Here is a 57,517-nt window from a genome sequence, read left to right on the forward strand (position 1 = left end):
ACTACGTCCGCCTGGACGCGTTCCAGGAACCCGTGCACCTGCTCGTCGTGGAAGGACTGCACCGATGACGAACGACCCGACCGCAACCCAGCCGACCCCGCCGTCGCGCCAGGGCCCCGCCGTGCCGCCGGTCCCGCCCCCGCCGCCGCCCGTGCCCGCGCGGACGCCGTCCGACGCGAAGCCGGAGCCGCGCTACGAGCCGCGGGTCTCCGCCCCCGACGAGGACCTTCCCGGCGCTCCCGCTGCACCGCGCGAGGCGCCCGACCGCGGGGTCGCCGAGTCCGCCACGCTGGCGGGGCACCCCGCCGACGCGACGCACCCGCGGGTACCGTCCGTCGACGCCGTCGCGTCCTCGGGCGCTCCGACCGGAGGCCCGTCCACCGTTGCGCCGTCGACCGCCCTCCCGACGCCGCCGGCTCCCGAGCCCGCCACCGCCGACAGCACGGGCCCGCGCCCGGCTCCGGTCGAACAGTGGCTGCGCCAACAGGTCGCCGAGGGCCGCTGGTCCCAGCCCCACGACGTCCTCGGCCCGCACGCCGTCGACGGTGGCACGAGCGTGCGCGTGGTGCGCCACCTGGCGCAGGCGGTCCGGCTCGTCCGGCTCGACGGCGACGACGTCGAGCTGACCCACGAGGGCGACGGTCTCTGGGCCGGTGCCACCGCCGAGGAGCTCGGGCGCTACCGGGTCGAGGCCGACTACGACTTCGACGAGTCCTCGGAAGAGGACGACGCCACCTGGACGACCGACGACGCGTACCGGTTCGCCCCGACGCTCGGCGAGCTCGACCTGCACCTGTTCGGTGAGGGCCGCGACGAGCAGCTCTGGCACCACCTCGGTGCGCACGTCCGCACGATCGACGGCGTCGACGGCGTCGCGTTCTCCGTGTGGGCGCCCCGAGCCACCGCCGTCCGCGTGATCGGCGACTTCGAGGGTTGGGAAGGCCGCACCACCGCGATGCGCCGCCTGAGCGACCTCGGCGTCTGGGAGCTGTTCTGGCCCGGAGCCGTCGCGGGGCAGCGGTACAAGTTCCAGATCCTCACCGACTCCGGCTGGGTCGAGCGCGCGGACCCGTTCGCCCGCGAGGCCGAGATCGCCCCGGCCACCGCCTCGGTCATCACCGAGTCGAGCTACACGTGGTCCGAGGGCGACCGCGCCTGGATGGAACGCCGCGCGGAGACGACCACGCACGATGCGCCGATGAGCGTCTACGAGGTCCACCTCGGCTCGTGGCGCCCCGGGCTGTCCTACCGCGAGGTCGCCGACCAGCTCATCGGGCACGTGCAGTACACGGGCTTCACGCACGTGGAGTTCCTGCCGCTCGCCGAGCACCCGTTCGGCGGCTCGTGGGGCTACCAGGTCACCGGGTACTACGCGCCGACCGCGCGGTACGGCTCCCCCGACGACCTGCGGTACCTGATCGACCGGCTGCACTCGGCCGGCATCGGCGTGATCATGGACTGGGTGCCCGGACACTTCCCGAAGGACGAGTGGGCACTCGGACGCTTCGACGGCCACGCGCTGTTCGAGCACCCGGACCCCCGCCGCGGCGAGCAGCTCGACTGGGGCACCTACGTGTTCGACTTCGGGCAGCCGCAGGTCCGGAACTTCCTGGTCGCCAACGCCCTGTACTGGCTCGAGGAGTTCCATATCGACGGCCTGCGCGTCGACGCCGTCGCCTCGATCCTGTACCTCGACTACTCCCGGACCGACTGGCTGCCGAACATCCACGGCGGCCGCGAGAACCTGGACGCCGTCGCGTTCCTGCAGGAGACGAACGCCACCGCGTACAAGCGCTACCCGGGCATCGTGATGATCGCCGAGGAGAGCACCTCGTGGCCCGGCGTGACCCAGCCGACGAGCGCCGGTGGGCTCGGGTTCGGCCAGAAGTGGAACATGGGCTGGATGCACGACTCGCTCGAGTACGTGCAGCGCGACCCCGCGTACCGCAGCTACCACCACGACGAGATCACGTTCTCGCTCGTGTACGCGTTCAGTGAGCAGTTCACCCTGCCGATCAGCCACGACGAGGTCGTGCACGGCAAGGGGTCCCTCTACGGCAAGATGCCCGGCGACGAGTGGCAGAAGCTCGCGAACGTCCGGGCCTACCTGGCGTTCATGTGGGCGCACCCCGGCAAGCAGCTGCTCTTCATGGGGCAGGAGTTCGCCCAGCCCGCAGAGTGGTCCGAGGCGAAGGGGCTCGACTGGTGGCTCCTCGACCAGCCCGGGCACCGCGGCGTGCAGGACCTCGTCGCCGCCCTGAACCGGGTGTACAAGGACACGCCCGCGCTCTGGATGCACGACAGCACGGCCGACGGCTTCGAGTGGATCGAGGGCGGCGACGCACCCCACTCGACGCTCGGGTTCCTGCGCAAGGACGGCGACGACCGGCTGGCGGTGTTCGTGAACTTCTCGGGCGTGCCCGTCGAACGCCGGTTCGGCCTGCCGAGCGCCGGCGAGTGGCACGAGGTGCTCAACACCGACGCCGCGGAGTACGGCGGCTCCGGTGTCGGCAACCTCGGAGTCGTCACCGCCGAGGACACCCCGTGGGCCGGCCGCCCCGCCTCGGCGCACCTCGTGGTACCGCCGCTCGGCGCAGTCTGGCTCAAGCTCGAGCGCTAGCTGTGGCCCGCGTCCTGGACGCGGCCGCAGACGGACGGGAGGCCCGTGGCGGATCCGCCACGGGCCTCCCGTCCGTTCGTTGCGTGCGTCTTAGTACAGCGCGCTCGCCAGGCGACGGCGGGCCGCGACCACGCGCGGGTCGTCGGTCCCGATGAGCTCGAAGTACTCGACCAGGCGGACGCGCAGAGCCTCACGGTCCTCGCCGAACACCGTCGGCACCAGGTCGAGCAGGCGCCCGAAGGCGTCCTCGACGTGGCCACCGGAGATGTCGAGGTCGGCGACCGCGAGCTGCGCCTGGACGTCCTTCGGACCCGCACCGGCAGCGGCACGGATGTCGTCCGCGGTGTGGCCGTTCAACCGGTCCAGGAGCGACACCTGCGCGAGCCCCGCGACGGCCATCTGGTCGTGCGGGTCCTGCAGGATCGCGGTCTTGTACTCGGTGATCGCCGTGGCGTAGTCGCCCTGCTCGATCGCGTCGTACGCAGCCTGGTGGTGCGGCGGCAGTGCTTCCGGCTCCGGCTCACCCTGCTCGGCGGTGTCCTCGGGCGGAGCGGCACCGTCCACGGTGACGCGACCGGAGACGCCGTTCTGCTCGGCTGCCTGGAGGACCTGCTCGTAGACGTCGCGGACCTGCGCCTCGGGCAGCGCGCCGACGAAGAGCCCGAGCGGGCGTCCGCCGATCAGCGCGGCCACGGTCGGGATCGACTGCGCCTGGAACGCCTGCACGAGCTGGGGGTTCGTGTCGGCGTCCACCTTGGCGAGCAGCACGCGCCCGCCGTACTCGGCGGTCAGCTGCTCGAGGATCGGCGAGAGCTGCTTGCACGGCCCGCACCACTCGGCCCAGATGTCGACGATGACCGGCACCACGGACGACAGCTCCAGGACGTCCTGGAACGTGTCGTCGGTGACGTCGAGCACGAGCGACGGGACGGTCAGGTCGCCGCCGGTCTCGGTGCCCGGCGCTGCTGCACCGGTCGGGCTTCCCGCCTGCGCCGGAGCACCGGCGGGCGGCTGGGGCGGCCGCTGTGCGCGGTCGACGAGGGACGACAGGTCCACGGCTCCGCGGAGCCCGGACGGGGTCGGGGGGATGTTGCTCATTGCACCTCACTCGCTGCGGTCAGGCCCTGCGTGAACCCGAGCAGGACCACTTTGTCATCCGAGGCGACCGGCGGCACGTAGAAGAGCAGCTGGACGCCGTACGTGGCGCTGATGCCCTTCTTGCTCGTGTCGACCCCGGACAGTGCCTTGACGGCACCCTCGGTGTTGACCTCGGCGCCGGAGGCGGTCGGGGTCACCTTCTCGATCTCGTTGAGGTCGGCGGAGACGAGCGCGCCGGCGTCGTCGGTCGCGATCGCGACGGCGGAGTCCTCCGGGGCCTCGGACGAGTACTCGATCTTCGCCGTGTCCGGCAGGGACTTCGCCTTCTTGTCCTTGTACGCCTTGCCGATGGTGGTGCGGAGGCCGTCACCCTCGGTGGCGAACAGGTCGGCGTACTCGCTCTTCGAGTCCTTGGACAGGATGTCGCCGTAGGCGGTCGCGACCTGGTCCGGGGCGATCGCGAGGAGCTTCGACTGCGGGGCCAGGAGCGCCGCACCGATCGACGTCGGGGCGAGGCTCGGGATCTTGGCGTCGGCCTCGAGCGAGACGTCGTAGGCGACCTTGTACGGGTCGCGCGCGGTGTCCTGCACGAGCGTCAGGGCCTGCGGTGCCGACTTGGCGTCGCAGTCCTCGGCGACGATCACGAACACCGTGCGCGGCCACGTGTCGGTCTGCTGGGGCAACGCGACGCACACCTGACCGGCCGAGATCGCCGGCGGTGCCTTGGCGTCGGAGTCCTTGCCGCGGATGGAGTAGTTCGCCAGGCGCAGGTCGAGCGCGGCACCGGTGAAGCGGGTCTTCGCCAGGTCACGGTCACGGGCGCCGTCGGACTGCTTCGCCACCGTGGCGATCCGCTCGACGACCCGGGTGATCTGCTGCTTGGTCGCCGCCGTGGGCTCGGTGGTCTCCGCCGCGCCGGTCGCGCTGGCCGTGGGGGTCGGGGTCGCGAGCGAGGGATCCCCGCCCTGCGGCCAGTAGTCGGAGGAGCAGCCGGCCAGTGCGAGCGTGCCGACGAGCACCACGGGGACCGCGATGAACGCGCGCGATCCACGGCGGCCCCGCGTCGGGACCTGTGCACCGGCCGCGGCGGCACGGCGCGAGGCCCGCACGCGCGGCGGTCGGGTGCCACCGCTGCGACGACGCGGCCCACGACCGCGGCGCTGGTGCAGGAACGCCAGGACCAGCAGCACGATGCCGCCGAGTGCGAAGACGCCACCGGCGACCAGCAGGGGGCCGACGGACGGCGTCGCGGTGTCCTTCGGCCAGGTGACCGAGACGTCGCTCGGGGCGGCGGCGGTGCCGTCGCTGACGATGAGGACCGAGACGTCCTGCGGCAGACGGACCGTGAACTGCCCGGAGCCGTCGTACTCCTGATACCAGAGGTCACTGCCCTTCGGCGACGGGACGGACGCCTCGGAGCCGGTGGTCTTGCCCACCAGCTTCGCGCTCTCGGCGTCGAACCGGAGCGTGGTGTGCTCGGCGTCACCGACCCACGCGTCGACGTCGGCCGTCTTGCCGTACGCCGCGAAGACCTTGCCGGAGCCGGACACGTTGATGCGCTGGTAGCCGGGGTTCGCGTTGAGCGTCGACCCGGGGATCACGGTGACCGGAGCAGAGCTGGTGGTCGAGCTGTCCGCGACGAGCGAGGACGGCGGAGCGAACACGGTCCGCTGTCCGACCGCCAACGCGACGAGCAGCAGGCCGATGACGAAACTGACGATCGCCAGGACGAATCGCACGAACACTCTCCCTACCGCGCCGGGGTGGGGATGTCGGCGCGCGAATCAGCGACTCAGGATAGCGAGCATGGCTGAGCAGCGCATCCATCCGGGCTGTCGTCGGACTCAGACGACCCCGTCGGGCCACCACTACACTCGACCGCGGGCCGGATCGGGCCCTCCGCCGAGCACCCAGGAGCGACACGTGGCGAACGACGAGGCAGAGTTCGGGACCGAGCTGCGCGGGTACCGCCGCGACGACGTCGACCGCTCACTGAACGACCTGCGCCGTGAGCTCATCAAGTCGAACACCGACCGTGCCGACGCCGCGAAGGAGATCCGTCTCCTGCAGTCCCGCGTCTCCGAGCTCCAGGGCGAACTCGACGAGGCCGGCACCCCCACCTACAGCGGCCTGGGCACGCGACTCGAGTCGACCCTGCGCGTGGCGGAGGAGCAGTCCACCCGTCTCATCAGCCAGGCGGACATCGACGCACAGCGCCTGCGGGCGTCGAGCCGGGCCGAGGCCGACCGCACCGTGCGCGAGGCACAGGAAGAAGCCCGCGACACCCTCGAGGACGCGCGCACCCGCTCCACCAACGAACTCACCCGTGCTCGTGCCGAGGCCGCCGACACCGTCGAGCGTGCCCGTGCCGAAGCCGGCCTGCTGACCCAGGACGCCCGCAACGAGGCCGCGGCCATCCGGGGTGCCGCGGTGACCGAGGCCGCAGAGGTCCGCTCCGTCGCCATCCGTGAGACGAACGCCCTGCGCGCCCAGGTCGAGCACGAGGTCGCCGAGCTGCGCGAGATCGCCCTGCGCGAGTCGGCCGACTCCCGCACCGCCGCGGCCGACCTCGACCGCGAGACCGAGCACCGCCGCTCGGTGTTCGAGGCCGACCACGCCCGCCGGGTCGAGGACCTCGACCACGAGGAGTCCACCCGCCGTCAGGCGCTCGAGCGCGAGGTCGCCGAGGGGCGTGCTGCGTGGCACCGGGAGCGCGACGAGCAGCAGCAGGCGCACGCCCTGGCGATCGAGACCGGCCGCGCCGAGCTGCAGGCCGAGGTCGACCGACGTCGCGCCGAGATCGACGGCGAGTTCGCCGACCGCCGCCGGGTCGTGGACGAGGAACTCGCTGCAGCCCGTGCCGAGTGGGACCGGGAGCTCGCCTCGGCGCGCACCGCCCTGGCACAGGAGGCCGAGGCGTCGCGTGCGCAGCTGCGCGTCGACGAGGAACAGACGCGCGTCGAGAACGAGCGGCTCGTGCAGGAGACCGCCGACCGCATCGCACGCGAGCTCGAGGAGCACGACACCCGCATCGAGCGGGAGCGCGCCGAGGCCGACGCCGCCGCCGAACGCGCGGACCGCGAGCACGAGAACGCGCTCGCCGCCCGCCGCGAGCGCGAGCACGCCGAGGTCGACACCGAGATCGCCGACCGTCGCTCCGCCGAACTCGACACCCTCGAGTCCGAGCGCACCGCCCTCCGTCAGGAGATCGACACCGCCCGCGCGGACCTGGCGAAGGAACGTGACGAGGCCCGTGCCGAGGTCGCCCGCGAGCGTGACGAGGCCCGCACGACGCTCGAGTCCGAGCTCGCCTCACGCCGGGACGACGCCGAGCAGGACTACCTGCAGAAGCACCACGAGACCGTCACCGAGACGCAGAAGTACCTCGACGAGGCGAACCTGCAGCTCGCCGAGGCCACGCGCCGTGCCACCGAGGCCCGCGAGCGAGCCGAGCGGCTCCAGCAGGAAGCCGACGACCTCGAGCGCACCAGCACCGCCGACGCGCAGGAGCACGCCCGCACCATCGTCGCCGATGCCCAGGACCGCGTGCACCGCATGGTCTCCGATGCCGAGGAGCGGACGGCTGCCATCACCGCCGAGGCCGAGGACCGACTGTCGGCGATCCGCACCGAGCGCGAGGCCGTGGCGGGCTACCTGGAGAACCTGCGCGGCGTGCTCACGCACGCGACCGGCCTGCTGGGGACCGCACCCGGTACCGCGCCCGGAGCGGCCGACGACGCAGTGGACGCGACCGAACGCTGACGCGAGCCGACCAGGAGGCGCGGGTCGCGCCTCCCGGTCGGCCCACCGCACCGAGGTGGGCACGCACCGTGCGTCAGACCGGCGAGTGCCGTCAGACCGGCCAGTGCGTCGGCAGCGGCGCGCTGCCCGGCACGACGAGGTCGGCGACGGCGTCGAGGACGATCCGGACGTAGCGCTCCCCCACCCACAGGTGCTTCGCGCCCTCGATCGGGACGACCCGGACGTTCGGGGCGACGGCGAACCGGGCGATCGCTTCGTCGGGCTGCAGGAAGTCGTCGTGCTCGGGCACGAGGGCCACCACCGGGACGTCCACGGCTGCCCAGCGCACGAGCTCGTCCTCCGTGGTGCGGTGCAGCGGCGGCGAGAGCAGGACCACGCCCGCCACTGTGCCGGCCTCGACGTGTTCCAGTGCGTGCTTGAGGATCACCTCGGTACCGAAGGACCATCCGACCAACCACGGCGTCGGCAGACCACGGTCGACCACCTCGGCGACGGCGGCTCGCAGGTCGAAGCCCTCGGAGACACCCTCGCCGAACACGCCCTCGGACGTGCCGCGTGGTGACGTCACCGACCGGAAGTTGAAGCGCAGGACCGCGATGTCCGCCAGGGCCGGCAGACGTGCGGCGGCCTTCTTGAGCACGTGCGAGTCCATGAAGCCGTGCGCGGTCGGCAGCGGGTGCAGCGTCACGACGGTGCCCCGTGCCGGGCACGACTCCGGTTCGGCGAGCTCCCCGACCAGGGTGAGGTGGTCGTCGGTGACGAGCTCGACGTCGGTGCGGCGAGCGGGCAGCTGCGTGGCGGAGCGGATCTCGCCGTCGGGCTCGGTGTGCTCGCTCATGCAATGCTCCAGCAGTGGTTGTGCCAGTGTCGGCGTGATGCCAGGTCGGCAGCGTCGCCGAGGACCCCGTCGGAACGCCAGACCACCACGTGTGCGGTGCCGGGCAGGACCGTACCGCCGCACCCGGGGCAGACGTACTCCTTTTGTGCCGAGGCCGCGGAGACGGGCTGGACGAGGTACTCCCGCCCGCGACGCACCTCGGTGCGCTTCCACGAGCTCATCAGCCGATCGAGGCCGGTGTCCTCGTCAGGCTCGACGTCGCGACCACGGGGACGCCGCGGCCGGTTGCTGCGCGGCACCCCAACTGCCGATCAGTACCAGTTGTTCGCCTGGCTGTGGCCCCAGGCGCCGCAGGGAGTGCCGTAGACACCGGCGATGTAGTTGAGACCCCACGTGATCTGCGTCGCGGGGTTCGTCTGCCAGTCGGCACCGGCGGTCGCCATCTTGCTGCCCGGGAGCGCCTGCGGGATGCCGTACGCACCGCTGGGGTTGTAGGCGTTCACCCGCCAGCCGGACTCCTTGTTCCACAGCGAGACGAGGCAGTTGTACTGGTCGGTTCCCCAGCCCCGGGCCGTGACGAGCTGCAGGGCGATGGCCTGTGCGCTGCCCGCGTCGGGCGTCGCGGCCACGGCGGCCAGCGTGTTCGCGGCGGAGACGCTCTCGGTCTCGGTCTCGGCAGCGTCGGTCGTCTCGTCGGTCGTGGCGTCGTCGGCTTCTTCCTCGACGACGGGCTTGACGACCTTGGGCGCCGGCACGGTCACGCCGTAGCCGTCACGGTCGGCAGCGGCGTCGCCGTAGGTGCCGTGCGCGGTGTACTGCTGTGGGGCCTGCGGCGTCTTCACGAGCACCGGGGTGTCGACCGCGGCCTGCGCGACGTCGGCCTGGAGCGGGTTGAAGAGCGACGCCCCGACGAAGAGGAAGACCCCGACGAACGAGAACGCCGGAACCGAGGAACGCTTCCGTGCGAAGGCGTTGACCGCGGCGGCTGCGCCACGGCTCGGCTGCTGCGCCGTCGCGGTGCGTTGCTTCGCGGCACGCGGGTCCACCCGGGCCGCGGGGGCCTCGTGCGCGAACGCGGCGATGCGTTCGTCGGACACGCGGTTCGCTGCGACGGACTTCGGCGTCGCGACGGGACCGGTCTCCGGCAGGACCTGCGGGTTCGCCTGGAGCACCGAGGTGTCCGCCGTACGGGTTCGGTTCAGTGCCGCGCGGCGCTCACCCGAAGCCTGGAGGCTGAGGTGCTCGCGGGGATCGCGGTCGGAGCTGTGGTCTGCCGTGTGCCTGCCCATGAGTAGGACCAGGGTAACGGAACGATCACGGAAAGCGAAGCACCTGGGTGCAGCGCGTCGTCAGCGGACGGCGAGCATGACCTCGACGACGGCGTCGAGCAGCGCGTCCACCTGGCCCTCGCGGTAGCCGCCGTGCTTCGGGCGGAACACGATCGACCGCACCTCGGTGAGGCTCAGCGGCTTGCCCTCGCGGAAGTAGCCACCGAGGCGGGCCGCGAACGCGTCGACGTCCTTCGGGTGGTAGCCGGTGCCGAGCACGCTCACCCGGTTGAACCGCTGTCCGTCCGGGCGCTCGAGGCGGGCCACGACGTCGGAGGCCTTCGTGCGGGCTTCGGCGTACCAGGCCTTCTGCCCGGCATCGCCGATCTCCCGCTCGCGCTCCCGGGCCGCGAAGGCGTCCTCGAGGCGCTCCAGCGCTGCGTCGACGTGCGAGGTGGAGTAGCCGCCCTTGCGCATCGAGAACGCGGTGGCGCGGATCTTCGCAGCCTCGATGCCGGGGGCGCTGTCGTCGGCGGAGTACGCACGACGGGCGTCCTCGAGGAAACGCTCGACTTCGTCGACGTCGTATCCGAGGGCGGAGCGGGCTGCGGTCGGGAAGGTGGTGGCCACGGCGTCATTCTGCCAGTCCCGACCCGTGGCACAACCTGGACGCGCTGAGGGCAGCGCTCAGGGTGGGCCGACGAGGTCGATCGAGGTCGGTCAGTGGTTGACGATCAGGTACAGCACGTAGGCGACGGCGGCCGACGGCAGGATGCTGTCGATGCGGTCGAGCAGTCCGCCGTGCCCGGGCAGGAAGGACGAGATGTCCTTGATGCCGAGGTCGCGCTTGATCATCGACTCGGTGAGGTCGCCCAGGGTCGCGGACCCGGAGATCAGCACGCCGAGCACGACGCCGGTCCACCACGGCAGGCCGAGCATGAGCCAGGCGACCAGGATGCCGACGATGATGCTCGCGGCGACCGATCCGGCGAAGCCCTCCCACGTCTTCTTCGGGCTGATCCGCGGCGCCATCGGGTGCTTGCCGAGGTTCAACCCGGTGGCGTAGGCACCGGTGTCGACAGCGACGACGACCAGGATGAAGCCGATCACCCACAGGTTGCCCTCTGACTGCGCGGAGAGCAGGACGACACAGGCGCCGAGCAGCGAGATGTACGCCTGCACGAACAGGCCGTTCGTGACGTCGCGGAACACGTCGCCGGCCGACGGCTTCTGCCGCGAGAGCGCGACCTCGATCAGACGCCAGAGGCTGATCAGGACGATGCCACCGAGCAGTGTGAAGAGTGCCGCGACCTGCCCGAGCAGGAACGCCGCCGGCACGATCGCGATCGCGACGGCGACGCTCGGGATCCGCGGGACGTCCCGGCCCGCGAAGCGCATGGCGCTCGTGAGCTCGTAGACGCCCACGCCGAGCAGGAACGCCGCCACGACCATGAACGACGGTGGCCAGATGAGGAGCGTGCCGAGCATGACGACGGCGAACGCGAGCGCGATGCCGATCGCCGCCGGCAGGTTGCGCCCGGTGCGCGCCGTCAGGGCCTCGTTGCGCGCACCGAAGTCGGCCTTGCGCTGCCGGAGCTGCGCCTCGAAGTCGGTGCGGGCCGCTCGGGCACGCGCATCGAAGTCCTGGCGGAGCCCCTTCTTCACGGGCCCGGTGTGGTCGGGTCCGTGCTCTGCTGTGGGGCGTTCACCGCCCTGGTCCGGGCGGCGCATCAGACCTCGAGGAGTTCGGCTTCCTTCTTCTTCAGCGACTCGTCGATCTGGTCGACGTGCTTCTTCGTCAGGGCCTCGAGGTCCTTGTCGCCGCGCGAGATCTCGTCGTCCGAGATCTCACCCTTGAGCGCGTCGAGGTCGTCCTTGGCCTTGCGGCGGATGTTCCGGATGACGACCTTGTGGTCCTCGCCCTTCGTCCGCACGAGCTTGACGAACTCCTTGCGGCGGTCCTTGGTGAGCTCCGGGATCGTCACGCGGACGATGTCGCCGTCGTTCGTCGGGCTGGCGCCGAGGTTCGGGAACGTCGCGATGGCGCGCTCGATCTCCTTGAGCGCCGTCTTGTCGTACGGCGTCACGATGAGCGTGCGGGCCTCGGGCGTCTGCAGCGACGCGAGCTGCGCGAGCGGCGTCGGCGTGCCGTAGTACTCGACCGGGATCTTCTGGAAGAGCGCCGCGTTGATGCGGCCGGTGCGGACGGTCGAGAAGTCGTCCTTGGCGACCTCGACAGCCTTCGCCATCTTCTCGGTGGCTTCGGTCAGGACATCACTGATCACGGTGTTACTCCTTCGGTACTGGCGTCGAGTCTAGTCAGCGGTGCGGGTCAGTTGCTGACCACGGTGCCGATGCGCTCGCCACGGATGGCGGCCTGGACGTTGCCGTCGCCCTCCATGCCGAAGACGTGCATCGGCATGCCGTTGTCCATGCAGAGCGAGAACGCGGTGGCGTCGACGACCTTCAGACCCTTCAGGAGCGCGTCCTGGTAGGTCACGTGGTGCAGCTTCTCGGCCGTGGCGTCCTTCTTCGGGTCCGCCGTGTACACGCCGTCGACACCGTTCTTCGCGACGAGGACCTCGTCGGCCTTGATCTCGAGTGCTCGCTGCGCGGCCACCGTGTCGGTTGAGAAGTACGGCAGACCGGCGCCGGCGCCGAAGATGACGACGCGGCCCTTCTCGAGGTGCCGCTCGGCGCGCCGCGGGATGTACGGCTCGGCGACCTGGGTCATCGCGATGGCCGACTGCACGCGCGTGGCGGCCCCGGCCTGCTCGAGGAAGTCCTGCAGCGCCAGCGCGTTCATCACGGTGCCGAGCATGCCCATGTAGTCGGCACGGCCGCGGTCCATCCCGCGCTGCGAGAGCTCGGCGCCGCGGAAGAAGTTGCCCCCGCCGACGACGATCGCGATCTCGACCTCGCGCGCGGCGACGGCGATCTCCTTGGCGATGGCCCCGATCACGTCGGGGTTCACGCCGAGCGATCCGGCCCCGAAGGCCTCTCCCGACAGCTTCAGCAGTACGCGGCGTCGTCCGGTCTTCTCGTCGGTCATCTGATCGCACCCTTCGTCGTGGTCTCGTGGAAATGTACTCGCGGATGTGTCGCGTGTGTGTCGCGCCCGGAGGCGCGAAAAACGGGGCCAGGAACCTGGTTGGTTCCTGACCCCGTCACGGGTTCGTTACGCGCCGACCTTGACGCGGGCGAAGCCCTGGATCGTGATGCCGGCGTTCTCGGCGGCCTTCGCGACGGAGATCTTGTTGTCCTTCGCGTAGTCCTGGTCGAGGAGCGACACCTGCTTGATGTAGGCGTTCACCCGACCCTCGACGATCTTCGGGAGCGCAGCCTCGGGCTTGCCCTCCTCGCGCGTGATCGCCTCGACGGTCGCACGCTCCTTGGCGATCTCGTCGGCCGGGACCTCGTCGCGGGTCAGGTACGTCGGGTTCGCGAACGCGACGTGCTGGGCGATCGAGCGGGCCTCGGCAGCGTTGTCACCCTCGTACGCGATGACGACGGCGATCTGCGGCGGCAGGTCCTGGCTGGTCTTGTGCAGGTAGATCTCGAAGGCCGAGCCCTCGACACGGCGGACCGTGCGGACCTCGAGCTTCTCGCCCAGTGCGGCGGCCGACTCGTTGACGACCTCGAGGACGGTCTTGCCGTCGACGGGGGCGGCGTTCGCGGCGGCGACGTCAGCTGCACCGGCGGCCGCGACGGCCCCGAGCACCTTGTCGGCCAGCGTCGTGAACTTCTCGTTCTTCGCGACGAAGTCGGTCTCGCTCGCGAGCTCGACGACCGTGGCGGCGCCGTTCTCGGAGCTCGCGACGACGACGCCCTCGGAGGTGGCACGGTCGTCGCGCTTGGCGACGGCCTTCGCACCCTTGATGCGGAGCAGCTCGACGGCCTTGTCGTAGTCGCCGTCGGCCTCGACGAGCGCGTTCTTCGCGTCCATCATGCCGGCGCCGAGGTCCTCGCGGAGCTTCTTCACGTCAGCAGCGGTGAAGTTTGCCATTGACTGTCCTTTCTGGACGGTACGTGTGTGGAGAGTGGTGACGCAGGCGCCGGACCCGATCGGGTCCGGCGCCTGCGACAGGTCACTCGGCGGGGGTGGTCTCCGCGGCTGCCTCGGCCTCGGCCGTCGGCTCCGCGTTCTTCGCGTCGTCGGCGATCGGCTCGCCGATCTCCTTCGCGGCGACCTGCGCGTCAGCGTTGTTCTCCTCGACGGTCGCACCCTCAGGAGCGGCGTCGGCGGACGGCGTCGCGGCGTCGCCACCGAGGAGCTCCTGCTCCCACTCGGCGAGGGGCTCTGCGGCCTCTTCGTCGTCGCCACCGTTGTGGCGGGTCTTCAGGCCCTCGGCCGCGGCGTCGGCGACGATGCGGGTGAGGAGACCGACGGAGCGGATCGCGTCGTCGTTGCCCGGGATCGGGTACGTGATCTCGTCGGGGTCGCAGTTGGTGTCGAGGATGCCGATGATCGGGATACCGAGCTTCTGCGCCTCGTCGACGGCGAGGTGCTCCTTCTTGGTGTCGACGATCCAGAGCGCGCTCGGGGTCCGCGTGAGGTTGCGGATACCACCGAGGGTCTTGTGGAGCTTGTCCAGCTCGCGCTTCTTGATGAGGAGCTCCTTCTTGGTGAAGCCCTTCGTCGTGTCGTCGAAGTCGATCTCCTCGAGCTCCTTCATGCGCGCGAGGCGCTTGGAGACCGTCTGGAAGTTCGTGAGCAGACCGCCGAGCCAACGCTGGTTGACGTACGGCTGGCCGACGCGGGTCGCCTGCTCGGCGATGGAGCCCTGCGCCTGCTTCTTGGTGCCCACGAAGAGGATCGTGCCACCGTGCGCGACCGTCTCCTTGACGAAGTCGTACGCGCGGTCGATGAAGGCCAGCGACTGCTGCAGGTCGATGATGTGGATGCCCGAGCGCTCGGCGAGGATGAAGCGCTTCACCTTCGGGTTCCACCGACGGGTCTGGTGTCCGAAGTGGACGCCGCTGTCGAGCAGCTGGCGGATGGTGACGACGGCCATGTGCCGTCCTCCTTCTGTGTTCTCGGAGCGCAGCTGTGCTGTGCCCCTGTTGCGGTTGTGTCGAGCACGACCGGAGGTCGTGATCCCTGGTGTCCTGGCACGCGACCGCCCGCTCGTGAGAGCGGGACCGGTGGTCGGGTGCCGGGTCGGAGACGGCGAACCGTTGACGACCCTGTGGACACGCGAAGTCAGCGCGCATCAGCGCACTGCTGGAGAAATGCTAGCAGACAGGAGGCCCGGATCACGCGCGCCGACCGGCTGACGTGATCCGGGCCTCCTGTCCGGTGTTCTGGGTGTCTCAGACGCGACTGATCACGCCTTCGCGTTCACCGTGTCGCCCTCGGCGGAGATGCCCATCTCCTCGAGCGAGCGACCCTTGGTCTCCGGGATCTTCGCGATGACGAAGAAGAACGAGATCAGCGCGAACAGCGCGTAGATGCCGTACGTGACCGTCAGGTTGAAGCCGGACAGCACCGGGAAGGTGATCGTGACGATGAAGTTCGCGACCCAGTTGGCGGCCGAGCCGATGCCGAGCGCCGTGGCGCGGATGCGGTTCGGGAACATCTCGCCGAGCAGCACCCACATGAGCGGACCCCACGTCGCACCGAACGACACGACGAACAGGTTCGCGAAGATGAGGGCGATGACACCCCACGAGCCGGGCAGGCTCGGGTTGCCGTCCACGATCGTCGACTGCGAGAACGCGATCGCGACCATCGCCAGCGACACGAACATGCCGGCGGAACCGGTGACGAGCAGCGGCTTCCGACCGACCTTGTCGACCAGGAAGATCGCGATGAACGTGACCGCGACGTTGACCACCGACGTGATTGTCGAGATGAGGAACGAGTCGCTCTCCTTGAACCCGACCGCCTGCCAGAGCGTCGTCGAGTAGTAGAAGATCACGTTGATGCCGACGAACTGCTGCAGCACGGCCAGGATGATGCCGACCCAGACGATGGGCTGCAGGCCGAAGCGGTTGCCCCGGATGGAGCCCTTCTTCTCGTTGGCTTCCTTCTTGATGCCGTCCTGGATCTCCTCCAGGCTCGTGTTCACCGTGTCGCGCGGGACGATCTTCGTCATGACCGCACGGGCGTCCTCCGTCCGCCCCTTGGCGAGCAGGTACCGCGGCGACTCCGGCAGCGTGATCGCCAGGATGCCGTAGACCACCGACGGGATCACGCCGACCAGGAACATCCAGCGCCAGGCCGGCAGGCCGAAGACCTCGGCGGACGCGCTGCCTGCCGTGACGGCGAAGAACTGGTCGGAGAGCAGCGCGGCGAAGATACCGAGCGTGATCGCGAGCTGCTGGAACGAGGCCAGGCGCCCGCGGATCGCCTTCGGCGACACCTCGGAGATGTACGCCGGCGCGATCACCGATGCCGTACCGATGCCGAGGCCGCCGACGAGACGCCACAGGACGAAGTCCCACGTGGCGAACGCGAAGCCGGAGCCGATCGAGCTCACCAGGAACAGCACCGCGGCCCAGAACATCACCCGGGTGCGACCCCAGCGGTCAGCGAGTCGACCAGCGAAGTAGGCGCCGAATGCACAGCCGATGAGCGCGGACGCGACGGCGAAGCCGCTCGCCGCCTCGGACAGGCCGAACTCGCCCTTGATGGCCTCGACGGCGCCGTTGATGACCGACGAGTCGAAGCCGAAGAGGAAACCGCCCACCGCTGCTGCGATGGCGAACGCGGTGACCTTCCCCTTGAACGCACGGTCCTCGCCGTGCCCGGTGGCTGTGTTGGACACGATGCTCCTGGGTTCTGCCGGCCGTGCTGCTGTGGGCACGGTGCCCCGGCGGTCGGCTCGTTCGCCGTCCGTGCGGCGTTGCGTGGTCCGGAGCGGCCCCGACTGTACTCCTCGTGGTGGATGTGGTCATAACCGGGTGCGGGTGTCGGCGCGGGGCGGGGCGGTCGGGGCGTGGGCGGGTCGGGAGTCGCCTCGACTCGGAACGACACCGTCGATGTCGTGCGACATCGAGGACGTCGTTCGTTGCGGTCGCGTCGTCCCTCCACAGGCCGGGAGGCCCGCCCCACCCTCCACGGACCGCCTCACCTCGGTCGTGTGGCGGGTCCGGGCCGGACAGAGTGGCGGCATGTTCCTGTTCCCGGGCTCCGGCACTCGGCTCCCCCCGGTCGTCGCGATGGTGGTGGTGATCGGGATGCTCGGGGCGGCCACCGCGTCGTTGCCCGCACCTGGGCCCGCGCCGGAGGACGTGCGCGACCACCGGGATCGCACGGCGGCGACTCGTGCTGCCGAACCGTGGATCTGGCCGACCGGAACGCGGGTGGTCGAGCGCGGGTGGGAGCCACCGTCCGACGACTACGCCGCCGGTCACCGCGGGATCGACGTGCCGGCGCCGCTCGGCACGAGTGCGGCGGCGGTCGACGACGGCACGGTGGCGTTCGCCGGACCCGTTGGCGGCAGGAGCGTCGTGACGGTCGACCACGGCGGCGGGCTCGTCAGCACCCTCGACTCGGTGCAGCCGCTCGTCGCCACTGGGGACGACGTCCGACAGGGTGATCAGGTCGGCTTGGTGTCCGTGGGGCACTGCCCGGCCTCGGCCCCGTGTCTGCACCTCGGCGCGCGGATCGACGGCCGCTACGTGGACCCGACGCCGTACCTTCCCGTGGCCGAGTGGCCCGTGCTGTTGCCGGAGTCCGCCTGGCCGGGGTGAGCGTCGGCGACGAGCGGTGGGCGACGTGCAACTTCGACGTGCGACGTAACGGTCGCGCCGTTCCAACGTTCCGACGCCGCGCAACCGCACGAGTGCGCGGCGCCGGTCCGGCGGTCGCTCGGCGCCGGTCCGACGGTCGCTCGGCGCCGGTCCGACGGTCGCTCGCGGGGCACGGCGCCGGTCCGGCGGTCGCGCCGTCAGGCGCGCGGGTGGGCCGTCCGGTAGACCTCGCGCAGCCGTGCTGAGGACACGTGCGTGTAGATCTGCGTCGTCCCGAGGCTCGCGTGCCCGAGCAGTTCTTGGACCGCCCGCAGGTCCGCTCCCCCGTCGAGCAGGTGCGTCGCCGCGGTGTGCCGGAAGGTGTGCGGTCCGCTCGGCCCTTCGCCGGGAAGGTCCCCGAGCAGCCGAGCCACCACGCGGTACGCACTCCGCACCCCGAGCCGGCCACCCTGGTCGCCGAGGAACAGTGCCGTGCTCGGTACGTCGGCCCGCGCCGCGAGGGTCGGACGCCCCCGCGACGTCCACGCCTCGAGTGCGTCACGGGCCGGGACACCGAACGGCACGACCCGCTCCTTCCCGCCCTTCCCGAGCACGCGGACCGTAAGCCGCCCGCGATCGACGTCGGCGACGTCGATGCCGACGAGCTCGCTCACCCGGATCGCCGCGGCGTACAGGAGCTCCACGAGCGCCAGGTCCCGCAGCGCACCGGGATCGTCGGTCGCTGCACGGGCCGCGAGGCCGTCGAGCAACCCACGGACCTGGTCGGCCGACACCACCCGCGGCAGGTGCGAGCCGCCCTTCGGTGCACGGAGCCGCACGCCGGCGTCCGTCGCGGTCACCCCGGTCTCGCTCGCCCACCGGGTGAACGCCCGCACCGACGACGACCGGCGGGCGATCGTGGACCGTGCGAGCCCCCGCTGGTCGGCTTCCCACAACCAGTCACGGAGGAGTTCGAGGTCGACCCCGTCGATGCCGACGACGTCGCGTCGCGCGGCGAACTCGACGAACTGCTCGAGGTCGTTCGCGTACGCGCGGAGCGTCTGCTCGCTGAGCCCCCTGGCGTGTCGAGCGTGCCCGAGGAACGAGTCGACCGCTGCCACGAGTCGCTCTTCCTTCTGCTCTGCTCGGTCCGCCACGTCGTCAGCGTACTGCTGGCCGACGTCATGCGCGGCCCCACCCGCCGCTGCTGTGCGCCACGAGCCCCTGCAACTGCGCGAGCGCGAGGGCGTCCGCCACCGCAGCTCCGGACAGCCCGGACCGTCGAGCGATCTCGGCCTCTGGCAGGGCACGACGGCCGAGCGCGTCGAGGACCCGGACGACCTCGGGATCGCGCTGGACCGACACGAGGGGTTCGTCCGCCGCCGCGGTCGCAGCGGATGGGGGCACGGGACGCATCGCGGCGACCGGGTTCCCCGGGTGCACGACGAGCTGCGCCCGGCCCTGCGCCACGAGCCGGTGGCACCCGACCGACGCCGAGGACGCGAACGCTCCCGGGACGGCGAACACCGGGCGACCGAGCTGCCCGGCGTGGTGCGCGGTGTTGAGCGCACCGGACCGCGCACCGGCCTCCACGACGACCGCAGCATCGGCGAGGGCGGCGATCAACCGGTTCCGGGCCAGGAAGCGCCACCGGGTCGGGCGGGTCCCCGGCGCCGACTCCGCCACCAGGGCGCCCTGCCGAGCGACGTTGTGGAGCAGCTGGACGTTGCCGGCGGGGTAGAGCTGATCGATCCCCCCGGCCAGGACCGCGATCGTCGGGACCCCTGCGGCGATCGCCACCCGGTGTGCGACCGCGTCGATCCCGTAGGCGCCGCCGCTGACGATCGTGCAGCCGGCGTCCGCGGCGGACGAGGTGATCTCGGCGGCTGCTTCGGCCCCGGCGATGGTGTTCGCCCGCGACCCGACCACGGCCAGGGCGGGTGCCCCGTCGCCGACACCCGCCGTGGCGCTGCGAGTCCAGAGCACGAGTGGTGCGTGGGGGCCGAGGTCGTCGATCGCCGTCGGCCACCCAGCGGACCCGGGCACGAGCAGTCGTGCCCCGACGGCTTCGGCCGAGGCGACGACGTCGGCCACGTCGGACCGGACCAAGCGCGGTCGCCACCGGTCGATGGCCGTGTGCAGGACACCGGCGAACGCATCGGGATCCTCCGCACCGGGTACGCCGGCCTCCACACACCCGTCGAGCAGATCCTCGAACGCACCGTCGGCTGCCAGCAGGACCGAGCCGAGGGCGCGCTCCGACCCGAGGGCCGCCATGAGCTCACCGGCGACGGAGTCCCCGGGCTCCACGATCACGGACCACGCGACCCGAGCGGCGGTCTGGACCGGGTCCGACGCACCGTCAGTCCCGAGGACCCGCCGGATCGCGGCGAGCAGTTCGCTGCCGTGGCCGGGCCCCACGCCGCTCACAGCGCGCTCCGCAGGGCAAGAGCACCCCGGACGTGTGCTCTGCTCGGACGGTCGACCGCTTCGAGGTCGGCGAGGGTCCACGCGAGCCGCATCACCCGGTCCCACCCCCGCATGGTCAAGGTGCCGAGGTCGAGCGCCCGGTCGAGCTCGGTGGTCGAACCGGGTTCGATCCGACCGTCCGCCCGCAGCCAGGCTCCGGTGACCTCGGCGTTCTTCGTCCACCCGGTGTCCCGGAGGCGTTCGGCCATCCGAGCGCGGGCCGCGGCGACGCCGGCGCGGGCCTCGGCCGTCGTCGGCGTGCTCCCGTCGGCACCGCGCATCTTCCCGGTCGTCACCCGGGGCACGAGCACCCGGATGTCCATCCGGTCGAGCAGCGGTCCGGACATCCGCCCGAGGTAGCGCCGGACCGCACTCGGCGGACACTCACACGGTTGGCCGTGCGCTCCGCCGGCGTTGCCGCACGGGCAGGGATTGGCAGCGAGCACGACCTGGCACCGCGCCGGGAACTCGGCGGCGCCCGCAGCCCGGTGGATGGTGATCCGACCGGACTCGAGCGGCTGGCGGAGCGCGTCGAGCACCGCACGGGGGAACTCCGGTGCTTCGTCGAGGAACAGGATGCCGCCGGTCGCCCGCGACACTGCTCCGGGTCGCAGCACACCGGAGCCGCCGCCGATCAGGGAGATCGCCGACGCGGAGTGGTGCGGGGCCTCCCACGGGGGCTTCGTGCTCCACGACGCCGGTCCGAGTCCGGCGACGGACCGGACGGCGGCGACCTCGAGCGCGGTCGCGTCGTCGAGGTCGGGCAGGAGTCCGGGCAGGCGCTCCGCGAGCATCGTCTTGCCGGCACCGGGTGGACCGAGCAGGAGCGCGTGGTGCCCTCCGGCCGCCGCGGCGACGACGGCGCGCACCCCGATCGGGTTCCCGACGACGTCCGACAGTTCGGCCGCCGGGCGTTGGACCGAGGGCACCGGCACCGGCAGCACCGCGTCGACCTCGACCGGCGGCAGCAGCGCGCCGGCGTCGATCGCAGCCGCACGGAGTGAGTCGACCCCGGTGGTGCGCACGCCGTCGACCACACGGGCCTCGGGCAGGTTGCCGATCGGCAGCACGACTCGGTCGGCCCCGGCGTCGCGGGCGGCGAGCAGCATCGGGATGACGCCGGCGACCGGTCGGACCCGACCGTCCAGACCGAGCTCCCCGATGTAGACGATCCGCTCACTGACGGCGGGTGCGAGTCCGGCGCCGGCGAGCACGGCCATCGCGATCGCCAGGTCGAACCCGGAACCCCGTTTCGGGATCGCCGCGGGCGTGAGGTTCACCGTGATCCGGCGAGCCGGCAACGGACACCCGGCGTTCGCAGCGGCGGCACGGACTCGCTCGCGCGCCTCGCCGAGCGAGGTGTCCGGCAGTCCGATGATGCTGAAGGCGGGCAGCTGGCTGGTCAGGTGGGCCTCGACCTCGATCCGGCGCCCGGTCACGCCGAGCAGCGCAACGGCCGCAGCACGGCCTATGCCCGTCACAGCACACCCGCCACGTGTTGGACGGCCGTCCGGGGACCGTCGACGTGGACCGCGACCACGTCGATGCGGATCGCGCGTGCCGACACCTCCGGATGGGCGTCGAACCACTCGGCCACGAGTCGTCGCATCCGGGTGAGCTTCGTCGCCGTGATCGCCTCGAACGGATGCCCCGTCGTCGTACCGGATCGCGTCTTCACCTCGATGAACGCGAGTGTGCAGGAATCCCACGCGACGATGTCGATCTCACCCCGGGCGCACCGCCAATTCCGCTCGAGGACCCGGAAACCCCGTTCGTGCAACCACGCCACGGCCTGGTCCTCGCCGAACCGCCCCAGGCGGCCGTTCCGGAGTGTTCGTCCGGGGCGATCGTGCAGCTTCTGTTCCATGTCATTGCCTCCACGGCAACGATCGCGGGAACGGCAGCGCGGATGGCCGCCGATGGAGACTCTGTGGAATCAGACGACGACGATCGCCCTTGGGGAGGAATGACGAAGGACCCGGGTGATCGCGATCATCCGGGCCCTTCGTCGACAGCGGCTCAGTGTGCGGCTGCGTACGCTTCCTGCACCTGGGTCGAGATACGACCACGGGTCGAGACCTCGTAGCCGTTCTCCTTCGCCCACTCGCGGATCTTGCCGAGCTCTTCGGAGTTGCCACGCTTCGGGGCCGACTTCGGGGCCGTGCTGCCGGTGCGACGTCCGGAGACCTTGCGCGCTGCGGCGATGTAGTCGGAGATCGCTTCGCGGAACTTGTCGACGTTGTCGTTCGTCAGGTCGATCTCGTACGACGAGCCGTCGAAACCGAATTCGACCGTGCGACCTTCACCGGTGGTGATGGGGGAATCGTCGAGGTCGTCGACGAGCTGGACGGTGACCTTCTGTGCCATGCGCGGCTCCTGTTCATTGGACGGGAAATCCCGACCAGAATAGCGCGTGGAATTCCGGCACGTCACCGATCACCGGCGATTCACCGAATGCACCGGAATTGACGATCACTCGTCGAGTGCGAGTTCCTTCGGCAGTTCGAGTTCTCGCGATGTCAGTTCTTCGACATTCACGTCCTTGAACGTGAGGACGCGGACGCCCTTGACGAACCGGTCGGAACGGTAGACGTCCCACACCCAGACGTCGTTCATCGTCAGTTCGAAGTAGAAATCGTGTTCGGTGTCCCGGCGCACGAGTTCGACCTCGTTCGCCAGGTAGAAACGCCGCTCGGTCTCGACCACGTAGCGGAACTGCGACACGACGTCGCGGTACTCGCGGTACAGGGCCAGCTCGACCTCGCGGTCGTAGTCGTCGAATTCGTCCTCATCCATTGCGCCCACAGTCTACGGCGGCAGCCGCACCAGTGCGCGACAGCAGCTCGAGGGATGCACCCGAAGACGGAAGTGCGAGCAAGCTCGGCGTCCGCTCCCGATCCGAGCCCACCGAGGTTCCACAACACGCCGTGTGCGCTCCGCCGAGGTTCCGCTGCGGCACCGTGCATGCGCCGAGATGCCGAGATTTCGGAACCTCACGAGCCGCCGCCGGGGCAGGGCTCGCGGGCCGCAGCCGCGGCAGGCGGGCGACCGCAGCGCGTCAGCTGACGAGCGCGTCGAAGCCCTCGAGTGACACGCTCGACGCCTGGTGCAGCCATGACTTGCGGTGGAGTGCGTGCGCCCCGACCGCGCGGATGGCGTCGTAGTGCGCGGTCGAGCCGTAGCCCTTGTTCGACGCCCAGGCGTAGTGCGGTGCCTCGTCGTGGGCTGCGATCATCAGGGCATCCCGCGCGACCTTCGCCACGATCGACGCCGCGGCGACCGAGGCGCAGTCCCGGTCGGCCTTGACCTGCACGACGACCTCGAGCGGGTCCGTCGTCGGACGGAGCGAGGCGGGGACGGCACGGGACAGCCAGTCGAAGGACCCGTCCAGCACGACGACGGCACCGTCGAGCGACAGGCCCCCGGCGACCAGCGACTCGAGCGCCTGCGCCCCCGCGGCTCCGAGCGCCGGGACGATCCCCTGCTTGTCGACGTACTCGGCGGACGCCATGCCGACGGCGGTGCGCGCCCACCGGGTGACGACGGGGACCAGGTCCGTCCGGCGGGTGGCGGACAGCAGCTTCGAGTCGGCCAGACCCTGCGGGACCCGCCCGACGTCGATCGTCACGGCCGCGACGCCCACGCCGACGGGACCGGCGATCGCACCGCGTCCGACCTCGTCCATCCCGATGACCGTGACACGGCCTTCGGCCAGCAGCCGCTTCTCGACGCGGAGGGAGGGGCGGACGGGGGTCACTGGTCGCGCTCCTCCACCCCGGCGAACACCTCGGGGTGGTCGTCGAGCCACGTCCAGCGGCTCGTCGGCCAGGAGATCACGAAGGCGCGGCCGGTCACGTCGGACAACGGCACGAACCCCTTCGACGGCGTGTCCCCGTTGTAGCGGGAGTCCTTGGAGTCGTTGCGGTTGTCGCCCATCACCCAGATGGTGCCCTTCGGCACGGTGACGGAGAAGTCGGTCGCTGAGGCAGGGGCGCCGGCCGGCAGCTTGAGGTACGGCTCCTTGATCGGGACGCCGTTCACGGACATCTGCCCGAGGTCGTTGCAGCAGGAGACCTTGTCCCCCGGCAGACCGATCACGCGCTTGATGAGGTGGTCGTCGCTGTCGCCCGTCCCGAGGCCGATCTGCGTGAGGACCCAGTCGATCGCCTTGGCGGGCTGGGTGTCCGGCGTGACGCTCGGCACCTCGGACCCGGCGAGCCATCCACCCGGGTCCTTGAACACGACGACGTCGCCGCGTTTCAGTGCCACGACACCCGGGACGAGTTCGTTGACGATCACGCGGTCGTTGATCTGCAGCGTGTTCTCCATCGACGCCGACGGGATGTAGAACGAGCGGATCAGGAACGTCTTGACCAAGAACGACACGAGCAGCGCCGCGATGAAGATGATGACGAGGTCGCGGAGGAATGTGAGGATCCCGTTGCGCTGCTTCTCGGGCCGGGGCCTGCGCCCGGATTCCTCAGTCGTGTCCGTCATTTCCGCTCTCGTTCACACCGTGCCCGCCCGGGTTCAGCGGGCGCAAAGGGAAAGCCCCCCGTCGATGCACAACCGTACATCGGCGAGGGGCCAGCAGCGGCGTCCGGCTCGCGGGCGCTCACTGTGAAGGCGATCAGGCGTCGCGCTTCTCCTTGATCTTGCGGCGGGCCGCCTTGCCGCGCAGTTCGCGCAGGTAGTAGAGCTTCGCGCGACGGACGTCACCCTTGGTGACGATCTCGATGTGGTCGATGATCGGCGAGTGCACCGGGAACCAGCGCTCGACGCCGACCTGGAAGCTCACCTTGCGGACCTTGAAGGTCTCGCCGATGCCGTGGCCCTGGCGGCCGATGACGACACCCTGGAAGACCTGGATACGCGAGCGCGTGCCTTCGACGATGTTCACGTGCACCTTGATGGTGTCACCGGCGCGGAAGTCCGGGACGTCGGTCCGCAGCGATGCTGCGTCGACGTTGTCGAGGAGCTGGCTCATGGCTGTTCTACTCTCTGCGGACGCACACGGGTCGCCGCGGATCGATGTCTGATGAAGTGGTGGTGCGTGCCCGGTGTCGGCGACTCCCCCGTGGCAGAGTCCAGCCAGGGCACAGCGATCCATACTGCCACACAGAACGCCGGGGGCAAAACAGCGAGGATGGACCCATGATCGAACTGCGCACCCCCACGGAACTCGACGGACTGCGCGTCGCCGGTCGGTTCGTGGCCGACGTCCTCGACGAACTGCTCGCCACGGTCGACGTCGGCGTGAACCTGCTCGAGCTCGACCGCGTCGCCGCGCGGATGATCGCCGACCGGGGCGCCGAGAGCTGCTACGTCGACTACCACCCCTCGTTCGGCAAGTCGCCGTTCGGCAAGAACCTGTGCACCTCGGTGAACGACGCGGCGCTGCACGGTCTGCCGTTCGACCACGTGCTGCAGGACGGCGACCTCGTCAGCCTCGACTTCGCCGCGAGCGTCGACGGCTGGGTGGCGGACTCCGCCGTGTCGGTGCAGGTCGGGACGCCCCGCGACGAGGACCAGACGCTCATCTCGACCGTCGAGCGCGCCCTCGCAGCCGGCATCGCGCAGGCTGCTCCGGGCAACAAGCTCGGTGACGTCTCGCACGCGATCGGGCACGTGGCGAAGGAGGCGGGCTACAGCGTCAACCTGCAGTTCGGCGGGCACGGTGTCGGTCACACGATGCACGGCGACCCGCACGTGCCGAACGACGGACGTCCGGGTCGCGGCCTGAAGCTCCGGCCGGGCCTGGTGGTCGCGATCGAGCCGTGGCTCATGCAGGGCACCGACGAGCTGTACCAGGACGACGACGGCTGGACGCTCCGGAGCGTCGACGGCTCACGTGCTGCGCACGTCGAGCACACGGTGGCGGTCACCGAGTCCGGACCCGAGGTCCTGACCCTGCGTCGCGCCCAGCGCGCCGACCCGACCAGCTGACGGACTGGAGGCGCGGTGCGGTCCCGCCCCGCGCCTCCCGTCCGTCACGGGTCGCGACCAGTGCCCCAAAGCGACAGATCTCGGCTGTGGCCGCCGTCATGTGCGCAACAGCGACAGTTGCCCGCGGATGTTCCGCGGCAGACTGTCGCTTTCGCGAAAGCGACAAAGCAGGCGGCAGGCCGCAGCCGGACGCGCGCCGGTCAGGCAGGCGGCAGCAGGTCCGGCCGGACGCGCCGCGTCCGCTCCACCTGCTGCTCGTGCCGCCACGCAGCGACCTTGCCGTGGTGGCCGCTGAGCAGCACCTCGGGCACGTCGTGGTCGCGCCAGGACGCGGGCTTCGTGTACGAGGGGTACTCGAGCAGGCCGTCCTCGTGGGACTCCTCGACCAGGGACTCGGGGTTGCCGACGACGCCGGGGACGAGTCGCCCGACGGCCTCGATCATGGCCATCGCCGCGACCTCGCCGCCGTTCAGCACGTAGTCGCCGAGCGAGAGCTCGACGACCGAGCAGCGTGACGCCGCCCACTCGAAGACGCGGGCGTCGATGCCCTCGTACCGCCCGCAGGCGAACACGAGGTGGTCGGAGGTCGACGCGAGCGCGCGCGCGATGGACTGCTTGAACGGCGTGCCGGCGGGCGTCGGGACCACGAGGGTCGACGAGCCGTCCGGCCGCAGCAGGGCGTCCAGCGCCTGCGCCCACGGTTCCGGCTTCATCACCATGCCGGCGCCGCCGCCGTACGGCGTGTCGTCGACGGTGCGGTGCCGGTCGGTCGTCCAGGAGCGCAGGTCGTGCACGTGCAGGTCGAGCAGCCCACCGGAGCGGGCCTTGCCGAGCAGGGACACGTCCAGCACGGAGAAGAACTCCGGGAAGATCGTGACGATGTCGATCCGCACGGCAGTTAGTCCGAGACCGTCTCGGGCCGGGAGGTGTCCTCGGGGTCCTCGAACAGACCCTGCGGCGGCGTGACCGTGACGGTGCCGGAAGCGATGTCGACCGCGGGCACGATCGCCGCGACGAACGGCACGAGGACCTCGCCGCGCGACGGGGTGTCGATCGCGAGCAGGTCCTGCGCCGGCATGTGGTCGACCCGAGCGACGGTGCCGACCTCGACGCCGTCGCGCAGCACCTTCAGCCCGACCAGCTGGTGGTCGTACCAGGCGTCGTCCTCGCCGGTCTCGGCGTCGGCGTCCTGCTCGACCCAGAGGATGATCCGGGCGAGCGACTCGGCGCCGGTGCGGTCGTCGATCCCCGCGAAGAACGCGACGGGGTGACCGTTGTACCAGCGGAGCTCGTCCAGCTCGAGGGTCTTGCCCGACCACGGTGAGTCGTCGGGGACCTGGAGCGTGAACGTGGCACCGGGGGTGAACCGACGATCCGGGTCGTCGGTGTAGAGCTCGAGCTTGATGCCGCCCTTGAGCCCGTGTGCCTTCGTGATTCGACCCACCCGGAGCTGGGTCGTCTCCCTAGGAATCGGTGTCGACCACGTCGACCCGCACACGCTTGCCGTCGGCCAGGGCCGAGACGAGGGTGCGGAGTGCCTTGGCGGTCCGCCCGGCACGACCGATCACGCGGCCGAGGTCCTCGGGGTGCACGCGCACCTCGAGGACCTCGCCCCGCGGGGAGGTGGAGCTGGCGACGCGCACGTCGTCAGGGTGATCGACGATCCCCTTGACGAGGTGCGTCAGCGCGGATTCGAGCAAGGACTACGCCTCGGTCGTCTCGTCGGCGGTCTCGGCGTCGTCGGTCTTGGCGGCGGGAGCCGTCTTCTCCGACTTCGGCTTGAGGACGGCCTTCTTCGAGGAGTCGACCTGGAAGGCCTGCTTCGGCTCGGCGACCTTGACCTTGGACGCGGTGTCCTTCTCGCCCTTGAACTTGGCCCAGTCGCCGGTCAGCTTGAGGAGGGCCGCGACCTGCTCGGTCGGCTGCGCGCCGACGCCGAGCCAGTAGAGCGCACGCTCGGACTCGATCTTGATGACCGAGGGCTCCTCGGTCGGGTGGTACTGACCGATCTCCTCGAGGACACGACCATCGCGCTTGGTGCGCGAGTCGGCGACGACGATGCGGTAGTAGGGCGCACGGATCTTACCGAGACGCTTCAGACGGATCTTGACAGCCACAATTGCTCCTGTTTGCTTACGTTGTGGTTGAACTGGAACCGCGGGCGTGGGGGCACACACGGTGAAAGCTCGAGAGAGATCGCTCACAGCTGGATAGAGGGTCGAGCTGCGGCGATTCGACCGTTCATTCTTACAGATTCCGGGCCGTGATGCGAGCCGACGCGCTACGGCGCGAGTCGCCGGACCGCTTCGAGGGCCTCGGACGTCGCGCGGACCGCGTCCACGCTCCGTGCGTCGCGTGCGCCGCCGACGACGGCGAACGGCACACCGGCTGCCTGGAGGCCCGTCACGAGTCCGTCAGGCGCGTCACCCTCGGTGTCGATCGCGCGTTCCTGCCCGGCGCAGACCACGACGGTGTCCGCCGGGATCGCGCGCTCCTCGCCGTGCTCGTCGCGGATCCAGAGGGCACCGGGCTCGATGCGCAGGTACTCCTGCACGCCGCCGACCATGCGCACCCCCGCGTCACGGAGGCGACCGATGGCGACCCAGCGCGAGGTGATCCCGACGCCCTGCCCGAACTTGCCCGATCGACGGAGCACGGTGACGTCGGAGCCCGGCCGGATCGTGCGCGACGCGGCGGGCAGCCGTTGGGGGACGTCGCCGACGAGCTCCTCGGAGACGTCGAGGTCCCAGCGCGCCGCGAACTCGGTGGCGCGGACCGACTCGTCCGGCGACTCGGTCAGGAACGCTGCGGTGTCGACGCCGATGCCACCACCGCCGATGATCGCGACGGTGCCGGCCGGCACGCCCTCGCGCAGTGCCCGCTCGTACGACAGGACGTGCGACAGGTGTGCACCGGGGACGTCGACGTCGCGCGGGACCACCCCGGCGGCGAGCACCACGGCGTCGCTGTCGGCCAGGTCCGCAGTCGTGGCCGGGCGCCCGAGGTGCACCGTGGCTCCTCGCTCGTCGAGCTCGGCGCGGGCGGCCCGCACGGTGGCGGCGTAGTCCTCCTTGCCGGGGACGAGCGCGGCGAGGCCGAACTGGCCGCCGAGCCGGTCGGCGGCTTCCCACACGGTGACGTGGTGGCCGCGTCGGGCGGCGTCGACGGCTGCGGCGAGACCGGCCGGTCCTCCGCCGACGACGTCGACGCGCTTCGGGTCGGTGGTCGGACGCGCGGGGAAGGCGACCTCGCGGGCGGCGCGCGGGTTCACCAGGCAGGACACCGGCGCGCCGATGATCGAGCGGTCGAGGCAGGCCTGGTTGCAGCCGATGCAGGTGTTCACCAGCGCGAACCGGCCCGCCAACGACCGGTTCACGAGCGCGGGGTCGGCGAGGAACGGTCGGGCCAAGGCGACGGCGTCGATGGTCCCGTCGGCGAGGACGGTCTCACCGTCGCGCAGGTCGGTCATCCGGTTCGACGCGATCACCCGGACGTCGGGGTACGACGAGGCGCGCACGACTCCGGCGATGCGCGCGGCGTAGGCGAGCCAGGCCCCGTGCGGCACGGCGGCCTGCACGGTCGGGGTGCGGGACTCGTGCCAGCCGATCCCGACCGAGATGCCGTCGAGCCCGAGTGGCAGCAGGTCGTGCACCAGGGCGTCGACGTCGTCCTCGGTCGACGAACCGGGCATCAGGTCGGCGCCGGAGAGCCGGATCGTCACGGCCAGGTCGGGCACCGCCGCACGGACGGCCTCGACGACCGCCACAGTGAAGCGCCGTCGACGCTCCGGCGAACCGCCCCACTCGTCGTCACGCAGGTTCGTCAGCGGCGACTGGAACTGGTTGATGAGGTAGCCCTCGGACGCCATGATCTCGACGCCGTCGAACCCGATGTCGCGCGCGGACCGGGCCGCGGCGGCGAAGTCCTCGATGGTGCGCTCGATCTCGGCCGGCGTCAGCTCGGTCGGCACCACGCCACGGGCGGCCGCCCAGGGCAGGGCCGACGGTGCCACCACGCGCTGGGGGTCCCCGTGCCGGTCGACCATCCCCGCGGCGAGCGCGTACCGCCCGGCGTGGAACAGCTGCGCGAGGATCGTGGAGCCCTCCTCGTGCACGGCGTCGACCGCGGCGCGGAACCGCTCGTCCGCTCCCCCGACACCGAACACGGCGAAGTCGGGGCCACCACGGGCCTCGTCGTTCACCGCGATGCCGCCGGTGATGATGCAGGCGGCGCCGCCGGCGGCACGTTCGCGGTAGAACGCCGCCATGCCGGCCCCACCGTCGTCGTGCACCTCGAGTCCGGTGTGCATCGACCCCATGACCACCCGGTTCGGCAGGGTCAGGGGGCCGAGTGTCCACGGCGAGGAGACGACGGCGAGCTCGGGCATGGCGACGGTGCTCATGCCCCTACTCTGCCGCGTCGACAGCCGCGTCGTCAGCAGGGAGCACCGCGTCGCGCAGCGGCGACGTCGTGTCCGCCCAGAACGGCGGGGCGATCACGGTCAGACCGCCGTCGACCGACAGCACCTGCCCGGTGATGTACCCGGCCTTGTCGGACAGCAGGAAGTCCACCGCGTCGGCCATGTCGTCGGCGGTACCGGGGCGCTGCAGCGGGAGCTTCTCGAACACCGAGTCGATCGGCGCCTGGCCGGGGACCTTCGTGTAGAAGTACTCGAGCGAGTCGGTGTCGATCAGACCACCGTTGACCGCGTTCACCGTGATCTGGCGCGGACCGAACTCGACCGCCATGTACTTCATGTACGACTCGCTCATGGCCTTCGCGGCGCCGAGCGCGGCGTAGGTCGGGAACGCGCGGAGCGATCCGTACGAGGTCACGACGACGATGCGCCCACCGCGGTCCATCAGCTCGGCCGCACGCTGCGCCCCGAGCACGAACGAGCGGGCGTTGGTGGCGTAGCTGCGGTCCAGGTGGTGCAGCTTCAGTTCCTTGACCGGCTTGAACGCGCTGGCGGCGGCGTTCGCGACGAAGTGGTCGAGGCGACCGTAGGTGTCCCGCACCAGGTCGAACAGGGCGTCGATCGACTCCGGCTGCTCGATGTCGACCTGCGCGGTGATCCCGTCGCCGCCGGCGGCCTTGACGTCGGCCAGGGATTCCTCGGCCAGGTCGGCGTTGCCCTTGTACGTGACCACGACGGTCACGCCGCGCTGGCCGAGCTTCTGCGCGAGCAGGCGGCCGATGCCGCGCGAAGCGCCCGTGATCAGTGCGATGGGTGCGTTGGTGTTGTCGGTCACTGCGGTCCTCTACGTGCGTGGGGAGGGACGGGAGGCGCGTGGCGGGCCCGCCACGGGCCTCCCGTCCGGTGGGTGGTTGCTGTCTAGAACCCGGCCTTGCCGGTGACGACGGCGCGGCCGACGACCAGCTTCTGGATCTCGTTGGTGCCCTCTTCGAAGCGCTGCGCGCGCGCGTCGCGGTAGACGCGCTCGATCGCGTTGCGCTTCCAGTAGCCCTGGCCGCCGTGCACCTGCAGGGCCTTGTCGGTGACGCGGGCGAGCATGTCGACCGCGACCATCTTCGAGGCGCTGGACAGCGTGCCCGCGTCGGGGCGGTCCTCCTCGTAGGCGCGGGCGGCCTCGAGCACCAGGGCGCGGGCGGCGGCGATGTCGGCGTAGTTCTCGGCCAGGTAGAACTGGATCGCCTGGCGGCTGGAGAGCTGCTTGCCGAAGGTCTCCCGCTTGTTCGCGTACTCGACGGCGAGCTCGTTCGCGCGCTCGGCGAGGCCGACGGCGCTCATCGCGACGGACACGCGACTCGGCAGCAGGAAGCCGCCGAGCGCGACCTCGAGCCCCTGGCCCTCGGCACCGAGCAGCGCACTGGCCGGCACGGGCACGTCGGTGAAGCGCAGGATCGCGTGGTCGGTACCACGGATGCCCATGGTGTCGGAGTCGTCGATCACCTCGGCACCCGGCAGCCCGCTGTTCGGCATGAGGAACGCGACCGTGCCGTCCTGGCCGCTGGTGCCCTCGAGGCGGGCGGCGATGAGCCAGTAGTCGGCCTGCACGCCGAACGTGATGAGGTGCTTCTCACCGTTCATGACGTAGGTGTCGCCCTCGCGGCGGACGGTGGTGCGGATGTCCGCGCCGGTGCCGGCCGTGGCCTCGGTCAGGGTGAACGCGACGAGCTTGTCGCCCGCGACGCTCGGCTTCACGACCTGCTCGATCTGCTCCGGCGTCGCGTAGGGGGCCATCGCGCGCCACGTGCCGTTGATGACGTGCACGAGCATCCGGATCGACGCGTGCGAACGCGAGACGATCTCCATGATCTCGAGGTAGCGCGAGAACGGGATGGCCCGTCCGCCGAGCTCGGTCGGGGCGGCGAGGCTGAGCCACCCGTTGTCCTTGAGCTCCTGGAACAGCTCCGGGGCGACCCGGCCGGTGCGCTCGATCTCGTCCGCCCACTCCTCACCGCGGCCGCGGACCCACTCGGCGACCTCGGCCTTGAGCTGCTGGAAGGCGGATTCGGTGGCGGTTTCCATGACCAGCGTCATCGTGTCTCGTTCTCCTTCGTGGTGCTCGCGGCGACGAGCGCGGCTGCCTGCTCACGCAGGACGTTCTTCTGGACCTTGCCGACGGCGTTGCGCGGCAGTTCGTCGATGGACTCGAGCCGCTCTGGCCAGTAGTACTTGCTCACGCCCGCCTTGTCGAGCGCCTGCTGCATCGCCGCGAAGTCGAGCCGCTCCACGCCGGCGGCCGGCACGACGAACGCGCACGCACGCTCACCGAGTCGGGCGTCCGGCATCGCGACGATCGCCACGTCGGTGACCAGGGGGTGCTGGTAGAGCAGGTTCTCGATCTCGACGACCGGGATCTTCTCGCCACCGCGGTTGATGACGTCCTTGATCCGGCCGGTGATCGACAGGAAGCCGTTCGCGTCGACCTTCGCCAGGTCGCCGGTCTTGTACCAGCCGTCCTCGGTGAAGACGTCGTCGGTCAGGTCCTGGCGGTCGAGGTACCCGTCGAACATCGTCGGCGAGTGCAGCTCGAAGTTGCCCTCGGTGTCGGCGGGGAGCTCGTGGCCCTCGTCGTCGACGATCCGGATCCGGATGCCCGGCAGCGCACGACCGTCGTGCCCGTACGCTGCCGCCGGGTCGTCGATCGGGCTGGACAGGGCGCCGAGGCAGGTCTCGCTCGTACCGAACGCGCCGAGGATGGCCGTGCCGAGCACCGTCGCGGCCCGCTGGGCGAGGGCCCGGGGCACCGCGGCACCGGTCGGCACGAAGATCCGCAGCGACTCGGGCTGGGCGGCACCGGCTTCGACCAGGTCGACGAGGTCGGTCAGGAACGGGGTCGCACACTGCACGAACGACGCCTTCGCGACGCCGAACGCCTGCTCGAGCGCGACGGTGCCGTCCCACACCGGCTGGATGACCTGCGGCGCACCGAGCCGGAACGCCAGCAGCATGCCGTACAGGAACCCGGTCTGGTGCGCGAGCGGCGACGGGATGTAGATCCGGTCCGCGCTCGTCAAGCCCGACTGCGCGACGTGCATGGCCGTGGCCAGCCCGAGGGTGCGGTGCGGGTGCTGCACGCCCTTCGGCTCCCCCGTCGTGCCGCTCGTGAACAGCAGCTGGCAGACGTCGTCCGGGCCCGGCGCGCGCGAGGTGATCTCGTCGACGTCCACGTGCACGGCGTCGAGGGCGTTGTCGAAGTAGCGCCAGTGCCAGTCGCTCGTGGCCACCCGGTCCAGGGCGTCGGCCGGCAGCGGCGGCTGGTTCGTCGGGGCGTCGACCTGGCCGCGCGCCTCGGACCGGAGCACGATCACGTGCTCGACCGACAGCCGGCGCTGCTGGGCCTTCGCCTCGTCGATGACGTCGAGGAGCTCGAGCGCGGGCCGGCGCTTGCGGAACACGTTCGGCAGGAACACCACACGGGCGCGGGACCGGGCGAGCGTCATCGTCGTCTCTCGCGGACCGAACACCGGCATGATCGGCGTCGCGACGGCCCCGATCTGGATCGCCCCGAGGGTGATGGAGACGAACTCGCGCCAGTTCGGCAACTGCATGGCGACCGACTCGCCCCTGCGGACCCCGAGCTCGAGCAGGAGCGCGGAGACCTTGTCGGCCTCGTCCTGCAGTTCCCGCCACGTGGTGTTCACGGGTGCTGCGCCGCCGACCTCGATGACCGCGAGGCCGTCGGGATCGGTCGTCGCGAGCGCGCGGACCTTCTCGCTCAGCACGAGGGGGTCGGCGTCGACACCGGCGAGCGCGAGCGGCTCCGGGGTCGTGGGCGCGGCCAGCTGCTGCTCGTCGAGGTCGGCGCGCTCGCCATCGGCGCGCTCACCAACGGTGCGCTCGCCATCGGTGCGCTCGCCATCGGCGCGCTCGCCATCGGTGCGCTCGCCGAGGTCGGTGCGTGCGTCGGCGATCGCGGCGGCCTCGGCCGCGTCGGCCCGGTCGTCGCGGGCGATCTGCGCGGCGAGGGCGTCGCCGACCTCCATGTCGAGGCCGACGGAGTTCATCGCCTCGAGGAACGTCGGGTACGAGATCCGGTAAGCCCGCGGGTAGGTCAGCCCCGAGGTGCCGCGCGCCTTCGAGGCGGCGACGGCGAGCGACATCAGGACCCGGTGGTCGTTGAACGACGACATCTGCGCGCCGTGGAGTCCCTCGGCCCCGACCCCGGTGACGCGGAGTTCGTCGGCACCCTGCTCGGCCCGGCCACCCATGCGGTTGAGCTGCAGCATCGCCGCGACGCGGTCGGACTCCTTCAACCGGATGTGGGCGACGTTCCAGAGCCGGGTGGTGCCCTCGGCGAAGGTGGCCATGGTCGACAGGACCGGCAGCAAGTCGGGGATCGGTTGGCAATCGATGTCGAGCGGTCGCAGCGGGGAACCGTCGTGCTCGATACGCACGAACCCGGTCTCCTCGTCGATCCGCATCGGGACGCCCATCGCCGTCGCGAGGTCGAGGAACTCGCTCTCCGGGTGGTCGGTCTCGGCGGTGGTGAAGGCCGTCATGCCGCGCAGGAGCAGGTTCGACTCGCGGATGCCGGCCGCGGCGATGCCGAACGCGGCGGAGCCGATGTCCGGCGGGATGACGTAGTCGTGCGGGGTGGCCTGCTGGTTCGCCGGGATCCGGTACTCGAGCCAGTCGTCGGAGACCTCGACCGTCAGGCCGAACTCCCGCATCATCCGGACGGTCAGTTCGACGTAGGGCTGCTCGTTGAGCCGGTCGCCGGTGATGTGGATCCGGGTCTCCTGCTCGGCGAACGGGGCCACGAGGAGCAGGCCGGAGACCCACTGCGACAGGGTGCCGGCGATCGTGACGTCGCCGCCGCGGGGGCGCCTCGGCTGGACGGTCACGGGCGGGCAGTCGTTCGTCGCCTCGAGCTCGATGCCCATCTGGGTCAGCGAGGTCAGCAGTGCCTTGATGGGCCGGCGCTGGAAGTACTTCATGCCCACGAGCGTCATCGGCTTGTCGGCGAGCGACGCCAGACCCGTCATGAAGTAGAGCGTGGTGCCGGAGGACCCCATGTTCAGGACGCCGTCGGCGCCACGGGACCCGTGGTCGACGACGTCGGTGGCCTCGTACCGGCCGCCGAGCCCGGTGACGTGGTACTCGTCCCCGCGACGCTTCACGTCGACGCCGAGGGCGCGGAGCGTGCCGACGGTCCACTCGACCTGGCGGGTGGCGCTGATGCCGGAGACGATGCTCGTCCCCTTCGCCAGCGACGCGAGCACCAGCGCGCGGTGCGCGTGGTACTTCGAGACGGGGACGTCGAGTTCCCCGACGAGGGGTGCGGACGTGCCGCGCACGACCAACTGCATGCGTACCTCTTCCTGCTCTGTACATATCAACGGTACGCCCGGTGTGGAACTACTGTGAATCGGATCCGCACGACCAGAAGCCGCCGTCGTTGTGCGTGTCCGACAACCTTCCGGGCAGGATGTACAGCATGGACATCCGCTTCACCGAGTCCCCTCCGTCGACCATCGGCGTCGAGTGGGAGCTCCCGCTGGTCGATCTGTCGACCGGTGACCTCGCGCCCCGTGCCCCTGCCGTCATCGCGGCCGTGCACGAACGACTCGGCGATCGCGAGCGGGTGACCGAGGAGCTCCTGACCAACACCGTCGAGGTCGTCTCCAGCGTGCACGCGCGGGTCAGCGACGCCACGAGCGAACTGTCCGGCATCATCGGCGAGGTCATCGACGCCGCCGAGCCGCTCGATGCCCAGGTCATGTGCTCCGGCACGCATCCGTTCGCCGTCTGGGACCAGCAGGAGATCACCCCGGACAGCGAGCACTACACGACCCTGATCGACCGGACGCGCTGGTGGGGTCGGCAGATGCTCATCTGGGGCGTCCATGTGCACGTCGGCATCGACGACCGCGACAAGGCCCTGCCGATCCTCGGCGCGATGCTCGCGTACGTCCCGCACCTGCAGGCCTTCACCGCATCGAGCCCCTTCTGGGCCGGCATCGACACCGGGTACGCCTCGAACCGGGCCCTCATGTTCCAGCAGCTGCCGACCGGTGGCCTGCCGCCCGCACTCGGTGCCTGGGCGAACTTCGAAGAGGTCGTGAGCGACCTCACGCACACGGGCGTCATCGACAGCGTGAAGGACCTGCGGTGGGACATCCGCCCCTCACCGAAGTGGGGCACGCTCGAGAACCGCGTGTCCGACGGCATCTCGACCCTGCACGAGGTCGGCGCCGTGACCGCGCTCGTGCAGTGCCTGGTCACCGCGATGTCCGACCGGCTCGACGCCGGCGAGACCCTGCCGACGATGCAGCCGTGGTTCATCCGCGAGAACAAGTGGCGCGCCGCCCGCTACGGCATGGAGGCCGAGATCATCACGAACGCCGCCGGCGACGAGCGGCTCGTGACCGACGAGGTGCACGACCTGGTGCAGCGGCTCGACCCGGTGGCCGAGCGGCTCGGCTGCCAGCAGGAACTGCACCACCTCGACACGATGATCGCGAACGGGGCCTCGTACCAGCGGCAGCTCCGGGTCGCGCAGGAGCACGGCGGTGACCTGCGCGAGGTCGTCCGCCACCTGGTCACGGAGTTCCGCGAGTCCCTGTGACCCCGGGCCGTTCCGCGTAGCTGGTCGAATCGGGCGTACCGGGTCGTTTCTTCCGACCAGGTACGCCCGATTCCGCTTTCCATCGCGGCTGTTCTGGGAAAGAACGTCACGAGCCCGCCCCGCGCCTCCCGTCCGCGCCCACCGACCTGGTCGCTCCGGGCACACCTAGTCGTTCCGGGCGCACCGGGTCGTTTCTTTCGACCAGGTACGCCCGATTCCGCTTTCCATCGCGCCCGTTCTGGGAAGGAACGTCGCGACGTGCGCGCAGACGGACGGGAGGCCCGGTGCCAGCTGGCACCGGGCCTCCCGTCCGTCAGGGGGTCGCGACTAGCGACCCAGGAACTTCTGCAGGCTCGCGAGCTCTTCCTCGGTCGGCGCCTTGCCGCCCTTGGCGGCACCGCCGAGGCCGAGGCCGGAGCCCTTCGGCGCCTGCTGCGGAGCGGCAGCCGTACCGGCGGCGATCGCCGCACGCTTGGCCGGGTTGCCGACCTTCGACTTCTTCTTGCCGCCCTGCTGCTGCTTCTTGCCGCCGTGCATGCCCGGGATCGGACCCATGCCCGGCATCTGCGGCACGCCACCACGGGCGACGGTCTTCATCATCTTCGCGGCCTGCTCGAACCGGTTCACGAGGGCGTTGACCTCGGTGACCGTGGAGCCGGCACCCTTGGCGATGCGGAGTCGGCGCGAGCCGTTGAGGAGCTTCGGAAGTTCGCGCTCCTTCGGCGTCATCGACTGGATGATCGCCTCGGTACGCACGATCTCGCGCTCGTCGAAGTTGTCGAGCGCCTCGCGCATGCCCTTGGCGCCCGGGAGCATGCCGAGCATGCCCTTGATCGAGCCAGCCTTGCGGAGCTGCTGCATCTGCTGCAGGAAGTCGTTCAGCGTGAACGAGTCGGACGCGATCTTCTCGGCGACCGCGCGGGCTTCGTCCTCGTCGAAGGCCGACTGGGCCTGCTCGATGAGCGACATGATGTCGCCGAGGTCGAGGATGCGGCTCGCCATGCGGTCCGGGTGGAACGGCTCGAAGTCGTCGAGGCCCTCGCCGGTGGAGGCGAACATGATCGGGCGGCCCGTGACACTGGCGACCGACAGCGCCGCACCACCGCGGGCGTCGCCGTCGAGCTTCGACAGCACGACTCCGGTGAAGTCGACGCCTTCCTGGAACGCGCGGGCCGTGACGACGGCGTCCTGACCGATCATCGCGTCGATGACGAACAGGACCTCGTCGGGGTCGACGGCCTTGCGGATGTTCGCGGCCTGCTTCATCAGCTCGGCATCGACACCGAGACGACCGGCGGTGTCCACGATGACGGTGTCGTACTGCTGGTCGACCGCGGCCTTGATGGCGTTCTTGGCGACCTTGACCGGGTCACCGACGCCGTTGCCGGGCTCCGGAGCGAAGACGTGGACGCCGGCCTGCTCGCCGACGACCTGCAGCTGCTGCACGGCGTTCGGACGCTGGAGGTCCGCCGCGACGAGCATCGGGGTGTGGCCGTCCTTCTTGAGCCACTTGCCGAGCTTGCCGGCGAGGGTGGTCTTACCGGCACCCTGCAGACCCGCGAGCATGATGACCGTCGGCGGCTTCTTCGCGAACTCGAGGCGACGCTGCTGCCCGCCCAGGATGCCGACGAGTTCCTCGTTGACGATCTGGACGACCTGCTGCGCCGGGTTCAGCGCGCGGTTGACCTCGTCGGAGAGGGCACGCTCGCGCACTGCTGCGGTGAACGCCTTGACGACCTCGAGCGCGACGTCGGCGTCGAGGAGCGCCCGCCGGATCTCGCGGACGGTGCCGTCGACGTCGGACGGAGTCAGCCGACCCTTGCTCCGCAGATTGCGGAAGGTCTCGGTCAGCCGATCGGAGAGTGAACCGAATTGCGCCATGATCCGTCGATTCTACAAGGCTCGGAGCTCGGGTCCCGGTCGGTCAGCGGAGCAGCACGCCGGGCGTGAGCTCGACCGGGGCGTCCAGCCCGACGTCGAGGACCACCGGCGCGGTCGACGGCAGGCGGTCAGCGGTCGGGAACCACCGCCGCTCCGGCGACACCAGGATGACGAGACCGTCGACGTCGCCGACCGCGGCGAAGCCCTCGCCTGCTGGGTTGGCGTAGGGCTCGAGTCCGGCGCGGCGCAGTTTCTCGACGGCGCCGAGGACGTCGGGCACGGCGATGCCGACCTCGCTGACCGACAGGAGCGGGACGGCGGACGCGAACGCGGGTGCGGCGGACGCGGGCCCGGACGCGGGTGCGGCCGCGGCGAGGTCCCGTCGCTCGATCAGTTCGAGCAGCTGCTCGTCCGGACCCTCGAAGTACACCGATCGCGAGTTCCAGTTCGGCGGGCCCTCGAACTCGTCACGGCCGTCGGCGTCGACCAGCACCGTCGCGATGCCGGCGATCCACTCGGCAGCCGCGGCGAACGTGCCCGTCGGGATCGTGATCGCGAGGTGCAGCGCACCGGTCATCCCCGGCAGCTCCCGGAACAGGAGCCGCGTCGACCCCACCACGACCTCGACCACTCCGTCGACGCGGTCGACCGGGCAGCCGAGCCGTTCCCAGAACCGGGCGGTGTCGTCGAGCGAGCGGGTGGCGAGCTGTGCCTGGCGGATGTCCATGTCCGCCATCCGAAGCCCTCAACCACGGTTCAGGTCAAGGTCGTCCGCGTTGTTGTACTCCGTCCAGAAACCGTCGTAGGCTCGCCAGCATGCCGGAACTCGAGATCGTGCGGCCTGCCGGGCTGCTCGACTACGCCGAGGGACTCGCGCTGCAGCGGGACCTCCACGCCGACGTCGTCGCCGGCCGCTCCCCCGGGGCCCTCGTACTGTGCGAGCACCCGTCCGTGTACACCGCCGGCCGACGCACCGAGCCGTCCGACCTGCCGACGAACGGAGCTCCGGTGGTCGACGTGGACCGCGGCGGGCGCATCACCTGGCACGGCCCCGGGCAGCTCGTCGCCTACCCGATCGTCCGGCTGGCCGTTCCGATCGACGTCGTGGCGTGGGTGCGTGACCTCGAGCAGGTCATCATCGACGCGGCGGCCTCCGTGGGGGTGCACGCCGAGCGGGTCGACGGCCGGAGCGGCGCCTGGCTCCGCGGAGCGGACGGCACGCCGCCCGCCAAGGTCGGCGCCATCGGGCTGCACGTCGCCGAGGGCGTGACGACCCACGGCATCGCGATCAACTGTGCCAACGCACTCGACGCCTACGCCGCGATCGTGCCGTGCGGCATCGCCGACGCCGGGGTGACGACGCTGAGCGCCGCCGCCGGGCGTCCCGTCACGGTCGCCGACCTCGCCGACGTCGTGGTCGACCGCATCCGTGCCGCCGAGCACGGCATGCGGACCGGCCACCGGATCGGCAGCGCCGCCCAGAGCACCACGACCGCCCGCGTCACGACCGCCGACACCACGTTCCCCAGCACCGCGCCCGCACGACAGGAGACCCTCGTATGACCCTCGCCCCCGAAGGCCGCCGGATGCTCCGCGTCGAGGCCCGCAACGCCGAGACCCCGATCGAGACGAAGCCCGGGTGGATCAAGACCCGTGCCACCCAGGGCCCGGAGTTCCGCGAGCTGTCCGCCCTGGTCAAGGACAAGCAGCTGCACACCGTCTGCCAGGAGGCCGGCTGCCCGAACATCTTCGAGTGCTGGGAGGACCGCGAGGCCACGTTCCTGATCGGCGGCTCGCAGTGCACTCGCCGGTGCGACTTCTGCCAGATCGACACCGGCAAGCCCGAGCCGCTCGACCGCGACGAGCCCCGCCGGGTCGCCGACTCGGTCGTGTCCATGGGACTCAAGTACGCCACAGTGACCGGCGTCGCCCGCGACGACCTGCCGGACGGCGGCTCCTGGCTCTACGCCGAGACCATCCGCCAGATCCACGAGCACTCCCCCGGCACCGGCGTCGAGATCCTGGTGCCGGACTTCAACGGCCGCCCGGACCAGCTCGGCCAGGTGTTCGACGCCCGCCCCGAGGTCTTCGCCCACAACGTCGAGACCGTGCCGCGGATCTTCAAGCGGATCCGACCGGCGTTCACGTTCGAGCGCTCCCTCGACGTCATCACGCAGGGCCGCGACGCCGGGCTCGTCACGAAGTCGAACCTGATCCTCGGCATGGGCGAGGAGCGCATCGAGATCGAGGACGCCCTGCAACGCCTGTTCGACGCCGGCACGGACATCATCACGTTGACGCAGTACCTCCGCCCGTCGCCGCGGCACCTGCCGGTGGCGCGCTGGGTCAAGCCGGAGGAGTTCGTCGCGCTGCGTGAGGTCGCCGAGGAGATGGGCTTCGCCGGGGTCCTCGCCGGCCCGCTCGTCCGGTCGTCGTACCGCGCCGGACGCCTGTGGGCACGCGCCACGGTCGCGCGCGGCGGCTCGGTTCCCGAGCACCTGTCGCACCTGCTCGACGCGGCGCCGGGTCGCCAGGCCGTCTGAAGCCGGCCACCGGTCCGCGAAAGCGACAGATACCCGCCGACAGTTCGCGGCAGTCTGTCGCTTTGGCGGCACTGGTCGCGACCACGGACAGACGGGAGGCACGGTGCCAGCTGGCACCGTGCCTCCCGTTCGTCCATCCGCCCGTTCAGGGCGACGCGAGCGCTATGCGCGACCGCGGATGCTCCTGAGGAGCCAGCCGATGACGGCCAGGATGATGAGGACGATCCCGACCCACAGCAGGAACTTCAGCGCACCGACGAAGATGCCGCTGAAGAGCAGGACGAGGCCGACGATGATCGCGATGATCAGGAGTGCTGGCATTGAAAGGGCTCCTTCCGGTGTACCTGGACGATCCCTGTACTGCGGAGACAGTACCCGGAATCAGCCGACGAGGTTCTGCACGAACACGTGCGGGGTGAAACCGGTCAGGTCGTTGATGCCCTCGCCCTGCCCGATCAGCTTGATCGGGATGCCCGTCTTCTCCTGCACGCTGAGCACGAACCCGGCCTTCGCGGAGCCGTCGAGCTTGGTGATGACGAGACCGGTGACCCCGGCGCCCTCGATGAACGCCTGCGCCTGGGCCAGGCCGTTCTGCCCGGTGGTCGCGTCGAGGACGAGGAGCACCTCGCTGATCTCGGTCTGCTTCTCGACGACGCGCTTGATCTTCGTCAGCTCGTCCATCAGGCCTGCCTTCGTGTGCAGGCGGCCGGCGGTGTCGATGACCACGATCTCGGTGTTGTCGCGGATCGCCTTCTCGACGGTCTGGTACGCCACCGAGGCCGGGTCCTGCCCGGGCTGCGAGGGGCGGACGACGTCGACGCCGGCGCGCTCGGCCCAGGTCGCGACCTGCTCGACCGCGGCAGCACGGAAGGTGTCGGCCGCTCCGACGAGGACCGTGCGGTCGTAGGTCTTCAGGAACTTCGCGAACTTGCCGATCGTCGTGGTCTTACCGACGCCGTTCACCCCGACGACGAGCACGACGGCGGGCCGCGCGCTGAGCTTGAGCGTGGTGTCGAGCTTCGACAGCCGTTCCTCGAGCACCTCGCGCAGCATGCGCTGCAGGTCGGCCGGGTCGGTCGTGCCGTAACGGTCGACGCGCGCGTGCAGGTCCTCGATGATCGCCTCGGAGATGTCCGGACCGAAGTCGGCGCCGATCAGCGCGGTCTCGAGGTCCTCCCACGTGGTCTCGTCGATCGTCTTGCGCTGGAAGAGGCCGCGCAGCCGTGAGGACAGTGACCAGGAACTCGCCATGCTCCCAGCTTAGAACGCGGCGCATGTCCGCTGTGCCCGGTATGCTCGGTCTCACGAAGGGGAGTATTCCCTCTCGGTGACCCCGTCAGTACGGCCCGGAACGATCCGGACCCGGGGCGCCGGTCGTGCAGCACCGGTTCCGGTGCGACACGGCGGAAGAGACCTTCAGGCCTCGGCGTACCCGCACATCAGCGGCGCGCCCTACCTGAAGGAAACCGTGGACGTCCCACTCTTCGTCTGGCTCCTCACCATCGCAGGCATCCTCGCCCTGCTGGTGTTCGACTTCTACTCGCACGTGCGCACCCCGCACGTGCCACACATCCGCGAATCCGCGTTCTGGTCCGTGTTCTACATCGGACTCGCGATCCTGTTCGGCTTCGGCATCCTGGTCTTCGGCGGCGGACAAGCCGGCGGTGAGTACTTCGCCGGGTGGCTCACCGAGAAGGCGTTGTCGGTCGACAACCTGTTCGTCTTCCTCATCATCATGACGAGCTTCGCCGTACCGAAGGAGTTCCAGCAGAAGGTCCTGCTGGTCGGCGTCGCGATCGCCCTCGTCGCCCGAGGCATCTTCATCGCGCTCGGCGTCACGATCATCGAGAACTTCTCGTGGGTGTTCTACCTGTTCGGTGCGCTGCTGTTCTGGCTCGCGTGGTCGCAGGCCCGCAGCGGCAACGACCACGGCGGCGACGAGGGCGACTCCCGCCTGATCCGCATCCTGAAGCGCATCATCCCGACGTCGGACCACTACGACGGCGACCGCCTGACCACCAAGGTCGACGGCAAGCGCCTGTTCACCCCGATGCTGCTCGTCATGGTCGCGATCGGTCTGACCGACGTGCTGTTCGCGCTCGACTCGATCCCCGCGATCTTCGGGCTGACCCAGGACGCCTTCATCGTGTTCACCGCGAACGCGTTCTCGTTGCTCGGGCTGCGGCAGCTGTACTTCCTGATCGCCGGGCTGCTCGAGCGTCTGATCTACCTCGGCCAGGGCCTCGCGGTCATCCTCGGCTTCATCGGTGTGAAGCTCGTCTTCCACGCCATGCACGTCAACGAGCTGCCGTTCATCAACGGTGGCGAGCACATCGAGTGGGCGCCCGAGATCCCGATCTGGTTCTCGCTGGGCTTCATCCTGCTGACCATCGCGGTCGCGACGACCGCCTCGCTGGTCGTCTCGAAGAAGCGCCAGGAGCGCGGGCTCACCCCGACGGGCGAGCCGAAGGAGTCGGTCGCGGCCGACGCGGAGTAAGCGTCACGCCCTGGACGGGCGGCAACACAGACGGGAGGCACGGTGCCAGCTGGCACCGTGCCTCCCGTCTGTCCGTGGTCGCGACCAGAGCTACGAAAGCGACAGATCTCGTCGCGGGCCCACGATCCTCTCCATGAAAGCGACAGATTGCCGCGAACTGTTGGCGGAGATCTGTCGCTTTCGCGGCGCGCGACCGCAGCCAGCCAGCCAGCCAGCCGGCTACGCGACCGCGTCGGCGGGCTCGCGCTTCTGCACCCGCTGGCCGACGACGGCGGACACGCCGTCCTGCCGCATCGACACCCCGTACAGGGCGTCGGCGATCTCCATCGTGCGCTTCTGGTGCGTGATGACGATGAGCTGCGACGACTCGCGGAGCCGCTCGAACACCGTCAGCAGGCGGCCGAGGTTGGCGTCGTCGAGGGCAGCCTCGACCTCGTCCATGATGTAGAACGGCGACGGCCTGGCGGTGAAGATCGCGACGAGCAGCGCCACTGCGGCCAGGGACCGCTCGCCACCGGACAGCAGCGTCAGGCGGTCGATCTTCTTGCCGGCGGGCTTCACCTGCACGTCGATCCCGGTGCCGAGCAGGTCGGTCGGGTCGGTGAGGTTGATCGAGCCGGAGCCGCCCGGGAACAGGATCGGGAAGATGACGTCGAAGGCGTCCTTCGTGTCGTTGAACGCCGACTCGAAGATCGTCTGCATCTTCGTGTCGAGCTCGTCGATGATCGTCATCAGGTCGGTGCGGGTCTTCTGCAGGTCCTCGAGCTGCTCGGCGAGGAACGCGTGCCGCTGCTCGAGCGCCTGGAACTCCTCGAGCGCGAGCGGGTTCACCTTGCCGAGCCGGCCGAGGTCGCGTTCGGCGGCCTGCAGGCGGCGCTCCTGCTCGGCGCGGACGTACGGCACGGTCTCGACGTCGTCGGGGTCGACCTCGTCGGTGACGTCGAACTCGGGCAGGGCGGGGCCGCCGGGCAGGGTCGATTCGGCGTCGACGAGCGCCACCGTGTCGTCGCCGGGGCTGGTGTCGAGGTCCGCAGTGCCGTCGTCGCCGGGGGCGATGTCGGTGTCGGCATCGTCGACCGGCACCGTGTCGCCGGCCGCTGGCACTGTGTCGCTGTCGACCGGCACCGTGTCGCCGTCCGCCGGCTCGTCGAGGCCCGCCGAGGCAGCCGCCGCGCGCTCGGCGTCGCGGTGCTTCCGCGCCAGCACCCGCGGGTCCACCAGCACGTCGACCGGCACCGGCACGGTCGGCCCGTACTCGGTGACGAGCACGGCCTCGGTCAGCCCGAGGTCGCTCAGCGCCCGGTCGAGCACGCCCGACACGTGCAGCTTCTTCTCGTAGATCTGCATCTCGAGCGAGTGCACGCCGTCGGTGATGGTCTGCAGCCGGTCGCGGAGCTCGCGCTCCTCGTTGCGGATCGCCTGCAGTTCGGTGTTGCGCTTCGACCGTTCGGAGTCCTCGGTCGCGAGCTGCACGCGCGCCTCGGCCAGCGAGCGGTCGACGGCGCCCAGCACACCCGGCAGGTCGGCGAGGACGGCTTCGGCGGTCTCGATCTGCCCGCGGCGGATCACCGCGCGACGCGCTGCCTCCTCCGCCGCCGCGCGCTCGGCCTCGAGCTGCCGTTCGAGCTGGTCGGCGCGGTGCCGTTCGGCGCGGACACGCTCGCGCACGGTCTGCACCTGGATGCGCTGCTCGACCTCGGCGGCGCGTGCGGCCTCGAGTGCGTCCTGCAGGCCCGGACGCTCGGAGGCGTCGACGACGGGTCGCTCCTGCTCGGTGAACGCGCGAAGCGCCGCCTCGGCCTCTTCCAGAGCGGCGTCGACGACCTCGACGGCGCCGTCGGTCTCGGCGAGGGCGGCACGCAGGCGCTCCACCTCGGCCGCTGCGTTCTCGGCCTTCGCCCGCGTCGAGGCGCTGGCCCGGTCGTACTCGGCCGTCGCCTTCGCGTGCGCGCGGGATGCCGCGTCGGCCTCGTCCGCACGGCGGCGTGCGTCCTCGACGGCGGTGCGTGCTGCCTGGAGGCCCGTGGCTGCGTCCTCGGCGTCCGCCCTGATGGCGTCGCGTCGCGTCACAGCGTCGTCGCGCTCCGCGACGAGCTCGATCCGCGAGGTCACGCGCTCCCCGCCGCCGGTGACGCGGACGGCGCGCACGAGGTCACCGGACCGGGTGACGACCGTCGCGTGCGGGGCGGCGGCGAGCACGGCCTCCAGGTCGAGCGTGTCCGCGTTCGCGCCTTGGTCGTCGGCAGTCTCTGCGATCAGGGTGTTCCGCAGGATCGCGGCGATCGCCGGCGGGCCCTGCACGAGATCGAGGGCACGGCGGACGCCGGCCGGCAGCGTGTCCGGCAGGTCCGTGGGGGCGACCTCGGCGTCCGCGACGACGACGTCGATGCGACCGATGTCCGCGGAGCGGGCGTGGTCGACGGCGTCGAGCGCGACCGCGCGGTCATCAGCGAGGACGGCATCCGCGAGCCCGTCGAGCGCGACGGCGACGGCGCCCTCGAACCCGGGCGTCACCGTGAGCGCGTCGGCCAGGCGGCCGACGATGCCCGCACGTCCGGCGTCGATGAGCGCCTGCGAACCGTCGCGGACGTCGATCGACATGCCGAGCGCCGCGACCCGCGCGTCGAGGGCGTCCCGCTCGCGCTCGAGGGCGTGCAGCCGGTCGCGCTGCTCGTCGCGGGTGGCCTGGGCGGTCTCCAGCTGCGCACGAGCCGCCTGGAGCGTGGCGGCGAGGGCCTCGTCGTCGACGCCCTCGGACGGGTCGGCACCGAGCTCGGCGAGGGCCGCGGTCGCACGCTCGGCGCGTTCGCCCGCCTCGGCGAGGGCCCGCCCGCGGCGTTCACGGTCCGCCACCGTGGACCCGCGCTTCGACCGGGCCACGTCGACGGCGTTCGCCAGCCGCTGCGCCTCGAGGTCGTGCTGCGAGACGCGGGCGGCCTGCGCGGCGATGCGTTCGTCGAGGGCGTCGAGGGCGTCACGGGCGGCCTGCACCGCACGGGCGGTCTCGGCGGAGCCGCCCTGCATCTCGTCGGCGCGGGCGGCGAGCCGATCGGCCTCGGCACGGACACCGGCCACCCGCTCCGGGGTGATCGAGGGGCCCTGCTGCGGGGCGTCGGCCTGCTGCGCCAGGAACATCAGCCGCTGGTTCGCCAGGCTGGACAGCCCGCGCAGGCGCTCCTGCACGCTCTCCAGGCGGTGCACCACGGTCCGGGCGCGATCGACGTCGTCGCCGACCATGCTCTGCTCGACGTGCTGCTGGCGGACCCGGGTCTGGTCGAGTCGCTCGGTCAGGACGATTCGCTCGGACTTGCGGCCTGCCTCGACCTCTTGGTGGTCGTGCAGTTCGCGGCGCAGCCGGACGACGTCGTCGGCGAGGATGCGGGCCTTGGCGTCCCGCGCGACGGCGGCGACGGACTGGGCCTTGCGGGCGACCTCGGCCTGGCGGCCGAGCGGCTTCAGCTGGCGTCGGATCTCGCCCGCGAGGTCGGACAGGCGGGTCAGGTTCGTCTGCATCGCGTCGAGCTTCCGGAGGGTCTTCTCCTTGCGGCGACGGTGCTTCAGGATGCCGGCGGCTTCCTCGATGAAGCCGCGGCGGTCCTCCGGGGTGGCGTGCAGGACCTTGTCGAGCTGCCCCTGCCCGACGATGACGTGCATCTCGCGGCCGAGGCCGGTGTCGCTCAGGAGCTCCTGCACGTCGAGCAGCCGGCAGTTCTCGCCGTTGATGGCGTACTCGCTGCCGCCGTTGCGGAACAACGTGCGTGCGATCGTCACCTCGGAGTAGTCGATCGGCAGCAGCCCGTCGGTGTTGTCGATCGTCAGCAGCACCTGGGCACGGCCGAGCGGCCCGCGGGTCGATGTGCCCGCGAAGATGACGTCCTCCATCTTGCCGCCGCGCAGGGTCTTCGCCCCCTGCTCGCCCATCACCCAGGCCAGGGCGTCGACGACGTTGGACTTGCCCGAGCCGTTCGGGCCGACGATGCACGTGACGCCCGGTTCGAACGCGAACGTCGTCGGCTGCGCGAAGGACTTGAACCCCTTGATGGTCAGGCTCTTCAAGTACATGCGGTCTCCGGGTGTGCTCACGCGTGCTGCGGCGGGGCCGCTGCTGGGCTGTGCTGCTGGGCGTCAGGCTAACGCGTGCGGGCGCGGGGACGCGGTTGGCACACGGGACAGATGTGGCTCGACCGGTTCATGAATGCCTCGCGCACGATCGTCGTGCCGCAGCGGGGACAGGGCTTCCCCTGCTGTCCGTACACGTTCAGCCGCTGCGAGAAGTACCCGGACTGCCCGTTGACGTTGACGTACTGGGCGTCGAAGCTCGTCCCGCCGTCCTCGAGCGCACGCCGGAGGACACTGCGCACCTCGTGCAGCAGGCGTGCGAGGTCGGCACGGGTCAGCCGCTCGGCCGGTCGGTCGTAGTGCAGCTTCGCAGCCCAGAGGGACTCGTCGGCGTAGATGTTCCCGATGCCGCTCACGACGCCCTGGTCGAGCAGGATCCGCTTGATGCCGCTCGAACGCTTCCGGGCGATGGCGGTGAAGCGGTCGTCGTCGAACGCGGGGTCGAGCGGGTCGCGGGCGATGTGCGACACCTGCTGCGGCACGCTCCGGCGCCACACGGCGTCGGGGTCCGATGCGTCGACGTGCCCGGCGAACCCGGCGGGGGCGCCGTCGACCGTCGGCACCATCGCGTCGATCGCCATCGAGCCGAAGGTGCGCTGGTCGACGAACTCGAGCTCGACCGCGGGTTCGGCGGTGCCGTCGCGGTCGGTGCCGGCGGGTTGCACGTCGATGAGGATGCGGCGGTGCTTCGCCGCCGGGCGATCGCGGCCGAGCAGGATCTGGCCGCTCATGCCGAGGTGGGCGACGAGCGCTTCGGGCCGGTCGCCCTCGTGCTCGGGCTGCAACGGCATCCAGAGGAACTTGCCCCGACGGACCGCTGCGGCGATGGTGCGACCGGTCAGGCGGTCGGCGAAGTCCTCGGCCGGGCCGTCGTGCCGGGTGAGCGCGCGCTCGTCCACGACGTCGACGTGCAGCACCCGAGCGCCGCTGACCGCGGGTTCGAGGCCGGCGCGGACGACCTCGACCTCGGGGAGTTCGGGCACGCGGTCAGGCCGCTCGGCCGGACAGCCGGGTCCAGGCGTCGAGCGCCGCGGACATCTCGGCCGCCTTCTTGCTCGAGCCGGTGCCGACCGCGATGTCCTCGCCCTGCAAGACGACGGTCGCGCTGAAGGTCTTGTCGTGGTCCGGGCCGGTCTCGGTGACGCGGTAGGCCGGGTTGCCGAGCGAGAGGCTCGCCGCGAGCTCCTGCAGGCTCGTCTTCGGGTCCATCGCGGCGCCGAAGCGGTCGGGGTCGATCATCAGCGGCTCGACCAGGCGGAGCACCAGGTCGGTCGCCGGGTCGGGGCCCGCGGACAGGTAGGTGGCGCCGATGACGGCCTCGACGGTGTCGGCGAGGATCGACGACTTGTCGCGGCCGCCGGTCTGTTCCTCGCCCTTGCCGAGGCGCAGGTACTGGCCGAGCCCGATCATCCGGGCGATCTCCGCCAGCGCGACCGTCGACACCAGGCTGGCGCGACGCTTCGCGAGGTCACCCTCGTCGAGGTCGGGGAAGGACCGGTAGAGCTTCACGGTCACGGCCTGGCCGAGGATCGAGTCGCCGAGGAACTCGAGGCGCTCGTTGTGCTTGATGCCCCCGTGCTCGTAGGCGTACGAGCGGTGCGTCAGGGCGAGCTGGAGCAGCTCGAGGTCGATGTCGACCCCGAGCTGGCCCTGCAGACGAACGACGTCCGGCCCCACGGGGCGGGACCCCGTGGCGCCGGACGTCGTCGTCATGCGTTCGGTCCGATCAGACGTCGGCGACCTTGCGGCCCTTGTACTCCATGTACAGGGGGGTGCCGGCCGAGTCCTCGACGACCTTCGCGCGGTGCGGGAGGCTGTAGGTGACCTGACCGTTCTCGATCGTCTTGACGAGCTGGATCGGCGTGGCCTTCCACTGCGAACGACGGGCGTGCGTGTTCGCACGGGACTGCTTGCGCTTGGGAACGGCCATGGTGAATCTCTTTCGCTTGGTCGGTGGTCGGTACGGGGGCTGGCGGTGTCGGGGCCTACTCGGCCTCGGCCCGCTCCTCGCCCTCGGTGGTCTTCGTGTCGGTGATGTCGCCGTGGGCGGCACGCTCGGCTTCTTCGAGCTGGATGCCGGTCAGGGCTGCCCAGCGCGGGTCCAGGGTCTCGTGAACGGGCTGCTCATCGAGGTCGGCCAGTCGCTCGCCCGTCACCGGGTCGAGGCCTGGGCAGTCCGGTCGGCAGACCGGCTGGAACGGCAGCGCCAGCACCACCGCATCTCGAACGACCTGTTCGCAGTCCACGTGGTCATCGCGAACGAAGAAGTCGAAATCCTCCGAGGCATCATACGCGAACAGCTCGGCGAAATCGACCTCGACGGGCTCGCTGATGTCGATGAGGCAGCGCGAGCACTCCCCCGTCGCGTCGGCCGAGGCGTGACCGGACACGAGGACACCCTCGTGCAGGCCCTCGAGCCGCAGGTCGATGCGCAGCGGAGCACCTTCGCGCACCGCGATCACACCGGCTCCCAGCGCGTCCGGCACCACGATGTCGAGCGAGTGCTCGCGCATCTCGCCCGGACGGTGCGCCAGGTCGCGCACGCGCAGGGCGTAGGGGCTGTTCACGTGGGAAGACACGATCGTCAACCCTAGCGTGAACGCAGCCGAGAGTCGAGGCAGGCGGGGGTGTGTCCGCGCGTCGTCCGGCCGGGCCTCCGGCTCGGCCTCCGGCTCGGCGTGCGGCTCAGCGCACGGCTCAGCGTGCGGCGAGGGCCGCCGCCACGGCCTTCGGCACGTAGGGGGTGACGTCACCGCCGAGCGTCGACACCTGGCGGATGAGCGAGCTCGACACGTGGGAGCGCGAGGCGTCGGGCAGCAGGAACACGGTCTCGACGTCGGCGAGGTGCCGGTTCATGATCGCCATCGGGGTCTCGTACGCGACGTCCTCGCCCGACCGCACGCCCTTGACGAGCACCTTCGCCCCGACCTGCCGGCAGTAGTCGACGAGGAGCCCGGAGGTCCACTCCCCGACCCGGACCGTTCCCGGCGTGCCGACCTCGGCCAGGGACTCCTCGATGAGCCGGACGCGGTCGACCGCCTCGAACATCGCGGGCTTCTTGTCCGGGTTGTGCACCACGAGCACGTGCACCTCGTCGAACAGCCCGGCGGCTCGACCGATGACGTCGAGGTGCCCGAGCGTGACGGGGTCGAAGGAACCGGGGACCACCGCGATCTGCGCCATGGCAGCGACGATACCGGTCCGTGCCGGTGCATCCGGCCCGGGGTCAGTTCTTGCCGAGGAACGCCGCGTCGGACTCGTCGAGGCGGCATGCCAGTGCCTCACGCAGGGCCGGGGACCCGTCGAGCTCGGGATCGGGTTCGAGGACCCGCTCGGCTTCGCCACGGGCGTCCACGATGAGGTCGGCGTGCTCGACCACGCGCAGCAGGTTCAGCGACGACCGGCCGCCCGACTGCCGCTCGCCGAGCACGTCGCCCTCGCGCCGGAGCTCGAGGTCGACCCGGGCGAGCTCGAAGCCGTCGTCCGAGGCGGACACCGCGTCGACGCGCTCCCGCGAGGTGGTCTCGAGCTCGGCGGTGGTGACGAGCAGGCAGACGCCCGCCCACTGCCCACGGCCGATGCGTCCGCGCAGCTGGTGCAGCTGGGAGACACCGAAGCGATCGGCGTCGAGCACGGCCATCATCGCGGCGTTCGGCACGTCGACACCGACCTCGATCACGGTCGTGGCGACGAGGACGTCCAGGTCGCCGGCGGCGAAGGACGTCATCACGCGGTCCTTCTCGTCCGCCGTCATCCGGCCGTGCAGCACCGCGATCCGCCGGCCGTCGAGCACGGGCATCGTGCGCATCCGCTCGGCGGTGGCGAGCACGGTCGCCGGCGCGCGCTTGGGGGCGTCGTCCTCGGACTCGGCGGGCGCGGGCTCGCCGTCGTCCTCGGCGTGGGCGTCGTCGATCGCGGGGCAGACCACGAAGGCCTGACGCCCCTTGTCGAGCTCCTCCGCCATCCGGGACCAGATGCGGGACTCCCACCCGGGGTGCTCCGCCAGCGGGACCGTGAAGGTCTCGACGCCGGCACGACCGGAGGGCAGCCCGGTGATCGTCGAGACGTCGAGGTCGCCGAACACCGTCATCGCGACGGTGCGCGGGATCGGGGTGGCGGTGAGCACCAGGACGTGCGGCGGGGTGGCGCCCTTGGTCCGGAGCGCTTCACGTTGCTCGACTCCGAAGCGGTGCTGCTCGTCGACGACCACGAGCCCGAGCTCGGCGAAGTCGACGCGGTCGCCGAGCAGGGCGTGGGTGCCAACCACCAGCCGCGAGCTGCCCGACGCCGCGGCGAGCAAGGCCCGTCGGCGTTCGTCGGTGGACTGCGACCCGGTCAGGATCACCGGACGGAGCTCGGCCGCGAGGTCCGGCCCGAGGAACTTCACGATGGACCGGAGGTGCTGCGCGGCCAGCACCTCGGTCGGGGCGATGAGGGCGGACTGCCCGCCGGACTCGGCCACCGTGAGCATGGCGCGGATGGCCACGAGGGTCTTGCCGGAGCCGACCTCGCCCTGCACCAGCCGGTGCATCGGCCAGGTGCGGGCGATGTCGGTGTCGATCTCGGCACCGACGGCACGCTGGTCGTCGGTCAGGGTGAACGGCAGGGTGGCGTCGAAGCGCTCGAGGATGCCACCGGGAGCCGCCACCCGCGGGGTCGCCGCGGTGCGTCGGGCTCGGATCCGGCGCTGCACCAGGGCGGTCTGCAGCACGAACGCCTCGCGGTAGCGCAGGGCGTCCTGCGCGCGCTTGAAGTCCGCGACCTTCTCGGGGCGGTGGAGCAGCTCGAGCGCCCGGCGGAACGGGACGAGGTCGAGCCGGCTGCGCGCCGAGGCCGGCACCGGGTCGGGCAGGTCCGGCAGGGTGTCGAGCACGATCCCCATCGACTTCGCGATCTGCCACGAGGTGAGCGAGGCCGTCGCCGGGTAGATCGGGATCGGCTGCCGCGACCACCGGATCGCTTCGTCCGAACCCGGGTCGGCCGTGGCACGCGGGTCGTCGGGGTCGAAGAGCTCGTAGTCCGGGTGAGCGAGCTGGCGGGCACCGCGGTAGTCGCTGACCTTGCCGGAGAAGATGCCGCGGGCACCGGGCACCAGGTCCTTGGTGCGCCAGCCCTGGTTGAAGAACGTCAGGGTGAGCAGCCCCTTGCCGTCGCCGATCTTGGCTTCGAGGATCGATCCGCGGCGGGCACGCATCGTGCGCTCGCGGACGTCGACCACCTCGGCCACGATGGTGACCGGCTCGCCGATCGCCAGGGAGTCGAGCGCCGTCAGGGCCCCGCGCTCGGCGTAGCGCCGGGGTGCGTGCTCGAGGAACTCCCCCACCGTGCGGTGGCCGAACGCCTTCTGGATCGCGGACGCGGTCCGACCACCGAGCACGTTCGCGAGCCGCGCGTCGAGGGGCGCCGGACCGAGGTCGGGCGCGGCCGGCGCAGCGGGGGTTCCGGTGGTGACCACGGACACCACGGTACCGGGCACGACCGACGTGCCACGTGCCTCCCGTCCGGCCCGTGGACGACGCCGCCGGCCGATACGGTGGCTGCATGACCCGCATCATCGCCGGCGCCGCCGGCAACACGACGCTCCGTGTGCCGAAGTCCGGCACCCGGCCGACGAGCGACCGGGTGCGCGAGGCGCTGTTCTCGTCGCTCGAGGCCCGTGGGCTCGTCGACGACACCTCCGTCGCGGACCTCTACGCCGGCACCGGTGCCCTCGGGCTCGAAGCGGCGTCGCGCGGTGCGGTCGAGGTCGTGCTGGTCGACCGCGCGTCGGCCGCGGCGCAGGCGTGCCGGGCGAACGCGAAGGCCGTGCAGCAGCGGATTCCCGGGGTGCGGATCGACGTGCAGCCGCAGCCGGTGCTCGGGTACCTGCGCGGGACGGTGCGCACGTTCGACCTGGTCTTCATCGATCCGCCGTACGACGTGACCGAGCACGAGATCGCCGAGGTGCTCGAGACGCTCGTGCCGCGGTTGACCGCCGGTGCCGTGGTGGTCGTCGAGCGGAGCAAGCGCTCCGCCGAACCGACGTGGCCCGCCGGGCTCGAGCCGTTCAGCAAGCGCAGCTACGGCGAGACCGTGGCGTGGGAGGCCGTGGCCGCCGCCGGCTGAGCCGCGCGGGCGTGGGTGGGTGGGCGTCGCTGGGTGGGCGCGTTTCGCGACGATCCACGAGTCGATCGACGCGTGCCGTGTCGCAAGATGCGCATGCATCGGATGCGTGCGCATCTTCCGACAGGACGCCAGGTGATCGACGCGTGTTCCGTCGACAGATGCGCGCGCACTGACCGGGAGGCCCGGCTCGGCTCCGCCACGTCGCCTCCGCCCGGCCTGGGCCGGGTGGGTCAGCCGGCGGCGCCGTCCCAGTCGGCGTAGGGGTCCCAGCCGGTCGTCGGCACCGGGGCTCCGGCGCGCAGCAGGTCCGCGTCGCCGCGGTCGCGCACGACGCCGATGCGGCGGAAGCCACCCGGCAGCAGGGCCTCGGCGGGGAAGGTCGCGAGCAGGCCGTGGTCCTCACCGCCGTGCAGCGCGACCTCGTCGAGCGGGGCGTCGGCATCGAGGTCGAGCGTCATCCGGCTCGCACGGGCCAGCCGTCCGGCGTCGATCGCCAGGCCGTCGGACAGGTCGAGCATCGCCGTCGCCCCGGCCGCAGCAGCGAGGGGCCCGTCGCTGATCGGGGGCACGGGTCGGCGCTGGCGGTCGACGTCGGGATCGGCGTCCGCACCGCTCGCCACCGTCGCTGCACGGTCCGGCTCGCCCTGCGCGTCCACGCCGTCACGGAAGAGCCGTGCGAGCCCGCGGGCAGCGCGACCGAGTTCGCCGGAGACCGCCACGACGTCCCCCGCACGAGCCCCTGACCGGAGCACCGGGGCGCGACCACCGAGGTCGCCGAACGCCGTCACCGCCACCGTGAAGGTCGCCGAGGTGGAGAGGTCGCCGCCGACCACACCGCATCCGGGCGCGAGGGCGTCGACGGCGAGGCGGAACCCGTCCGCGATGCCCTCGAGCACCGCCACGGGGGTGTCCTGCGGTGCGGCGAGGGCGATGACGAGGCCACTCGGCACCGCGCCCATCGCGGCGACGTCCGACAGGTTCGTCGCGGCGGCCTTCCAGCCGACGTCCTCGGGCGAGGACCACGCCCACCGGAAGTCCGGGCCGTGCACCATCATGTCCGTCGTCACGACGAACCGGCCGTCGGGGGCGGCGACGACGGCGCAGTCGTCCCCGGGCCCCACGAGCGGCGACCCCGTCGGCAGCCGGCTCGTGATCCGGTCGAGGACGACCAACTCACCGAGCTCCCCCACGGTCGGTCCGGCCCAGGCGTCGTACGTCGCGTCCACACGAGAACGGTAGCCTGGACCGCGATGGACACCGCGCGCCGCACCCCTCGCACCCTCGCGATCGCGGGGGTCGTGATCGCCCTCGCGGCAGGGCTGACCGGGTGCACCAACTCCGTCGGCATGAGCGCGGCACCCTCCGCGAACACGGCGGCGTGCGCGGCCGCACAGGTGCGGTTGCCCGCGACCGTCGACTCGACGTACGACCTGCGGAACACCAACGCACAGTCCACCGCGGCCTGGGGCGACCCGGAGGCCGCGCTCTACCACTGCGGCGTGGCCGTGCCGACCGTGTCCGACCTGCCGTGCTTCACGCTCGGGTCGGTCGACTGGATCCGCGACGACCGCGGCAAGCAGATCGTCTACACGACGTTCGGACGGTCCCCCGCGGTGCAGGTCGTCGTCGACACGTCGAAGACCGGCAGCGCGGTGCTGCAGGACATCGCGACGGCGGTGTCGACGCTGCCGGAGGACGGGCACAAGTGCCTGGACCCCTCCGACGTGCAGGGCTGACGCGGGCCGTCCCCGTCGCCCCGCCCAGCGTCACCGGACGGCGGCGCGCCCCAGCTCGATGAGCTCGGTGACCAACTCGCCGTAGGACACACCCGACGCCGCCCAGCAGCGCGGGTACATCGACAGCGGGGTGAACCCGGGCATCGTGTTGACCTCGTTCACGACGAAGCCGTCGTCGGTCAGGAAGCAGTCGACGCGGGCGAGCCCGGAACCACCGATGGCCTCGAACGCACGGGCACCGATCGACCGGATCTCGTCGGTCTGCGCCTCGGTGAGCGGCGCCGGGCACAGCAGCGACTCGTCGCCACCGAGGTACTTCGACGCGAAGTCGTAGAAGCCGTCCTCGGCCACGACGATCTCGCCGGGCAGGCTCGTGCGCGGCGCACCGTCACGGCCCTCGAGCACGGCGACCTCGACCTCGCGGCCGACGACCCGCGGTTCGACGATCACCTTGGAGTCGTGCTCGAACGCCAGGTCCATCGCGGCGCCGAGCTCGTCGGGGCCGTCGACGCGCGAGACGCCCATGCTCGACCCGGCGCGTGCCGGCTTCACGAACAGCGGCCAGCCGTGCGCCGCGATCGTCTCGGCGACGTCGACCGGGTCGGCCGCCCACTCGCGGCGGAGCACGGTCGTCCAGGGAGCGACCCGCAGACCGGCGTGCTCGAGGACGGCCTTCGCGACGTGCTTGTCCATCGCCAGGGCGCTGGCGAGCACGCCGTCACCGACGTACGGCAGACCGGCGATCTCGAGCAGGCCCTGGATCGTGCCGTCCTCGCCGAACGGACCGTGCAGGATCGGGAACACCACGTCGACGGCGACGGTCGTGACCGAGCCGTCCGGGTGCGAGACGACGAGTTCGTTCGTCGCCGGCGACGTCGGGAACGCCACGCGCGTGCCGTTGTCGGGCACGGTCGGCAGGGAGCCGTCGCGGATCGCCCACTGCGAGGGGTCGTCGGACTGCAGCGTGAACGCGCCGTCCTTCGTGATGCCGATCGGGACGATCTGGTACTCGGTGCGGTCGACGACGTCCATGATGCCGCCGGCGGTCACGCAGCTGATCTCGTGCTCGCTCGAGCGCCCGCCGAACAGGACGGCGACGGTGGTCGTGGGAACGTCGGTTCCCTCGGGGATCGTGGGCACGGGAGTCCCTTCGTGACTCGGTGCGGGACCGGTCACTCGCCCTGGGGCTCGTCGGTCTCGGTGAGGTGCGGCGCGATGTTGCGCGGATCGAGCCTACCGGCGAGGACCTCGCCGACCTGGCTGACGATGGGCATGTCGACGCCGTTCGCGGCGGCGAGCTCGAGGATCGGTGCGACGGACGCCAGGCCCTCGGCGGTCTGGTTCATCTGCCGCACGACCTCGTCGAACCGGTACCCCTGCCCGAGCAGGCGCCCCGCGGTGTTGTTCCGGGACAACGGCGACTGGCAGGTGGCGATGAGGTCACCGAGGCCCGCGAGGCCCGACAGGGTCGACGGCTGCGCGCCGAGGGACACCGCGAACTCGGTCATCTCGGCGAGCCCGCGCGTGATGATCGACGCCTTGGTGTTCTCGCCGTAGCCGACGCCGTCGACGATGCCGATCGCCACGGCGATGAGGTTCTTCAGCACGCCGCCGAACTCGGTGCCGATGACGTCGGTGTTGATGAACGACCGGAAGTACGGGTTCGTCGCGACCGCGGCGACAGCGGTCGCGGTCTCCACGCTCGACGAGGACACCACGGCGGCGGTCGGCTGCCGGCGGGCGATCTCGAGCGCCAGGTTCGGTCCGCTCGCGACGGCGATGCGGTCCTGGTCGATGCCGAGCCCCTGGAGCAGGACCTCGCTCATCCGCAGGCCGGTGCTCTTCTCGACGCCCTTCATCAGGCTGACGACGGGGACACCGGCGGGCAGGAGCTCGCGGATCGCGTCGAGGTTCGACCG

54 protein-coding genes (2 of these 54 only partly in view) are annotated in these 57,517 nt (G+C 71.0%); 11 read left to right on the forward strand and 43 right to left on the reverse strand.

Annotated features, from left to right (window positions below; translation table 11 throughout):
* Both EDF48_RS10385 and glgB read left to right on the forward strand, forming a co-directional pair.
* A protein-coding gene (locus EDF48_RS10385) for an alpha-1,4-glucan--maltose-1-phosphate maltosyltransferase (protein ID WP_173168709.1) crosses the window boundary here: on the forward strand, positions 1-68 show its end. 1,933 nt of this gene lie to the left of the window's left edge; only the last 68 of its 2,001 coding nucleotides appear in the window; its start codon lies off the left edge, out of view; its stop codon occupies positions 66-68.
* Positions 65-2,620 (forward strand): 1,4-alpha-glucan branching protein GlgB, encoded by a 2,556-nt coding sequence (gene glgB, locus EDF48_RS10390; protein ID WP_207913248.1) that lies wholly within the window; start codon positions 65-67, stop codon positions 2,618-2,620. Before EDF48_RS10385 ends, glgB begins: the two co-directional genes overlap by 4 nt.
* 90 nt (positions 2,621-2,710) lie before the next feature.
* On the opposite strand, the gene EDF48_RS10395 is transcribed toward glgB, so the two are convergent.
* The gene (locus EDF48_RS10395) at positions 2,711-3,718 is read right to left on the reverse strand and encodes a tetratricopeptide repeat protein (protein WP_131879800.1); all 1,008 of its coding nucleotides are present in this window, start codon (positions 3,716-3,718) and stop codon (positions 2,711-2,713) included.
* A complete protein-coding gene (locus EDF48_RS10400; protein WP_131846412.1) occupies positions 3,715-5,457 on the reverse strand; it encodes a hypothetical protein in 1,743 nt (580 codons plus the stop codon). The genes EDF48_RS10395 and EDF48_RS10400 overlap by 4 nt, the downstream gene beginning before the upstream one ends.
* 184 nt (positions 5,458-5,641) lie before the next feature.
* Between EDF48_RS10400 and EDF48_RS10405 the strand changes: the two genes are divergently transcribed.
* A complete protein-coding gene (locus EDF48_RS10405; RefSeq protein ID WP_131879802.1) occupies positions 5,642-7,480 on the forward strand; it encodes a hypothetical protein in 1,839 nt (612 codons plus the stop codon).
* 91 nt (positions 7,481-7,571) lie between these two features.
* Here EDF48_RS10405 and EDF48_RS10410 read toward each other — a convergent pair whose 3' ends face one another.
* From EDF48_RS10410 to EDF48_RS10455, 10 genes are all read right to left on the reverse strand, one after another.
* Positions 7,572-8,318: an alpha/beta family hydrolase gene (locus EDF48_RS10410; RefSeq protein WP_131879804.1), complete on the reverse strand. Its 747-nt coding sequence runs from the start codon at positions 8,316-8,318 to the stop codon at positions 7,572-7,574.
* The gene (locus EDF48_RS10415) at positions 8,315-8,617 is read right to left on the reverse strand and encodes a hypothetical protein (RefSeq protein WP_235035894.1); all 303 of its coding nucleotides are present in this window, start codon (positions 8,615-8,617) and stop codon (positions 8,315-8,317) included. The genes EDF48_RS10410 and EDF48_RS10415 overlap by 4 nt, the downstream gene beginning before the upstream one ends.
* Positions 8,618-8,629: 12 nt before the next feature.
* Positions 8,630-9,607 (reverse strand): lytic transglycosylase domain-containing protein, encoded by a 978-nt coding sequence (locus EDF48_RS19440; protein WP_243698085.1) that lies wholly within the window; start codon positions 9,605-9,607, stop codon positions 8,630-8,632.
* A gap of 60 nt (positions 9,608-9,667) precedes the next feature.
* Positions 9,668-10,216 carry a DivIVA domain-containing protein gene (locus EDF48_RS10425; protein WP_111086090.1) on the reverse strand — a complete coding sequence of 183 codons (549 nt, stop codon included), beginning with the start codon at positions 10,214-10,216 and terminating at the stop codon, positions 9,668-9,670.
* 90 nt (positions 10,217-10,306) lie between these two features.
* Positions 10,307-11,251 (reverse strand): phosphatidate cytidylyltransferase, encoded by a 945-nt coding sequence (locus EDF48_RS10430; protein ID WP_131879806.1) that lies wholly within the window; start codon positions 11,249-11,251, stop codon positions 10,307-10,309.
* A 65-nt stretch (positions 11,252-11,316) separates the two neighbouring features.
* Positions 11,317-11,871: a ribosome recycling factor gene (gene frr / locus EDF48_RS10435; protein ID WP_111086089.1), complete on the reverse strand. Its 555-nt coding sequence runs from the start codon at positions 11,869-11,871 to the stop codon at positions 11,317-11,319.
* Positions 11,872-11,918: 47 nt separating this feature from the next.
* The gene (pyrH, locus tag EDF48_RS10440; protein WP_111086088.1) at positions 11,919-12,638 is read right to left on the reverse strand and encodes a UMP kinase; all 720 of its coding nucleotides are present in this window, start codon (positions 12,636-12,638) and stop codon (positions 11,919-11,921) included.
* Positions 12,639-12,764: 126 nt separating this feature from the next.
* Complete coding sequence (gene tsf / locus EDF48_RS10445; protein ID WP_111086087.1) at positions 12,765-13,592, reverse strand: translation elongation factor Ts; 828 nt, start codon at positions 13,590-13,592, stop codon at positions 12,765-12,767.
* 82 nt (positions 13,593-13,674) lie between these two features.
* A complete protein-coding gene (gene rpsB, locus EDF48_RS10450) occupies positions 13,675-14,601 on the reverse strand; it encodes a 30S ribosomal protein S2 (RefSeq protein ID WP_111086086.1) in 927 nt (308 codons plus the stop codon).
* Positions 14,602-14,913: 312 nt separating this feature from the next.
* On the reverse strand, positions 14,914-16,356 hold the full coding sequence (locus EDF48_RS10455; RefSeq protein ID WP_243650030.1) for a sugar porter family MFS transporter: 1,443 nt from the start codon (positions 16,354-16,356) through the stop codon (positions 14,914-14,916).
* Positions 16,357-16,702: 346 nt separating this feature from the next.
* Between EDF48_RS10455 and EDF48_RS19100 the strand changes: the two genes are divergently transcribed.
* Complete coding sequence (locus EDF48_RS19100; protein ID WP_165932369.1) at positions 16,703-17,284, forward strand: M23 family metallopeptidase; 582 nt, start codon at positions 16,703-16,705, stop codon at positions 17,282-17,284.
* Between the two features lie 197 nt (positions 17,285-17,481).
* Here the strand turns inward: EDF48_RS19100 and EDF48_RS10465 are convergent, their stop codons facing one another.
* From EDF48_RS10465 to rplS, 9 genes are all read right to left on the reverse strand, one after another.
* Positions 17,482-18,420 (reverse strand): tyrosine recombinase XerC, encoded by a 939-nt coding sequence (locus EDF48_RS10465; protein WP_131879810.1) that lies wholly within the window; start codon positions 18,418-18,420, stop codon positions 17,482-17,484.
* Positions 18,421-18,445: 25 nt separating this feature from the next.
* Positions 18,446-19,693, reverse strand: coding sequence for a DNA-processing protein DprA (gene dprA / locus EDF48_RS10470; protein WP_131879813.1), 1,248 nt, complete (start codon positions 19,691-19,693; stop codon positions 18,446-18,448).
* Positions 19,690-21,213, reverse strand: a complete 1,524-nt coding sequence (locus EDF48_RS10475) for a YifB family Mg chelatase-like AAA ATPase (protein ID WP_131879815.1) — start codon at positions 21,211-21,213, stop codon at positions 19,690-19,692. Before EDF48_RS10475 ends, dprA begins: the two co-directional genes overlap by 4 nt.
* Positions 21,210-21,599 carry a YraN family protein gene (locus EDF48_RS10480; protein WP_123294793.1) on the reverse strand — a complete coding sequence of 130 codons (390 nt, stop codon included), beginning with the start codon at positions 21,597-21,599 and terminating at the stop codon, positions 21,210-21,212. Before EDF48_RS10480 ends, EDF48_RS10475 begins: the two co-directional genes overlap by 4 nt.
* A gap of 152 nt (positions 21,600-21,751) precedes the next feature.
* Positions 21,752-22,099, reverse strand: coding sequence for an Lsr2 family protein (locus EDF48_RS10485; RefSeq protein WP_111086073.1), 348 nt, complete (start codon positions 22,097-22,099; stop codon positions 21,752-21,754).
* A gap of 105 nt (positions 22,100-22,204) precedes the next feature.
* The gene (locus EDF48_RS10490; RefSeq protein WP_111086072.1) at positions 22,205-22,528 is read right to left on the reverse strand and encodes a DUF2469 family protein; all 324 of its coding nucleotides are present in this window, start codon (positions 22,526-22,528) and stop codon (positions 22,205-22,207) included.
* A 262-nt stretch (positions 22,529-22,790) separates the two neighbouring features.
* Positions 22,791-23,489, reverse strand: coding sequence for a ribonuclease HII (locus EDF48_RS10495; protein ID WP_131879817.1), 699 nt, complete (start codon positions 23,487-23,489; stop codon positions 22,791-22,793).
* On the reverse strand, positions 23,486-24,229 hold the full coding sequence (lepB, locus tag EDF48_RS10500; protein ID WP_111086070.1) for a signal peptidase I: 744 nt from the start codon (positions 24,227-24,229) through the stop codon (positions 23,486-23,488). The genes EDF48_RS10495 and lepB overlap by 4 nt, the downstream gene beginning before the upstream one ends.
* 133 nt (positions 24,230-24,362) lie before the next feature.
* Positions 24,363-24,719, reverse strand: coding sequence for a 50S ribosomal protein L19 (gene rplS / locus EDF48_RS10505; RefSeq protein ID WP_123339832.1), 357 nt, complete (start codon positions 24,717-24,719; stop codon positions 24,363-24,365).
* Positions 24,720-24,886: 167 nt separating this feature from the next.
* On the opposite strand from rplS, the gene map reads away from it, so the two are divergent.
* On the forward strand, positions 24,887-25,678 hold the full coding sequence (gene map / locus EDF48_RS10510; protein ID WP_131879819.1) for a type I methionyl aminopeptidase: 792 nt from the start codon (positions 24,887-24,889) through the stop codon (positions 25,676-25,678).
* Positions 25,679-25,878: 200 nt separating this feature from the next.
* Here map and trmD read toward each other — a convergent pair whose 3' ends face one another.
* The 8 genes from trmD to aroA all read right to left on the reverse strand — a co-directional run bounded on the left by trmD (position 25,879) and on the right by aroA (position 35,458).
* A complete protein-coding gene (trmD, locus tag EDF48_RS10515; RefSeq protein WP_131879821.1) occupies positions 25,879-26,571 on the reverse strand; it encodes a tRNA (guanosine(37)-N1)-methyltransferase TrmD in 693 nt (230 codons plus the stop codon).
* A 5-nt stretch (positions 26,572-26,576) separates the two neighbouring features.
* Positions 26,577-27,176, reverse strand: a complete 600-nt coding sequence (rimM, locus tag EDF48_RS10520; RefSeq protein WP_243698086.1) for a ribosome maturation factor RimM — start codon at positions 27,174-27,176, stop codon at positions 26,577-26,579.
* A complete protein-coding gene (locus EDF48_RS10525) occupies positions 27,142-27,378 on the reverse strand; it encodes an RNA-binding protein (protein WP_111086067.1) in 237 nt (78 codons plus the stop codon). The genes rimM and EDF48_RS10525 overlap by 35 nt, the downstream gene beginning before the upstream one ends.
* A 3-nt stretch (positions 27,379-27,381) precedes the next feature.
* Entirely contained in the window at positions 27,382-27,795 is a 414-nt protein-coding gene (gene rpsP, locus EDF48_RS10530; RefSeq protein WP_111086066.1) for a 30S ribosomal protein S16, read from the reverse strand.
* Positions 27,796-27,959: 164 nt separating this feature from the next.
* Entirely contained in the window at positions 27,960-30,080 is a 2,121-nt protein-coding gene (locus tag EDF48_RS10535) for an FAD-dependent oxidoreductase (RefSeq protein WP_207913249.1), read from the reverse strand.
* A gap of 4 nt (positions 30,081-30,084) precedes the next feature.
* Positions 30,085-30,930 (reverse strand): SDR family oxidoreductase, encoded by an 846-nt coding sequence (locus EDF48_RS10540; protein ID WP_131879825.1) that lies wholly within the window; start codon positions 30,928-30,930, stop codon positions 30,085-30,087.
* 83 nt (positions 30,931-31,013) lie between these two features.
* Entirely contained in the window at positions 31,014-32,183 is a 1,170-nt protein-coding gene (locus EDF48_RS10545) for an acyl-CoA dehydrogenase family protein (protein ID WP_131879827.1), read from the reverse strand.
* Entirely contained in the window at positions 32,180-35,458 is a 3,279-nt protein-coding gene (gene aroA, locus EDF48_RS10550; protein WP_131879829.1) for a 3-phosphoshikimate 1-carboxyvinyltransferase, read from the reverse strand. The genes EDF48_RS10545 and aroA overlap by 4 nt, the downstream gene beginning before the upstream one ends.
* Before the next feature lie 119 nt (positions 35,459-35,577).
* On the opposite strand from aroA, the gene EDF48_RS10555 reads away from it, so the two are divergent.
* A complete protein-coding gene (locus EDF48_RS10555) occupies positions 35,578-36,717 on the forward strand; it encodes a glutamate--cysteine ligase (RefSeq protein WP_207913250.1) in 1,140 nt (379 codons plus the stop codon).
* A 327-nt stretch (positions 36,718-37,044) separates the two neighbouring features.
* Here EDF48_RS10555 and ffh read toward each other — a convergent pair whose 3' ends face one another.
* Together ffh and EDF48_RS10565 are read right to left on the reverse strand one after the other, a co-directional pair.
* Positions 37,045-38,598 carry a signal recognition particle protein gene (ffh, locus tag EDF48_RS10560; protein WP_123294804.1) on the reverse strand — a complete coding sequence of 518 codons (1,554 nt, stop codon included), beginning with the start codon at positions 38,596-38,598 and terminating at the stop codon, positions 37,045-37,047.
* A gap of 43 nt (positions 38,599-38,641) precedes the next feature.
* On the reverse strand, positions 38,642-39,325 hold the full coding sequence (locus tag EDF48_RS10565) for a hypothetical protein (protein WP_131879833.1): 684 nt from the start codon (positions 39,323-39,325) through the stop codon (positions 38,642-38,644).
* A gap of 89 nt (positions 39,326-39,414) precedes the next feature.
* On the opposite strand from EDF48_RS10565, the gene lipB reads away from it, so the two are divergent.
* Positions 39,415-40,161, forward strand: coding sequence for a lipoyl(octanoyl) transferase LipB (lipB, locus tag EDF48_RS10570; protein WP_131879835.1), 747 nt, complete (start codon positions 39,415-39,417; stop codon positions 40,159-40,161).
* The gene (gene lipA, locus EDF48_RS10575) at positions 40,158-41,141 is read left to right on the forward strand and encodes a lipoyl synthase (RefSeq protein WP_111086058.1); all 984 of its coding nucleotides are present in this window, start codon (positions 40,158-40,160) and stop codon (positions 41,139-41,141) included. Before lipB ends, lipA begins: the two co-directional genes overlap by 4 nt.
* Positions 41,142-41,303: 162 nt before the next feature.
* On the opposite strand, the gene EDF48_RS19105 is transcribed toward lipA, so the two are convergent.
* Positions 41,304-41,462 (reverse strand): DUF4175 domain-containing protein, encoded by a 159-nt coding sequence (locus EDF48_RS19105; protein ID WP_139199230.1) that lies wholly within the window; start codon positions 41,460-41,462, stop codon positions 41,304-41,306.
* Between the two features lie 60 nt (positions 41,463-41,522).
* Positions 41,523-42,392, reverse strand: coding sequence for a signal recognition particle-docking protein FtsY (gene ftsY, locus EDF48_RS10580; RefSeq protein WP_111086057.1), 870 nt, complete (start codon positions 42,390-42,392; stop codon positions 41,523-41,525).
* A gap of 217 nt (positions 42,393-42,609) precedes the next feature.
* Here ftsY and EDF48_RS10585 point away from each other — a divergent pair, with 217 nt between their 5' ends.
* Positions 42,610-43,638 carry a TerC family protein gene (locus tag EDF48_RS10585; RefSeq protein ID WP_111086101.1) on the forward strand — a complete coding sequence of 343 codons (1,029 nt, stop codon included), beginning with the start codon at positions 42,610-42,612 and terminating at the stop codon, positions 43,636-43,638.
* Between the two features lie 219 nt (positions 43,639-43,857).
* Here EDF48_RS10585 and EDF48_RS10590 read toward each other — a convergent pair whose 3' ends face one another.
* From EDF48_RS10590 to EDF48_RS10620, 7 genes are all read right to left on the reverse strand, one after another.
* Positions 43,858-47,721, reverse strand: a complete 3,864-nt coding sequence (locus EDF48_RS10590) for an AAA family ATPase (protein WP_243698087.1) — start codon at positions 47,719-47,721, stop codon at positions 43,858-43,860.
* Positions 47,722-47,768: 47 nt separating this feature from the next.
* On the reverse strand, positions 47,769-48,740 hold the full coding sequence (gene mutM / locus EDF48_RS10595; protein WP_131879837.1) for a bifunctional DNA-formamidopyrimidine glycosylase/DNA-(apurinic or apyrimidinic site) lyase: 972 nt from the start codon (positions 48,738-48,740) through the stop codon (positions 47,769-47,771).
* Between the two features lie 4 nt (positions 48,741-48,744).
* Complete coding sequence (gene rnc, locus EDF48_RS10600) at positions 48,745-49,470, reverse strand: ribonuclease III (protein WP_228506018.1); 726 nt, start codon at positions 49,468-49,470, stop codon at positions 48,745-48,747.
* Between the two features lie 13 nt (positions 49,471-49,483).
* Positions 49,484-49,687: a 50S ribosomal protein L32 gene (rpmF, locus tag EDF48_RS10605; protein ID WP_017888273.1), complete on the reverse strand. Its 204-nt coding sequence runs from the start codon at positions 49,685-49,687 to the stop codon at positions 49,484-49,486.
* A 55-nt stretch (positions 49,688-49,742) separates the two neighbouring features.
* On the reverse strand, positions 49,743-50,324 hold the full coding sequence (locus EDF48_RS10610) for a DUF177 domain-containing protein (RefSeq protein ID WP_131879917.1): 582 nt from the start codon (positions 50,322-50,324) through the stop codon (positions 49,743-49,745).
* Between the two features lie 130 nt (positions 50,325-50,454).
* Positions 50,455-50,940: a pantetheine-phosphate adenylyltransferase gene (gene coaD / locus EDF48_RS10615; protein WP_111086053.1), complete on the reverse strand. Its 486-nt coding sequence runs from the start codon at positions 50,938-50,940 to the stop codon at positions 50,455-50,457.
* 43 nt (positions 50,941-50,983) lie between these two features.
* The gene (locus EDF48_RS10620) at positions 50,984-53,212 is read right to left on the reverse strand and encodes an ATP-dependent DNA helicase RecG (RefSeq protein WP_131879839.1); all 2,229 of its coding nucleotides are present in this window, start codon (positions 53,210-53,212) and stop codon (positions 50,984-50,986) included.
* A gap of 86 nt (positions 53,213-53,298) precedes the next feature.
* Here EDF48_RS10620 and EDF48_RS10625 point away from each other — a divergent pair, with 86 nt between their 5' ends.
* Positions 53,299-53,862, forward strand: coding sequence for an RsmD family RNA methyltransferase (locus EDF48_RS10625; protein ID WP_123294845.1), 564 nt, complete (start codon positions 53,299-53,301; stop codon positions 53,860-53,862).
* Between the two features lie 230 nt (positions 53,863-54,092).
* On the opposite strand, the gene thiL is transcribed toward EDF48_RS10625, so the two are convergent.
* Positions 54,093-55,088, reverse strand: a complete 996-nt coding sequence (thiL, locus tag EDF48_RS10630) for a thiamine-phosphate kinase (RefSeq protein WP_131879841.1) — start codon at positions 55,086-55,088, stop codon at positions 54,093-54,095.
* Positions 55,089-55,112: 24 nt separating this feature from the next.
* Here thiL and EDF48_RS10635 point away from each other — a divergent pair, with 24 nt between their 5' ends.
* Positions 55,113-55,598 (forward strand): DUF3515 family protein, encoded by a 486-nt coding sequence (locus tag EDF48_RS10635; RefSeq protein WP_131879843.1) that lies wholly within the window; start codon positions 55,113-55,115, stop codon positions 55,596-55,598.
* A 30-nt stretch (positions 55,599-55,628) separates the two neighbouring features.
* Here EDF48_RS10635 and EDF48_RS10640 read toward each other — a convergent pair whose 3' ends face one another.
* Positions 55,629-56,738 (reverse strand): D-alanine--D-alanine ligase family protein, encoded by a 1,110-nt coding sequence (locus tag EDF48_RS10640; RefSeq protein ID WP_279432384.1) that lies wholly within the window; start codon positions 56,736-56,738, stop codon positions 55,629-55,631.
* A 32-nt stretch (positions 56,739-56,770) separates the two neighbouring features.
* On the reverse strand, positions 56,771-57,517 hold the 3' portion of the coding sequence (locus EDF48_RS10645; RefSeq protein ID WP_111086095.1) for an NAD(P)H-dependent glycerol-3-phosphate dehydrogenase. It continues 267 nt past the right edge of the window; the window shows 747 of its 1,014 coding nt (coding positions 268-1,014); its start codon lies beyond the right edge, outside the window; the stop codon is at positions 56,771-56,773.

It is taken from the genome of Curtobacterium sp. PhB191 (assembly GCF_004346515.1).
Lineage (GTDB): Bacteria > Actinomycetota > Actinomycetes > Actinomycetales > Microbacteriaceae > Curtobacterium.

What these genes read in the sequence shown, in the direction of transcription:
- EDF48_RS10480 (WP_123294793.1), bottom strand. Translation starts at nt 21,599, where the DNA reads ATGGAACAGAAGCTGCACGATCGCCCCGGACGAACACTCCGGAACGGC.
- rpsB (WP_111086086.1), bottom strand. Translation starts at nt 14,601, where the DNA reads ATGGCCGTCGTCACCATCCGCCAGCTGCTCGACAGCGGCGTCCACTTC.
- aroA (WP_131879829.1), bottom strand. Translation starts at nt 35,458, where the DNA reads ATGCAGTTGGTCGTGCGCGGCACGTCCGCACCCCTCGTCGGGGAACTC.
- rpmF (WP_017888273.1), bottom strand. Translation starts at nt 49,687, where the DNA reads ATGGCCGTTCCCAAGCGCAAGCAGTCCCGTGCGAACACGCACGCCCGT.
- EDF48_RS10625 (WP_123294845.1), top strand. Translation starts at nt 53,299, where the DNA reads ATGACCCGCATCATCGCCGGCGCCGCCGGCAACACGACGCTCCGTGTG.
- EDF48_RS10485 (WP_111086073.1), bottom strand. Translation starts at nt 22,099, where the DNA reads ATGGCACAGAAGGTCACCGTCCAGCTCGTCGACGACCTCGACGATTCC.
- EDF48_RS10565 (WP_131879833.1), bottom strand. Translation starts at nt 39,325, where the DNA reads ATGGACATCCGCCAGGCACAGCTCGCCACCCGCTCGCTCGACGACACC.
- EDF48_RS10555 (WP_207913250.1), top strand. Translation starts at nt 35,578, where the DNA reads ATGTACAGCATGGACATCCGCTTCACCGAGTCCCCTCCGTCGACCATC.
- rnc (WP_228506018.1), bottom strand. Translation starts at nt 49,470, where the DNA reads ATGACGACGACGTCCGGCGCCACGGGGTCCCGCCCCGTGGGGCCGGAC.
- EDF48_RS10395 (WP_131879800.1), bottom strand. Translation starts at nt 3,718, where the DNA reads ATGAGCAACATCCCCCCGACCCCGTCCGGGCTCCGCGGAGCCGTGGAC.
- lepB (WP_111086070.1), bottom strand. Translation starts at nt 24,229, where the DNA reads ATGACGGACACGACTGAGGAATCCGGGCGCAGGCCCCGGCCCGAGAAG.
- ftsY (WP_111086057.1), bottom strand. Translation starts at nt 42,392, where the DNA reads ATGGCGAGTTCCTGGTCACTGTCCTCACGGCTGCGCGGCCTCTTCCAG.
- lipB (WP_131879835.1), top strand. Translation starts at nt 39,415, where the DNA reads ATGCCGGAACTCGAGATCGTGCGGCCTGCCGGGCTGCTCGACTACGCC.
- EDF48_RS10545 (WP_131879827.1), bottom strand. Translation starts at nt 32,183, where the DNA reads ATGACGCTGGTCATGGAAACCGCCACCGAATCCGCCTTCCAGCAGCTC.
- EDF48_RS19100 (WP_165932369.1), top strand. Translation starts at nt 16,703, where the DNA reads ATGTTCCTGTTCCCGGGCTCCGGCACTCGGCTCCCCCCGGTCGTCGCG.
- ffh (WP_123294804.1), bottom strand. Translation starts at nt 38,598, where the DNA reads ATGGCGCAATTCGGTTCACTCTCCGATCGGCTGACCGAGACCTTCCGC.
- EDF48_RS10410 (WP_131879804.1), bottom strand. Translation starts at nt 8,318, where the DNA reads ATGAGCGAGCACACCGAGCCCGACGGCGAGATCCGCTCCGCCACGCAG.
- EDF48_RS10535 (WP_207913249.1), bottom strand. Translation starts at nt 30,080, where the DNA reads ATGAGCACCGTCGCCATGCCCGAGCTCGCCGTCGTCTCCTCGCCGTGG.
- EDF48_RS19440 (WP_243698085.1), bottom strand. Translation starts at nt 9,607, where the DNA reads ATGGGCAGGCACACGGCAGACCACAGCTCCGACCGCGATCCCCGCGAG.
- EDF48_RS10635 (WP_131879843.1), top strand. Translation starts at nt 55,113, where the DNA reads ATGGACACCGCGCGCCGCACCCCTCGCACCCTCGCGATCGCGGGGGTC.
- coaD (WP_111086053.1), bottom strand. Translation starts at nt 50,940, where the DNA reads ATGGCGCAGATCGCGGTGGTCCCCGGTTCCTTCGACCCCGTCACGCTC.
- lipA (WP_111086058.1), top strand. Translation starts at nt 40,158, where the DNA reads ATGACCCTCGCCCCCGAAGGCCGCCGGATGCTCCGCGTCGAGGCCCGC.
- tsf (WP_111086087.1), bottom strand. Translation starts at nt 13,592, where the DNA reads ATGGCAAACTTCACCGCTGCTGACGTGAAGAAGCTCCGCGAGGACCTC.
- glgB (WP_207913248.1), top strand. Translation starts at nt 65, where the DNA reads ATGACGAACGACCCGACCGCAACCCAGCCGACCCCGCCGTCGCGCCAG.
- rplS (WP_123339832.1), bottom strand. Translation starts at nt 24,719, where the DNA reads ATGAGCCAGCTCCTCGACAACGTCGACGCAGCATCGCTGCGGACCGAC.
- EDF48_RS19105 (WP_139199230.1), bottom strand. Translation starts at nt 41,462, where the DNA reads ATGCCAGCACTCCTGATCATCGCGATCATCGTCGGCCTCGTCCTGCTC.
- map (WP_131879819.1), top strand. Translation starts at nt 24,887, where the DNA reads ATGATCGAACTGCGCACCCCCACGGAACTCGACGGACTGCGCGTCGCC.
- EDF48_RS10490 (WP_111086072.1), bottom strand. Translation starts at nt 22,528, where the DNA reads ATGGATGAGGACGAATTCGACGACTACGACCGCGAGGTCGAGCTGGCC.
- pyrH (WP_111086088.1), bottom strand. Translation starts at nt 12,638, where the DNA reads ATGACCGACGAGAAGACCGGACGACGCCGCGTACTGCTGAAGCTGTCG.